Source organism: Rhodococcus sp. NPDC019050 (assembly GCF_055664235.1).
This window is the reverse complement of the sequence record NZ_JBVOON010000006.1, coordinates 113720-171390: the sequence shown is the minus strand read 5'-3', so window position 1 is coordinate 171390 and position 57671 is coordinate 113720. Positions and strand designations below refer to the sequence as shown.

47 protein-coding genes and 3 pseudogenes (2 of these 50 running past the window's edge) are annotated in these 57671 nt (G+C 67.6%); 33 read left to right on the top strand and 17 right to left on the bottom strand.

Going from position 1 to position 57671, the window contains the following annotated elements:
• The 5 genes and pseudogenes from AC0B44_RS09710 to AC0B44_RS09690 all read left to right on the top strand — a co-directional run.
• A pseudogene (locus AC0B44_RS09710) lies at positions 1-1957 on the top strand (amino acid adenylation domain-containing protein) (its annotated part extends 2346 nt beyond the left edge of the window); the annotation flags it as partial.
• 53 nt (positions 1958-2010) lie between these two features.
• Positions 2011-3034, top strand: a pseudogene (locus AC0B44_RS09705) (amino acid adenylation domain-containing protein); the annotation flags it as partial.
• A gap of 95 nt (positions 3035-3129) precedes the next feature.
• On the top strand, positions 3130-6645 hold the full coding sequence (locus tag AC0B44_RS09700) for an amino acid adenylation domain-containing protein (RefSeq protein ID WP_471902685.1): 3516 nt from the start codon (positions 3130-3132) through the stop codon (positions 6643-6645).
• A 9-nt stretch (positions 6646-6654) separates the two neighbouring features.
• Entirely contained in the window at positions 6655-7725 is a 1071-nt protein-coding gene (locus AC0B44_RS09695) for a thioesterase domain-containing protein (protein WP_471902706.1), read from the top strand.
• The gene (locus AC0B44_RS09690) at positions 7722-8720 is read left to right on the top strand and encodes an alpha/beta hydrolase (RefSeq protein WP_471902684.1); all 999 of its coding nucleotides are present in this window, start codon (positions 7722-7724) and stop codon (positions 8718-8720) included. Before AC0B44_RS09695 ends, AC0B44_RS09690 begins: the two co-directional genes overlap by 4 nt.
• A gap of 120 nt (positions 8721-8840) precedes the next feature.
• Here AC0B44_RS09690 and AC0B44_RS09685 read toward each other — a convergent pair whose 3' ends face one another.
• Positions 8841-12200, bottom strand: coding sequence for a (Fe-S)-binding protein (locus AC0B44_RS09685; protein ID WP_471902683.1), 3360 nt, complete (start codon positions 12198-12200; stop codon positions 8841-8843).
• Positions 12201-12624: 424 nt separating this feature from the next.
• On the opposite strand from AC0B44_RS09685, the gene AC0B44_RS09680 reads away from it, so the two are divergent.
• Positions 12625-13320: a DUF8020 domain-containing protein gene (locus AC0B44_RS09680; RefSeq protein ID WP_378528399.1), complete on the top strand. Its 696-nt coding sequence runs from the start codon at positions 12625-12627 to the stop codon at positions 13318-13320.
• A gap of 84 nt (positions 13321-13404) precedes the next feature.
• On the opposite strand, the gene AC0B44_RS09675 is transcribed toward AC0B44_RS09680, so the two are convergent.
• Positions 13405-14094 carry an ABC transporter ATP-binding protein gene (locus tag AC0B44_RS09675; protein WP_471902682.1) on the bottom strand — a complete coding sequence of 230 codons (690 nt, stop codon included), beginning with the start codon at positions 14092-14094 and terminating at the stop codon, positions 13405-13407.
• Entirely contained in the window at positions 14091-15176 is a 1086-nt protein-coding gene (locus AC0B44_RS09670) for an ABC transporter permease (protein WP_471902681.1), read from the bottom strand. Before AC0B44_RS09670 ends, AC0B44_RS09675 begins: the two co-directional genes overlap by 4 nt.
• Before the next feature lie 174 nt (positions 15177-15350).
• Between AC0B44_RS09670 and AC0B44_RS09665 the strand changes: the two genes are divergently transcribed.
• Both AC0B44_RS09665 and AC0B44_RS09660 read left to right on the top strand, forming a co-directional pair.
• A complete protein-coding gene (locus AC0B44_RS09665; protein WP_471902680.1) occupies positions 15351-16544 on the top strand; it encodes a sensor histidine kinase in 1194 nt (397 codons plus the stop codon).
• A complete protein-coding gene (locus AC0B44_RS09660; RefSeq protein ID WP_471902679.1) occupies positions 16541-17179 on the top strand; it encodes a response regulator in 639 nt (212 codons plus the stop codon). The genes AC0B44_RS09665 and AC0B44_RS09660 overlap by 4 nt, the downstream gene beginning before the upstream one ends.
• A 121-nt stretch (positions 17180-17300) precedes the next feature.
• Here AC0B44_RS09660 and AC0B44_RS09655 read toward each other — a convergent pair whose 3' ends face one another.
• From AC0B44_RS09655 to AC0B44_RS09645, 3 genes are all read right to left on the bottom strand, one after another.
• A complete protein-coding gene (locus tag AC0B44_RS09655; protein WP_471902678.1) occupies positions 17301-18599 on the bottom strand; it encodes a S1 family peptidase in 1299 nt (432 codons plus the stop codon).
• A gap of 159 nt (positions 18600-18758) precedes the next feature.
• The gene (locus AC0B44_RS09650) at positions 18759-20084 is read right to left on the bottom strand and encodes a S1 family peptidase (protein WP_471902677.1); all 1326 of its coding nucleotides are present in this window, start codon (positions 20082-20084) and stop codon (positions 18759-18761) included.
• Between the two features lie 137 nt (positions 20085-20221).
• Positions 20222-21802: a DUF7159 family protein gene (locus tag AC0B44_RS09645; protein ID WP_471902676.1), complete on the bottom strand. Its 1581-nt coding sequence runs from the start codon at positions 21800-21802 to the stop codon at positions 20222-20224.
• A gap of 442 nt (positions 21803-22244) precedes the next feature.
• Here AC0B44_RS09645 and dnaK point away from each other — a divergent pair, with 442 nt between their 5' ends.
• From dnaK to AC0B44_RS09625, 4 genes are read left to right on the top strand one after another with little or no spacing between them, the layout of a single operon-like run.
• The gene (dnaK, locus tag AC0B44_RS09640) at positions 22245-24089 is read left to right on the top strand and encodes a molecular chaperone DnaK (protein ID WP_471902675.1); all 1845 of its coding nucleotides are present in this window, start codon (positions 22245-22247) and stop codon (positions 24087-24089) included.
• Positions 24086-24733, top strand: coding sequence for a nucleotide exchange factor GrpE (grpE, locus tag AC0B44_RS09635; RefSeq protein ID WP_471902674.1), 648 nt, complete (start codon positions 24086-24088; stop codon positions 24731-24733). Before dnaK ends, grpE begins: the two co-directional genes overlap by 4 nt.
• Before the next feature lie 31 nt (positions 24734-24764).
• Positions 24765-25931, top strand: coding sequence for a molecular chaperone DnaJ (gene dnaJ, locus AC0B44_RS09630; protein ID WP_471902673.1), 1167 nt, complete (start codon positions 24765-24767; stop codon positions 25929-25931).
• Positions 25931-26338: a heat shock protein transcriptional repressor HspR gene (locus AC0B44_RS09625; protein ID WP_471902672.1), complete on the top strand. Its 408-nt coding sequence runs from the start codon at positions 25931-25933 to the stop codon at positions 26336-26338. The genes dnaJ and AC0B44_RS09625 overlap by 1 nt, the downstream gene beginning before the upstream one ends.
• A 46-nt stretch (positions 26339-26384) precedes the next feature.
• On the opposite strand, the gene AC0B44_RS09620 is transcribed toward AC0B44_RS09625, so the two are convergent.
• The 5 genes and pseudogenes from AC0B44_RS09620 to AC0B44_RS09600 form a co-directional block, all read right to left on the bottom strand.
• Complete coding sequence (locus AC0B44_RS09620) at positions 26385-26843, bottom strand: hypothetical protein (RefSeq protein WP_471902671.1); 459 nt, start codon at positions 26841-26843, stop codon at positions 26385-26387.
• 104 nt (positions 26844-26947) lie between these two features.
• Positions 26948-27937 carry an LLM class flavin-dependent oxidoreductase gene (locus AC0B44_RS09615; protein WP_471902670.1) on the bottom strand — a complete coding sequence of 330 codons (990 nt, stop codon included), beginning with the start codon at positions 27935-27937 and terminating at the stop codon, positions 26948-26950.
• 89 nt (positions 27938-28026) lie between these two features.
• Positions 28027-28521, bottom strand: coding sequence for a flavin reductase family protein (locus tag AC0B44_RS09610; RefSeq protein WP_471902669.1), 495 nt, complete (start codon positions 28519-28521; stop codon positions 28027-28029).
• Between the two features lie 148 nt (positions 28522-28669).
• On the bottom strand, positions 28670-29665 hold the full coding sequence (locus AC0B44_RS09605; protein WP_471902668.1) for an oxidoreductase: 996 nt from the start codon (positions 29663-29665) through the stop codon (positions 28670-28672).
• Positions 29643-29738 (bottom strand): annotated as a pseudogene (locus AC0B44_RS09600) (IclR family transcriptional regulator); the annotation flags it as partial. The gene AC0B44_RS09605 and the pseudogene AC0B44_RS09600, both read right to left, overlap by 23 nt.
• A gap of 4 nt (positions 29739-29742) precedes the next feature.
• Here AC0B44_RS09600 and AC0B44_RS09595 point away from each other — a divergent pair.
• Both AC0B44_RS09595 and AC0B44_RS09590 read left to right on the top strand, forming a co-directional pair.
• A complete protein-coding gene (locus AC0B44_RS09595) occupies positions 29743-30213 on the top strand; it encodes a nuclear transport factor 2 family protein (RefSeq protein ID WP_471902667.1) in 471 nt (156 codons plus the stop codon).
• Between the two features lie 122 nt (positions 30214-30335).
• On the top strand, positions 30336-32045 hold the full coding sequence (locus tag AC0B44_RS09590) for a 3-ketosteroid-delta-1-dehydrogenase (protein WP_471902666.1): 1710 nt from the start codon (positions 30336-30338) through the stop codon (positions 32043-32045).
• A 33-nt stretch (positions 32046-32078) separates the two neighbouring features.
• On the opposite strand, the gene AC0B44_RS09585 is transcribed toward AC0B44_RS09590, so the two are convergent.
• Positions 32079-32870, bottom strand: a complete 792-nt coding sequence (locus tag AC0B44_RS09585) for an FAD-binding oxidoreductase (protein ID WP_471902665.1) — start codon at positions 32868-32870, stop codon at positions 32079-32081.
• 200 nt (positions 32871-33070) lie between these two features.
• On the opposite strand from AC0B44_RS09585, the gene AC0B44_RS09580 reads away from it, so the two are divergent.
• Together AC0B44_RS09580 and AC0B44_RS09575 are read left to right on the top strand one after the other, a co-directional pair.
• Positions 33071-34624, top strand: a complete 1554-nt coding sequence (locus tag AC0B44_RS09580) for an AMP-binding protein (protein ID WP_471902664.1) — start codon at positions 33071-33073, stop codon at positions 34622-34624.
• A 60-nt stretch (positions 34625-34684) separates the two neighbouring features.
• Positions 34685-35248, top strand: coding sequence for a hypothetical protein (locus AC0B44_RS09575; RefSeq protein WP_471902663.1), 564 nt, complete (start codon positions 34685-34687; stop codon positions 35246-35248).
• Between the two features lie 9 nt (positions 35249-35257).
• Here the strand turns inward: AC0B44_RS09575 and AC0B44_RS09570 are convergent, their stop codons facing one another.
• A complete protein-coding gene (locus AC0B44_RS09570; RefSeq protein WP_471902705.1) occupies positions 35258-36418 on the bottom strand; it encodes an FAD-binding oxidoreductase in 1161 nt (386 codons plus the stop codon).
• A gap of 223 nt (positions 36419-36641) precedes the next feature.
• Here AC0B44_RS09570 and clpB point away from each other — a divergent pair, with 223 nt between their 5' ends.
• The 4 genes from clpB (at position 36642) to AC0B44_RS09550 (ending at position 42780) form a co-directional block, all read left to right on the top strand.
• On the top strand, positions 36642-39197 hold the full coding sequence (gene clpB / locus AC0B44_RS09565; RefSeq protein WP_471902662.1) for an ATP-dependent chaperone ClpB: 2556 nt from the start codon (positions 36642-36644) through the stop codon (positions 39195-39197).
• A gap of 72 nt (positions 39198-39269) precedes the next feature.
• Positions 39270-40379: a DUF5666 domain-containing protein gene (locus tag AC0B44_RS09560; RefSeq protein ID WP_471902661.1), complete on the top strand. Its 1110-nt coding sequence runs from the start codon at positions 39270-39272 to the stop codon at positions 40377-40379.
• A gap of 21 nt (positions 40380-40400) precedes the next feature.
• The gene (locus tag AC0B44_RS09555) at positions 40401-41078 is read left to right on the top strand and encodes a type III secretion system chaperone family protein (RefSeq protein ID WP_471902660.1); all 678 of its coding nucleotides are present in this window, start codon (positions 40401-40403) and stop codon (positions 41076-41078) included.
• Positions 41079-41271: 193 nt separating this feature from the next.
• Positions 41272-42780, top strand: a complete 1509-nt coding sequence (locus tag AC0B44_RS09550) for a flavin-containing monooxygenase (RefSeq protein ID WP_471902659.1) — start codon at positions 41272-41274, stop codon at positions 42778-42780.
• A gap of 33 nt (positions 42781-42813) precedes the next feature.
• On the opposite strand, the gene AC0B44_RS09545 is transcribed toward AC0B44_RS09550, so the two are convergent.
• Complete coding sequence (locus AC0B44_RS09545; protein WP_471902658.1) at positions 42814-43149, bottom strand: hypothetical protein; 336 nt, start codon at positions 43147-43149, stop codon at positions 42814-42816.
• A 151-nt stretch (positions 43150-43300) separates the two neighbouring features.
• Between AC0B44_RS09545 and AC0B44_RS09540 the strand changes: the two genes are divergently transcribed.
• From AC0B44_RS09540 to AC0B44_RS09515, 6 genes are all read left to right on the top strand, one after another.
• Positions 43301-44086: an SDR family NAD(P)-dependent oxidoreductase gene (locus AC0B44_RS09540; RefSeq protein WP_471902657.1), complete on the top strand. Its 786-nt coding sequence runs from the start codon at positions 43301-43303 to the stop codon at positions 44084-44086.
• A gap of 113 nt (positions 44087-44199) precedes the next feature.
• Positions 44200-44802: a LemA family protein gene (locus tag AC0B44_RS09535; RefSeq protein ID WP_471902656.1), complete on the top strand. Its 603-nt coding sequence runs from the start codon at positions 44200-44202 to the stop codon at positions 44800-44802.
• Between the two features lie 82 nt (positions 44803-44884).
• Positions 44885-45424 (top strand): orotate phosphoribosyltransferase, encoded by a 540-nt coding sequence (pyrE, locus tag AC0B44_RS09530; RefSeq protein WP_471902655.1) that lies wholly within the window; start codon positions 44885-44887, stop codon positions 45422-45424.
• A gap of 4 nt (positions 45425-45428) precedes the next feature.
• Positions 45429-46550: a galactose-1-phosphate uridylyltransferase gene (galT, locus tag AC0B44_RS09525; protein WP_471902654.1), complete on the top strand. Its 1122-nt coding sequence runs from the start codon at positions 45429-45431 to the stop codon at positions 46548-46550.
• Entirely contained in the window at positions 46547-47683 is a 1137-nt protein-coding gene (gene galK / locus AC0B44_RS09520) for a galactokinase (RefSeq protein WP_471902653.1), read from the top strand. Before galT ends, galK begins: the two co-directional genes overlap by 4 nt.
• Positions 47684-47735: 52 nt before the next feature.
• Entirely contained in the window at positions 47736-48461 is a 726-nt protein-coding gene (locus AC0B44_RS09515) for a lysoplasmalogenase family protein (RefSeq protein ID WP_471902652.1), read from the top strand.
• A 25-nt stretch (positions 48462-48486) separates the two neighbouring features.
• On the opposite strand, the gene AC0B44_RS09510 is transcribed toward AC0B44_RS09515, so the two are convergent.
• Positions 48487-48930 (bottom strand): hypothetical protein, encoded by a 444-nt coding sequence (locus tag AC0B44_RS09510; protein WP_471902651.1) that lies wholly within the window; start codon positions 48928-48930, stop codon positions 48487-48489.
• Between the two features lie 155 nt (positions 48931-49085).
• Here AC0B44_RS09510 and AC0B44_RS09505 point away from each other — a divergent pair, with 155 nt between their 5' ends.
• The 3 genes from AC0B44_RS09505 to AC0B44_RS09495 all read left to right on the top strand — a co-directional run bounded on the left by AC0B44_RS09505 (position 49086) and on the right by AC0B44_RS09495 (position 51664).
• Complete coding sequence (locus AC0B44_RS09505; protein WP_471902650.1) at positions 49086-49703, top strand: hypothetical protein; 618 nt, start codon at positions 49086-49088, stop codon at positions 49701-49703.
• Positions 49704-49761: 58 nt separating this feature from the next.
• Positions 49762-50424, top strand: a complete 663-nt coding sequence (locus tag AC0B44_RS09500; protein WP_471902704.1) for a TrmH family RNA methyltransferase — start codon at positions 49762-49764, stop codon at positions 50422-50424.
• Positions 50425-50539: 115 nt separating this feature from the next.
• Positions 50540-51664, top strand: a complete 1125-nt coding sequence (locus AC0B44_RS09495; protein WP_471902649.1) for a glycoside hydrolase family 76 protein — start codon at positions 50540-50542, stop codon at positions 51662-51664.
• 78 nt (positions 51665-51742) lie between these two features.
• Here AC0B44_RS09495 and AC0B44_RS09490 read toward each other — a convergent pair whose 3' ends face one another.
• Positions 51743-52489, bottom strand: coding sequence for a VTT domain-containing protein (locus tag AC0B44_RS09490; RefSeq protein ID WP_471902648.1), 747 nt, complete (start codon positions 52487-52489; stop codon positions 51743-51745).
• A 178-nt stretch (positions 52490-52667) separates the two neighbouring features.
• On the opposite strand from AC0B44_RS09490, the gene fbaA reads away from it, so the two are divergent.
• Entirely contained in the window at positions 52668-53705 is a 1038-nt protein-coding gene (gene fbaA, locus AC0B44_RS09485; protein ID WP_471902647.1) for a class II fructose-bisphosphate aldolase, read from the top strand.
• Between the two features lie 109 nt (positions 53706-53814).
• On the opposite strand, the gene AC0B44_RS09480 is transcribed toward fbaA, so the two are convergent.
• Positions 53815-55110, bottom strand: a complete 1296-nt coding sequence (locus AC0B44_RS09480) for an Rv0361 family membrane protein (protein ID WP_471902646.1) — start codon at positions 55108-55110, stop codon at positions 53815-53817.
• A gap of 79 nt (positions 55111-55189) precedes the next feature.
• On the opposite strand from AC0B44_RS09480, the gene AC0B44_RS09475 reads away from it, so the two are divergent.
• The 3 genes from AC0B44_RS09475 to AC0B44_RS09465 form a co-directional block, all read left to right on the top strand.
• Positions 55190-55606, top strand: coding sequence for a DUF3151 domain-containing protein (locus tag AC0B44_RS09475; RefSeq protein ID WP_471902645.1), 417 nt, complete (start codon positions 55190-55192; stop codon positions 55604-55606).
• Positions 55593-56735, top strand: coding sequence for an FUSC family protein (locus AC0B44_RS09470; RefSeq protein ID WP_471902644.1), 1143 nt, complete (start codon positions 55593-55595; stop codon positions 56733-56735). Before AC0B44_RS09475 ends, AC0B44_RS09470 begins: the two co-directional genes overlap by 14 nt.
• 75 nt (positions 56736-56810) lie before the next feature.
• Positions 56811-57671: the 5' portion of a cation diffusion facilitator family transporter gene (locus tag AC0B44_RS09465; RefSeq protein ID WP_471902643.1), read on the top strand. 69 nt of this gene lie beyond the right edge of the window; only the first 861 of its 930 coding nucleotides appear in the window; the start codon lies at positions 56811-56813; the stop codon falls past the right edge of the window.

Here is a 57671-nt window from a genome sequence, read left to right as displayed (position 1 = left end):
GGGAGTGCAACTCGCTCGCGGATACCACGCGGCACCCGGGCTGACGGCAGGGCGATTCGTCGCCGACCCGTCCGGCCCAGCGCGTCTCTACCGCACCGGTGACGTGGTGCGGTGGCGCACCGACGGTGTCCTCGAGTACGTGGGTCGCAGCGACTTCCAGGTGAAACTCCGGGGCCAGCGCATCGAACTCGGAGAAATCGAGTCCGCGCTGCTCGAACACGACGCCGTCGCACAGGCGGTGGTCGCGCTGCATCGCGACAACGCCGCCGGGGAACACCTCGTCGCGTACGTGGTCGGTGCCGTGGACAGCGAGACTGTCCTCGCGCACGCCGCAGCGCGCCTCCCGCGTCACATGGTTCCCACCGTCGCGATGGTGCTCGAAGCGCTGCCGGTGACCTCCAACGGCAAGCTCGACCGCAAAGCCCTTCCCGCACCGGAATTCGGCTCCGGTGCCGAGTATGTCGCCCCGGCGACCGCGACCGAGGAGACGGTGGCGGCGATCGTGGCCGACGTGCTGGGACGCGACGGCCTCGGCGCGACGGCGAACTTCTTCGACCTCGGCGGTAACTCGCTGACCGCGACCAGGCTGCTCGCCCGGCTCGACGACACCTTCGGTACCCGGCTGCAGATCCGCGATCTGTTCGACAACGCCACGGTGGGCGGCCTGTCCACCCTTATCGACAGACAGCAGGATCGGCAGGTGGGCCCGGCGCTCGTCGCAGGACCGCGCCCCGAGCACATCCCGCTCTCACCGGCGCAGGCGCGCATGTGGTTCGTCAACCGCTTCGACCCCGGATCGGGTGCCTACAACGTGGCGGTCGCGTTACGACTGACCGGCACGCTCGACATCGACGCGCTGCGCAGTGCCGTCACCGGCATCGTCGACCGGCACGAGACGCTGCGCACCCTTTACCCGGACCACGGCGACGGTCCCCGCCAGGAGATCCTGTCGGTCGCCGCCGCGCTCGACGCACTACCGCTGACCGTCGAGGACGTGCACGGCACGCTCGACGAGCCGCTGCTCGAGGTCGTCGCCCGCGGCTTCGACGTCACCCGCGAGATCCCCCTCGCACTCGAGGTCCTCCGCGAAGATGCCGACCGGCACGTTCTCGCTCTCGTGGTGCACCACATCGCGATCGACGGCTGGTCGATGCAAGTCCTCGCCCGCGATCTGGTCGCCGCCTACGGTGCCCGCAGCGCCGGTGCCGCACCGGCGTGGGAGCCGTTGCCGGTCGGGTACGCCGACTACGCACTGTGGCAGCAAGGACTTCTCGGCAGCACCGCCGACTCCGACTCGGTGGCGGCCCGTCAACTGGCGTTCTGGCGAGACGCCCTCGCGGGTGCCCCCGAGGTCCTGGACCTGCGTGCCGACCACCGTCGACCGGCGGTCCCCTCGTTCCGGGGCGGCACGGTCACCGTCGACGTGTCCGCGCCGGTGTATGCCCGCGCGGCAGAACTGGCGAGAGAACACGACGCGTCGCTGTTCATGGTGCTGCACAGCGCCCTTGCGGTACTGCTCGCCCGGACCAGCGGAACCTACGACGTCACCGTCGGCACGCCGGTCGCCGGTCGCGGCCGTCGCGACCTCGACGACGTGGTGGGCATGTTCGTCAATACCCTTCCGTTGCGCACCCGGTTCGACGCCTCGCTCTCGTTCGCCGCGGTCCTGACCGCGGTGCGCGACAACAATCTTGCCGCGTACTCCCACGCCGATCTCCCGTTCGAGCAACTCGTCGAGGCAGTCGCTCCGGCGCGCTCGACGTCGCACCAACCGCTGTTCCAGACGGTGCTCGCACTCGACGTACCGCAGCCCGGTGCGGTGACGCTGCCCGGTCTCGACATCGAGGTGCTGCCGGTCGATTTCGGAGTCGCCAAGTTCGATCTCGAATTCGCAGTCACCGAGCACGAGCGGCATGCGACCGTCACGCTGACCTTTGCCCGCGACCTGTTCGAAGACGCCACTGCCGCAATGCTGGTCGACCGTTACGTGCGGGTGCTGGGGTCGGCCGTCGCACAGGCGCCGCGTTCCTGCCTGTCGACCCGACGTATCCGGCGGCTCGCATCGCGCACATGCTCACCGACTCCGGCGTCCGGCTCGGCCTCACCACCGACGCACACCGCAACGCCCTGCCCGACGACGTGCGGTGGCTCGACGCCGCCGCGCAGACCGACGACGACCGGCCCGTCCCCGCGCGCGAGCCACACCCCGACCACCCCGCTTACCTGATCTACACCTCCGGTTCCACAGGCGTGCCCAAAGGCGTGGTCGTCACCCACCGCGGCCTCGCGGCGTTCGTCGCCGAGCAGCAACGCCACTACGGCGTCCGGCCCGGTGACCGCGTCGCGGCATTCGCGTCACCCAGTTTCGACGCATCGCTGCTCGAACTGCTGATGGCGATCGGTGGAGGAGCGACGCTCGTGCTCGTCCCCACCGGAATCTACGGCGGCACCGAACTCGAGACGGTGCTCGCCGGCACCGGCGTGACCCATCTGTTCCTCACCCCCGCGGCGCTGGCGACACTCGATCCCGCGACGTTGCCCCACGTCCGTGTGGTCGTCGTCGGCGGCGAAGCATGCGGGACCGTCGCTCGTGACACGGTGGGCGCCGGGACGCGCGATGTTCAACGCCTACGGCCCTACCGAGTCGACCATCATGGCAACGCATTTCGGCCCGATGACGCCGGGAGAACCGGTGCGCATCGGGCGTGCCGTCCTCGGCACGTCCGCAATGGTTCTCGACGACCGGTTGCAGCCGGTGCCCACCGGAGTGCCGGGCGAACTGTACGTATCCGGCGCGGGTCTCGCGCGGGGCTATCACGATCGCGCGGAGCTCACCGCAACTCGGTTCGTCGCCGATCCGATCGGGCGCGGACTCATGTACCGGACGGGTGACCGCGTCCGGAAGACCGCAGACGGAACACTGGAATACCTGGGACGCAACGACTTCCAGGTGAAGGTCCGCGGCCACCGAATCGAGCTGTCCGAAATCGACGCCGTCCTGTCCGGGCATCCGTCCGTCGACGCCGCGGTGAGCTGTACCTGTCCGGAGCCGGGCTCGCCCGCGGTTACCACCGCCGCCCGGAACTCACCGCGGCACGCTTCGTCGCCAACCCCTACACCGGCGGATCGATGTACCGGACAGGGGATCTGGTGCGTCGCACCGCCGCCGGGGAGCTCGACTTCGTCGGGCGACGCGACGCCCAGGTGCAGGTGCGCGGACTGCGCATCGAACTCGGCGAGATCGAAGCCGTCCTCACCCGCACCGACGGGGTCGCGCAGGCCGTCGTCGTGCTGCACAGCGACACCCGAACCGGCGACCGGATCATCGGGTACGTCGTTCCCGCCGAGGGCAACACCGCAGACCCGCAGTTGCTCCGCGACCGGATCGCGGACGAACTGCCGTCGTACATGGTGCCCGCGCAGATACTCGTCCTCGATGCGCTGCCGATCACCGCGAACGGCAAGCTCGACCGGAAAGCGCTGCCCGTGCCGGGCTTCGAAGCGACGGTTTTCCGCGCGCCGGAGGATTCCGTCCAGCAGACCGTCGCCACCGTCTACGCCGAATTGCTCGGCATCGGGCGCGTCGGTCTCGACGACGACTTCTTCGCCCTCGGAGGTAATTCCCTCAGTGCCACGCAGTTGGCCGCACGCCTCGGCGCCGCACTCGACACGACCGTGCCGGTGCGCGCCGTTTTCGAGGACCCCACCGTTGTGGCGCTCGCGGAGGCCGTGGCACCGACCGTTGGCGCCGGTGCGCGGCCCGCGCTCACGGCCGGTCCACGCCCCGAGCGCGTTCCGCTGTCGCTCGCACAGCAGCGGCTGTGGTTCCTCAACCGATTCGATCCGGCTTCCGCCACCTACAACGTCCCGGCAGCGCTCCGGCTGTCGGGCGACCTCGACGTCACCGCGCTGCAGGCAGCGCTCGAGGATGTGCTGGCGCGACACGAGGTGCTGCGGACGGTGTACCCCGAGGTCGAGGGCTCGGGCATCCAGCAGGTGCTCGCACCCTCCGAGGTGGAGGCGGACCTGACGCCCGTACCGGTCGATGTGGACGAGGTGGCCGCGGTGGTCGCCGAATTCGTCGCGGCTGGTTTCGATGTGACCGCCGAGGTACCGATCCGGGTGCGGTTGTTCCGGCCCGGACCCGCGGAGTTCGTTCTCGTCTTCGTGCTCCACCACATCGCCGGTGACGGATTCTCGATGGGCCCGCTCACCCGGGACGTGATGACGGCGTATGTGTCGCGGGTCGAGGGCAACCCGCCCGCGTGGGCACCCCTGCCGTTGCAGTACGCGGACTACGCGCTGTGGCAGCGGACGGTGCTCGGATCCGAAGACGATCCCGGCAGCATCATGGCAAAGCAGATCGCCTACTGGACCGAGACTCTGGCGTCCCTGCCGGATCAGCTCGAACTTCCGTGGGATCGACCACGCCCCCAGGTGGCGTCGCACCGAGGCGCGTCGCACGCGGTGACGCTCGACGGGACACTCCACGCCGCGCTGCTCGCGCTCGCCGGAACCCACCGGGCGACGTTGTTCATGGTGCTGCACAGCGCGACGGCGGTGGCGCTCTCGCGGCTCAGCGGCTCGTCCGACATCGCACTCGGCACTCCGGTCGCGGGTCGTGGCGACGCCGCCCTCGACGACCTCGTCGGCATGTTCGTCAACACCCTGGTGCTGCGTACCGCAGTCGATCCCGGAATGCCGTTCACCGACCTGCTCCGATCTGTCCGCGAGGTCGATCTGCACGCCTTCGCGCACGCCGACGTGCCGTTCGAGAGGCTGGTCGAGGTGCTGGCACCCCCGCGGTCGCAGGCACGCAACCCGCTGTTCCAGGTCATGCTGACACTCCAGAACATGCAAGCCGGCGACTTCCGTCTGGGCGACGTCCGGATAGAGCCCGTCGAAGCTCCCCTCGACCGGGCGATGTTCGATCTCCAGATCACCGCACACGAAGCGTTCTCCGAGACGGGGGACCCTGCGGGCATCGCCATGACGTGGACCTATGCCACAGACCTGTTCGACGAAACCACGGTCGTCGCCATCGCTGATCGCGTCGTCCGGATCCTCGGCGCGGTGGCGCACCATCCGGCGACGCCGGTCGGCGATCTGGACTGGCTGGCACCGGACGAGCATTCGTTGCTTCGGGCACTCGGCCTGCCGAGTGTGCGCACCCAGGCCGGGTTCGCCACTCTTCCGGAGTGGCTCGACGCACAGGCTGTGCAGTCTCGGGACGCGGTCGCGGTGACGGACGGCACGGTGTCGTACACCTACGCCGAGTTCGCGTCGCGGGTGAACCGTCTTGCGCGACACCTCGTGTCGCTGGGCATCGGGCCGGATGCGAGCGTCGCGGTCGCGATGGAACGTTCGATCGACGCCGTGATCGCCGTCCACGCGGTGATTGCCGCCGGTGGTGCATATGTTCCTCTCGATCCCGGGCAACCGGCCGAACGGACCTCGTACGTGCTCGACCTCGCAGATCCGGTGCTCGTGCTGTCGTCGGGGAGTCCCGATGCCTACGGCGACCGCACCGTGGTGGACCTCGGCACCGTCGATCCGTCCGGCGTCTCGGACGCACCGATCGGAGACCACGAACGACGCGCGCCGCTACACGCGGACAACGCCGCGTACCTCATCTCCACGTCGGGCTCGACGGGCCGGCCCAAGGGCGTGACGGTGTCGCACGCATCGGTGGTGAACCAGTTGAGCTGGCTGCAGGAGGAATTCCGAACGGACGGCGACGACACGGTGCTGCTCAAGACGCCGCTGACGTTCGACGCCTCGGTGTGGGAGTTGTTCTGGCCCTTGCACACGGGAGCGCGACTGGCCGTCGCTGCGCCGGACGGACATCGGGATCCCGACTACCTTGCGCGCGCGTTGGTGGAGTTCGAGGTCACGGTCGCACAGTTCGTGCCGACCGTCCTCGACGCGGTGCTCGACGTGGCGGATGCTCCGACGCCGGCGTTGCGGTTGGTGTTCACCGGCGGGGAGGCGCTGGCCGGTACGACAGCGCAGCGCGCGCGAAGCCTGTTCGGGTGCGACGTCCACAACCTGTACGGGCCCACCGAGACCACGATGCAGGCCACCCACCATCCAGGCAGCGCCGTCGACGACGGGCTACCCGTCCCCATCGGTACACCCGTATGGAACACCGGGGCGTGGGTGCTCGACACCCGCCTCCACCCGGTACCGGTCGGCGTGGTGGGCGAACTCTATCTTTCGGGTGCGCAGCTCGCCCGCGGATACGCGCGTCGGGCAGACATTACGGCCGACCGGTTCGTGGCGAACCCGTTCGACGCTCCCGGAACCCGGCTGTACCGGACGGGCGATCTGGTGCGACGGAATCACCGGGGTGAACTCGAGTTCCTCGGCCGCAACGACTTTCAGGTCAAGTTGCGAGGACAACGCATCGAGCTCGGAGAGATCGAATCGGTGTTGCGGGCGAGCGAACGGGTAGCCGCCGGGGCCGTGGTGGCCTGGCCCGATCAACTCGTCGGCTATGTCGTCCCCACCGGTGAGCCGGATGTGCAGCAGTTGCGTGCTGCAATGGGGAAGTCCCTGCCGTCCTACATGGTTCCGTCACAGTTCGTCGTGCTGGAATCGCTGCCGATGACGCCGAACGGAAAACTCGATCGAAAGGCGCTGTAGCAACCCGAGATCCGAACGCACGAATATCGTGCTCCGTCGTCCGAGACGGAACAGGCTGTCGCGGAGGCATTCTCTGCGATCCTCGGTCTCGAGGGAGCCGGACTCGACGACGACTTCTTCACCCTCGGCGGTACGTCTCTCGTCGCCACACGGTTCGTCGCGCGGATTCGGGACACGCTCGGCGTTGCTGTCCCGTTGCAGTGGCTGTTCTCCCACTCGACGGTGGAAGCGCTGTCGCAGCGGATCGACCAGGGTGAAACGACGGGACCGGAATTTGCGATGCTGCAACCTATTCGGGAACAGGGTGGCCTCCCGCCGCTGTTCTGCGTCCACCCGATCGTCGGATTGTCTTGGTGTTACACGGCACTCGTTCCCCATCTCGATCCGTCACTACCGGTGTACGGCCTGCAGACCCCGCTCGACGATCTCCCCGAGACACTCGACGACCTCGCGGCCAGGTACGTCGAGGAGATCCGTCGAGTTCAGGAACACGGCCCCTACCGACTTCTCGGCTGGTCGCTGGGTGGGGTGATCGCCCAGGCGATGGCGGTGCAGTTGCAGGCCGCCGGTGAAACCGTCGAATCGCTGGTGATGCTCGACAGTTTCGCCGGTGCCGGTCTCGACACCGGTACCGGAGACGCCGAGGAGACGGTGCCGATGGCCGATCTGCTCGCCGGGTTCGGTTTCGAGACGGACGACACCGGACCGGGCAGCACTGAACCGGGCAGCATCGAGGACCTCGTGCGTATGGTCGCCGAACTGACCGGCAACACGGCCGACGCCACCGACAAGCTCGTGCGGAAACTGGCGGCGGCCGCCGAGCACAATGCGACGTTGGCGGGGCGGCACCGGCCTTCGCTGTTCGACGGCGACGTTCTGTACTTCTCCGCCGGTGAGGACGGACGCGGGGGTGCCACCGGATGGGCGGACGCCGTCAGCGGTCGCGTCCATGACCGTTCAGTGCCGGTCACGCACTGGCGCATGACTTCGCCCGACGCACTTGCGGTTGCGGGCCCGGTGTTGCGTACTGTCTTCGCATCTCCATCGGACGACGACCGACAGGGCCAGTTCGCACGATGAAAAAGAACCGTCTGAGGCGTGGCGCAACCTGTGCCGTCATAGCTTTCGCGCTCACCGTTCCGGGAACACAGGCCGGGGCATCGCCGCTGGGGAGCGGGGAGACCCGGATCGAGCAGGTCGACGGCGCCCGCTGGGACATGCACGTGTATTCGCCGTCGATGGGACGGGAGATCCCGCTCCAGGTGATCCGTGCCGCCGACACAAGCGTGCCGCAGCCGACGCTGTACCTGCTCAACGGCGCCGGCGGCGGTGAAGACGGGGCGAACTGGCTCAACCAGACGAAGATCCTCGACTTCCTCGCCGACAAGAACGTGAACGTGGTGATTCCGGCACAGGGCATGTTCACCTATTACACCGACTGGATTCAGGAAGACCCGGTGGTGGGCCGCGCCAAGTGGCAGACGTTCCTCACCCGGGAACTCCCGCCGGTCGTCGACCGCGCGCTGGACACGACGGGGGTCAATGCGATCGCGGGACTGTCGATGGCAGGCACGTCCGTCCTCGATCTCGCCATCCAGGCGCCCGGACTGTATCGGGGTGTCGCCTCGTACAGTGGCTGCGCCCAAACCAGCGACCCGATGGGGCAGGCGTTCCTCCGGACCGTCGTCGAGGTCATGGGCGAGACCGATGCCCGGAACATGTGGGGACCGTACGACGACGACGAGTGGCGCCGCCACGACCCCACGGTCAACGCGGAAGGGCTTCGGGGCATCTCCCTCTACGTCTCGAACGGGAGCGGACTGCCGGGGCCGTACGAGAATCCGATGTTGCCACGGTCGGCCCAGGCGCCGGAATTGCACGAGCAGGTTCTCGTGGGCGGGGTCATCGAGGCCGCGACGAACCTGTGCACGCAGCGTCTCGCCGAACGTCTCGAAGAACTGGATATCCCGGCCACCTTCCACTTCCGGGAAGACGGCACGCACTCCTGGGGGTACTGGGAGGACGAATTGAAGCGGTCGTGGCCGCAGATCGAGGCGTCGCTCCGAGGGGCGTAGCAGACCGCGGGCGTCGCCGTAGGTCGATGCCGCAGACGACGTTCTGTACGAAAGAGCCGAGGCTCGCAACACCGTGTACTTCTCAGGTGTTGCGAGCCTCGGCTCGTATTGCGCTGGTGCCTACTTGCGGCCGGGAGGCCGGATGCCGCCCTTGATCTGCAGGCCGCCCGGCTTCGCCTTCGGCGGCGGCGGGATATCCGCTGCCGGAGCCTTCGGCTCGGCCGATTCAGGAACTTCGGCCGTCGCCGGAGCTTCGGTCGTTGCCGGAGCTTCGGTTGTCGCCGGAGCTTCCGGTTCGGACGCAGCCTCGGGTTCGGGTGCGGTCTCCGGCTCGGGAGCGGTAGCCGCCTCCGGTGCCTCGTCGACGACCGGCTCGGACACCTTCGGCGCTGCGGGCGCGGTCTTCTTGGCGCCCGGTCCCTTCAGGCCGCTCTTGAGCTGAAGCCCACCGGGCTTGGCCTTCGGGATCGCCGCTTCCTTCGGCTCCTCGGCAGGAGCTTCGGCAGCCGGCGTGGCCGGTGCCTCGGTGGCGGGAGCCTCGGCAACTGCCTCCACGGGTGCTTCCGTGGCAGCGGCCTTCGGAGCAGGCGCGGGAGCCGACGCCTTCTTGGCACCCGGTCCCTTCAGACCCGTCTTGAGCTGCAATCCGCCCGGCTTCGCCTTCGGGACTGCCGTCGTGGCGGACGAGTCCGACGCGGGAGCCGGCTCGGCCGGAGCCTCCGTGGCCGTCTCGGGTGCCTTGGCCGTCTCGGGTGCCTTGGCAGCGGCGGGTGCCGCTGTCTTCTTGGCGCCCGGACCCTTGAGGCCGCCCTTCATCTGCAGTCCGCCCGGCTTCGCCTTCGGGACCGCGGGGGCGTCCGCGGACGACGTCTCTGCCGCGGGAGCTTCGGCTGCCGGAGCTTCGGCCTTCGCGGATGCCGCCGGAGCTGCCGTCTTCTTGGCGCCCGGTCCCTTGAGGCCGCCCTTCATCTGCAGTCCGCCCGGCTTGGCCTTCGGCGCTTCGGAGGCTTCCGCTGCCGGGGCCTCGGCCGCGGGGGCCGCTGCGGCCGGAGCTGCCGTCTTCTTGGCGCCCGGTCCCTTGAGACCGCCCTTCATCTGCAGACCGCCGGCCTTGGGTGCACCGGTGGTCTTCGGAGCCGCAGGTGTCGCGGCTGCCGCCTCGACCTCCTCGACACGCTCCTTCTCGACCTCTTCGGCGGTCTCCTCGGCTTCGATCGCAGTCTTCGGCTCCTGGACGACCTTGAGGTTGTCGCTGAGCTTGGCGGCCTCGACGCGCGAGATGGACTCGAGCATGAGCTGCGCGACGTCGATGACCTCGACACCCTCGCCCTTGCCCTCCTCCTGACGCGCGGTGACGCCGTCGGTGAGCATGACGCGGCAGAACGGGCAGCCCGTCGCAATCTTGGCGGGGTTGGTGGTGAGTGCCTCGTCGACGCGGTCGATGTTGATGCGCTTACCGATGCGCTCTTCCATCCACATGCGGGCACCACCGGCACCACAGCACATCGAGCGTTCGCCGTGACGCGGCATCTCGACGAGCTTCGCGCCCGAGGCTTCCATCAGCTCACGCGGTGCGTTGTACACCTTGTTGTGGCGACCGAGGAAGCACGGGTCGTGGTAGGTGACGTCCTGGCTGACGGGCGCGACCTGCACGAGCTTCTTCGCGCGGACCAGGCGGTTGAGCAACTGCGTGTGGTGGACGACCTCGTAGGAGCCACCCACCTGCGGGTACTCGTTGTTCAGGGTGTTGAAGCAGTGCGCACACGTGACGACGATCTTGCGCTTGCTCTGCTCGACGCCGTCGAACACTCCGTTGAGGGTCTCGATGTTCTGCTGCGCCAACTGCTGGAACAGGAACTCGTTGCCCGCACGACGAGCGGAGTCGCCGCTGCAGGTCTCGTCGGCACCGAGCACCATGAACTTCACGCCGGCGGTCGCGAGCAACTCGGCGACGGCCTTCGTGGTCTTCTTCGCGCGGTCCTCGTAGGCACCGGCGCAACCGACCCAGAAGAGGTAGTCGTAGCCCTCGAAGCTCTCCGCATCCTGGCCGAAGACCGGGATGTCGAACTCCATCTCGTTGATCCAGTTGAGACGGTCCTTGGCGTTCTGGCCCCAGGGATTGCCCTTGTTCTCGAGGTTCTTGAACAGACCCGCGAGCTCGGACGGGAAGTCCGACTCGATGAGCACCTGGTAGCGGCGCATGTCGACGATGTGGTCGACGTGCTCGATATCCACCGGGCACTGCTCGACACACGCGCCACAGTTGGTGCAGCTCCACAGGGTTTCCGTGTCGATGATCGGCGCGAGTTCGCCCGCCTCGACCATCGCCTCGGTGTCACCGACCAGCTTGCGCTCGGCCTCGGTGCGTGCCCCCGCCGGAATCTTGGCGAGTGCGGCTTCGTCGACGTTGCCGTCCGCGTCGACGAGCCCGATCTCGTCGCCGCCGATGTCCTTGCGGCCACCTGCCAGCAGGTACGGCGCCTTGGCGTTGCCGTGGTCGCGCAGCGACGTGATCAGCAGCTTCGGCGACAGCGGCTTACCGGTGTTCCACGCGGGGCACTGCGACTGGCAGCGACCGCACTCGGTGCACGTGGTGAAGTCGAGCCAGCCCTTCCACGTGAAGTCCTCGATCCGGCCGGCACCGAAGGTGTCCTTGTCCGGGTCCGCTTCCTCCATGTCGATGGGCTTGCCACCCGACATCATCTGACGGGCAGCACCGAGGGCGACGCCGCCGTCGTCCTCACGCTTGAAGTAGATGTTGAAGAAGGCCGAGAAGCGGTGCCATGCGACACCCCACGTGATGTTGCGGCCGACGATGTAGAGCCACACCATGCCGGACATCAGCTTCACGAACGCGAAGACCGACACCAGTTCGGGACTCTCGGGGAGAATCCGCGCGACCTGCATCGTGAAGAAGTCGGTGGAGAGGTGGCCGCCGCCGTAGGTGGCGATCTTGCCGGCCTTCACCAGGATCATGCCGAGGCCCTCGAGGAGCACGACGGCTTCCACGAAGTACGCGGCCTTGAAGTTGGAACCGCTGAAGCGCGACAACCGGCCGGGCTGACGCGGGTGATTGAGCTGGCGGATGGTGATCAGCGTCAGAATGCCGATCACGGTGCCGATGCCCAGGATCTCGTCGATGAAGTGGTAGACGGCCGTGTCGCCGATGATGGGCCAGTGGAAGTTCGGGTCGAATGTCTGGCCGTAGGCCTCGAACCAGACGATGGCGCCGAGCATGAAACCGACCATGACCAGCCAGTGCGCCCAGCCGACGGTACGGAACTTGGTCATCTTCGTGTGCGCGATGATCTCGACGAGCATCTGCTTGAAGCGCGGGAAGAACGGGCGCCACCGGTCCGGGGCCGGTTGGCCGACCCGGATGGTCTTGACCATCGTCCACGCGCCGCTGATGAACGCGAACCAACACACGAGGCTGAGCAGCACGCCGATCGTGCCCAACGTGATCGTCAGGGCATTCATACGTGGCCTTTCGTGTCGGGGGCAGCACCGAGCCGCCTGGTATAAGCCACCGCATCGTAACGCAGAAGAAGTTACTGACCGGTAACTTGAATTCGATCCCAGATAGGTTACTGGTCGGTAACAACGTTCGTGCAGCGGGGATGTGTGTGCCCGGCCACGTTAGTGGTCAAACCTCCAGGCTCTTCTAGCCAGGCTCCCCTTACTGCACTTGCGCGCGGGATCGCCGTCGCCCTCGGGAAACCCACTCCGCTCGGGGTGCGAGCGATGGAACTCATATAACAAATGTGATGTGACGTCGGTTATGATTCGGCGCGGACGTGGCATCCGGACAATTGGTTCGCTGTCGGGGGGTCTGGGTGTGCCACGCGAACAGGGAAAATGGGGGCGTCCCTCGGGCGTGCGCCATGTCACAGAATGGAACTCAATGAAGCTCAAGAAGCTTGCCATCGTCGCCACGATGACTGCTGCCGCCATGGGGATCGCGGCAGGTACTTCCTACGCAGCCCCGGCCGCCCCGTCGGCCGAAGACAAGATCAACTACGAGGTCCGGCCCGAGGGCGACTCGGTTGTCACAGTCATCGACGCGGGTGGGTTCAGCATCTCCGGTGACGGCACACAGGTCGAACTGCAGGACAACGACGGCAACGCCGTCATCAGCCTGCCTCTCGCCGTCCAGCTGGGCGATCTGCAGCTTCCGTTCGAGCGTGAGATCAGCGAGGACGGCAAGACCCTCACCCTCACTCCGGTCGTCGACCCGGCGAAGGCGACGCCCGTCGAGCCCGAAGACAAGGTCGCGATGGGCATCACGCCTGTCGGTCTGAAGCTGTCGGATGTCGCGTCGCCCGACGAGAACCTCAAGGCACAGCAGAACTTCGTGTCGCAGCTGGGTATGGCGACCGCGATCGGCACCGTCGCCGGCGCCATCATCGGTTGTGTTGTGGGAGCCATCCCCGGGAGCATCGTTCCGGGTGCCGGAACCATCATCGGGTGCGCCGGCGGTGCAGGCATCGGCGGCACGATCGGAGCCTTCGTCGCAGGCGGTCCGACAGCGGTCATCGCCGGTATCGCAGTCGTCGAGACGCTTCTGGCGGCTCCCGGCACCACCGAGTGGGCGAAGTAGAACTCTGCACACAGACAACGGCCCCGTCACCTCATCGGTGACGGGGCCGTTGTCTGTCGTGGTGGGGAGAGGCGGCGCGAGGGCTCACGCGGGCAAAGGGGAGGAGACGGTCGAGAGCCGTCCGTCGTGGACCTCGGCGACCCGGTCCGTGGCGGTGAGGAGCGAGCGGTCGTGCGTGACCAGAACTGTGGCGGTGCGCCGCTCCCGTGACAACCGGGTGATCAGGTCGACGATCTCCTCGCCGCGCTCCTGATCGAGGGCGCTGGTCGGTTCGTCGACGAGAAGCACGTTCGGCTCGTTCATCAGAGCGCGCGCGATGTTGACCCGCTGGCGCTGGCCGCCGGACAACGCGTGCGGTCTGCGATCGGCGTGATCCACCATGCCCACGGCTTCGAGCAGGGCCATCGCGCGGGGCGTCGCCTCCCGGGTCGAACGCCCGTCGATCCATGCCATCACCTGCAACTGCTCGAGAGCCGTGAGGGACGGTACGAGGTTCGACTGCTGGAAGACGATCCCGATCGTGCGCCGACGCAGTTCCGCGAGTCGGGCACGAGACAGGCCGGCGGTGTCGACGCCGTCGATCACCACCGTGCCGGAATCCGGAGCGATCAAGGTGGCGGCCACCGCGAGCAGGCTCGATTTTCCGGAGCCGGACGGGCCGACCACAGCGGTGACGGTTCCGGCGGGCACGTCGAGGGTGACGTCGTCCAAGGCGAGCACACGGTCGTCGCCGTCGGCGTAGGTGAGCGAGACATCGGTCAGCTTCAAACTCATCTGGCACTTCCCAGGGCGGTGAGGGGGTCGACGGAGGTGATGCGGCGAACGGCGACGGCCGCACCGAGCGAACCCAGCGCGATCATCACCGCGGCCGGTATCAGCAGGGTGGCCGGTGTCAGCGCGAACGGAACCGACCCGGACAGTGCCGCGCCTGCGACCGCAGCCAGTGCGGTGCCGAGTGCAGTACCCCCCGTGAGGAGGACGAGGGCCTGCCCGAGGGCATCTCGGACGAGGCGGCCGACGGGGGCGCCCAGCGCTTCGAGCACGGCGATGTCACCGCTGCGCTGGATGGTCCACACGGTGAAGAAGGCACCGATCACGAGTGCGGAGATGGCGAACAGGAAACCGCGCATCAACTGGAGCGAGCCGTTCTCCGAGGCATAGGAGCCGATGGCGGACAACGACGCATCCTTCGAGACCGTCGTCGTCCCCGCGAGGCGGTCGGCGGCGGTGGCATCGAAATCCGAGGTGGTGCGGAGCGCAACGAACGTGGCTGTCGGTTCCGTGCCGGTACCGGCGGACGGTGCGATGTCCCGCCACGTACCCAGATCGACCCAGACCACGGGCAGGTGCCCGAAGGAATCGTCACCGTGCACCGCGCCGACCGTCAGTTCGCGTCCCGCGACCGTGATCGCGTCGCCCGGCCCCACGCCGAGGCCGTCGGCGACAGGTGCGGTCAGTACTGCTGTGTCCTCGTTCTCCGGCGCACCGTCCGGAACGAGGGGCGAACCGGGCCGGACGCCGAATGCGGACACCGTGAGGCGCGAATCCCCGGCCATCACCTTGGCGGTGGAGATCCCAACCGGCTCGGCGTTGCTCACCCCCGCGGTGGACGTCACGCGCCTCAGCTGGTTCTCGGTGACGACCGATTCGGCATACGACAGGTCCTGCCCGTCTGCGGGGGCGTCGAAGACGATGTGATCGGCGGGCAGGTCCGTGATCGCGGAGGTGTTCTGGCGGCCGAGACCGGCAGTGAGGCCGGAGAGCAATCCGACCAGCAGGGTGATCAAGACGACGACGGATCCCATCAGGGCGAATCTGCCCTTGGCGAATCTCAGGTCTCTCCATGCGACGAACACTGTGCTGCTGCTTTCTCGTGGGAAACGGTGTGTCTTCCACTCTTGCTGCGCAGGAGCGGTCGGACATCCGGCATCCGAGAGGACTTCGCAGGCCGAAGGAGACGGCATCGGTTGTAACTTTCGGCAGATGTGCAGGTCGCCGGGCGCCCGTAGTCTCGACAGACAGTGAATACGTTGACTCGCACCGTCCGGATCCTGGCGTGGTGCCTGCATCTGCTGGTCGTCGGGCTGCTTGCGCTCGCCGTCGGTCGAGCATTCGCGGATGGGGCACCCGACGCCGGACTCGTCGCGGTGGTCGCGGTGGTGGCCGCGGCGACCTATGGCGTCGGGCCACTGCTGCCGGCCGTCAGCCGCTCCTACACGGCGGCTGTGCTGTGGCTCTCCGCGGTGGGGGTCGTCTGGCTGGTACTCCTGACCCTCTCGCCGGAGGCGGTCTGGCTGGCGTTCCCGCTGTACTTCGTGCAACTCCACCTCTTGCCGCGGCGGAGCGGGCTCGTTGCCGTTCTGCTGACAACCGTGGCAGCCGTCGTCGGCTTCTCGATCCACCAGGGTGCCTTCAGTCCGGCCACTGCGATAGGACCGTCGCTCGGTGCCGCAGTGGCAGTGGCGGTGGTGTGGGGTTACCAGGCGTTGTACCGAGAGAGCGAGCAACGCCGGATGCTCATCGACGAACTGACGGCCACGCGTGCGGATCTCGCCGAGGCCCAGCACAGTGCGGGGGTTCTCGAAGAGCGCGAGCGTCTCGCCCGCGAGATCCACGACACGCTGGCACAGGGGCTTTCGAGCATCCAGCTCTTGCTGCGCGCGGCCGAGCAGGCACTGCCCGAACGAACGGACGTCGCTGCCGGCTATGTCGGCCGCGCTCGCTCGGTCGCTGTGGAAAACCTCGGAGAAGCGAGAAGGTTCGTGGCGGCGCTCGCTCCGCCGGCTCTCGACGGCACCACGCTGGCGGGCGCGCTGGAGCGGTTGTGTGCGACGACGACCGACCTGCATCACCTCGACGCCCGCTTCCACGTGCGCGGTGCTCCGGTCGGTCTTCCGACCGAATACGAAGTCGCGTTGCTGCGGGTGGCCCAATCGGCGCTCGCGAACACCACCCGTCACTCTCGGGCTACCGGGGTCGACGTGACCCTCGAGTTCGGGGACGAGTGCGTCGCGGTGCACATCGCAGACGACGGGGTGGGTTTCGATCCGGCGTCGGTGCCCGAACCCGAGCCGGAGAGCGGGGGGTTCGGGTTGGCGGCGATGCGTGCCCGCGTGCAGGACCTGGGAGGTACGTTCACGGTGCGATCCGGCGACGGTGAGGGGACTGCGATCACCGCCGTCCTTCCGCTTCCCTCCGAACAGCCTTCCGAGAGGCATCCGTGACCGCCGACCCGATCCGCGTACTGCTCGCCGACGATCACCCGGTGGTCCGTGCGGGATTGCGCGCAGTCCTCGAGACGGAGCTGGGAATCGAGGTGGTGGCCGAAGCGGCGACCGCCGAGGAGGCCGTGGCCCGGGCGTCCGCACCCGACGTCGACGTGGTCGTGATGGATTTGCAGTTCGGGCGCGGGCGGATGTCGGGTGCTGCCGCGACGGCCGCGATCACGGCCCGTGCCGGGGCTCCGCACGTCGTGATCGTCACCACCTACGGCACCGACGCCGACACTCTGCCTGCGATCGAGGCGGGCGCCACCGGTTATCTGCTCAAGGACGCGCCTCCGGAGGAATTGGCCGCTGCGATCCGCACCGCGGCATCCGGCCGGACCGCTCTTGCTCCGGCGGTGGCCGACCGGCTCGTCCATCGGCTGCGTGCTCCCGGGACCTCGTTGACCGCGCGAGAGGCCGAAGTGCTCGGGCTGGTCGCGGAAGGGTTGTCCAATCACCGCATCGCGCAGCGACTGCATCTCACCGAGGGCACGGTGAAATCGCACCTCGCACGTATCTATACCAAGCTGGGGGTCGAGTCGCGCACGGCTGCGGTGGCGTCGGCCACCGAACTCGGTTACATCCGTCGCTGACCGTGAATGCAGCCGACCGTGAATGTCGCCGATCGTGAAAGTGTCGGACAGAGAAGAGGCCCTCCTTCCGTGATCGGAAGAAGGGCCTCTCGTCTCTAAGGAATGCTCACCGGTGCGATGATCACCAGGTGCGGACCTTCAGGCCGGGGTTCTCGGCCAGGACTGCGTTGATCGGCGTCGCGAACAACTCGGGGGTCTCGCCCAGGAGGCTGCTCACGAATCCGGCCACCTCGCACAGGCCGTACTGGCCCACGTTGGAAGCGCTGGAGATGCCGAGGGCGAGGGTGCCCGTGACGAGCGTTCCGCCGCTGTCGCCCTGCAGTGCGCACAGGTTCGTGGAGAAGCCGTTGGTGAGCACGCGCTCGCCGATCTCGACGTTCTGCTGCGACGACGTCACGACACCACAGCTGTAACCGGTCCGCAGGCCCGACTTGCACACGGGCGTTCCGACGATCGGATCGGCGGTGCCGGTGATCGGCAGGGGAGCGGCGTTGGGGACGCGCACGCCGTTGTTCTCGAACCTGCCCGCGGCGTCGGCTGCCGGCCGGATGATGCCGTAGTCGTTGTTGTCGAGGCTGGTCTTCTCGAACGTTCCGAGACGCTGGCCGAGCGTGTCGCCCAGAAGCTGGTACACCTCGGACGCCCAGCGGGTTCCGGCCTGTGAACGGTTCGGATCGCAATGACCGGCGGTGATGTTGACGGGGCTGCCCGAAGCGTCCTCGGCGTTGAAACCGAGGGAGCAGCGCAGGCCGGAGCCGGCACCGAGCGCCGCGTAGGCGTCTCCGCCGAGCAGGGCGTCGGGAGCCGCGATTCCCGCAGTGAACTCGAATTCCGGAGTGATCTCCGGCGTCAACTCGGTCGGCGCGAACAGCACCCGAACACCGTCGAGGAACGGCGGGAGCTCGAGCCCCGCGACGTTCTCGGCGCGCACCACGACGTCGTTGTTGACGACGTCGATGGCGACACCGCGGATCAGGTCGGCGATCGCGGGGGGCTGCGTTTCGAGCCAGTCGTTGAGCTCTTTCAACCGGTCTTCGAGCGCGTTCTCACTGTTCTCGGTCTTCTCGACGACGAAACCGGAGTCCTCCGCGGCCGTGCGGGCCTTGTCGAACTCTTCGCCCTCGCTGAGGCCGACGATGGGCGTGCCCTGTTCGTCGAGCCAGACACCTGCGAAGACGCTCTCGAACTGCTCGCGCGCCTTCTCGGCGAAACGAGCCAACTGCTGGCTGCGCTCGGCGTCCTGAAGGAAACGTTCGGGACCGATCTGGAGATCCCGCTGCAACGCTTCGACCAGTTCGGCCGGCAATGCGGGCGCCGGCTCCGGCGCAGGCTCGGCCTGGGCGACGGTGGCTACGGTGCCGAGGAGCAACACGGCGGCTGAGCCGATGACGGCCGCCTGTCGTGCGAAGGTGCGTCGCATGAAAACCTTTCTCGTTGTCCCTCCGCGGCTCGAGCGCGCAAAGGTAGCTGACCCGAACGGACCGGCATCGGTCGATCGTAAGGGGTAACGGCTACGACTCACAGCTGGTTCGAAGCGACCAGTGTGTCGGATGTTGCCGTTGTGAACAACCCTGCGGGGCTAGGCCGCGTTCACCGTCCGCACCGTGGTGCCGGTGGTGTTCTCGATGTCGCGGATGGAAATGCCCAGGCTGGATGTTCCGCCGTTGGGTGCGAGGACCAGGTTCGCTTCGACACAGTTCGGTGCGCCGGCGCTGTTGGAACCGCTGATCACGCCGAGGGCGAGGGTGCCGGTGACGATGGCACCGCCGCTGTCGCCGGACAGGGTGCACGCCGTGGTGGCGAAGCCGCGGATCGTGCTCGATGCGCCCGAGTGGTACATGAGCTGGGTCTCGACGCGCTCGGCGGCGACGACGCCACAGGTGAACGACGAGGACTGTCCCGACTTGCACACCGGTGCGCCGACGACCGGAACCGCGGTGCCCGTGATGGCCAGGGTGGACCCGTTGCCGCCGCGCACGACCGGACGGTCGAGACCGGCTTCGACGCCGGCGTCGTCGAGGGTGATCACGCCGTAGTCGAGCGTGCTGTCGGTGCCCACGGTGGACTGGGTGAACGTCCCGATCTTGGTGCTGGCGTCGATGTCTTCCCGGTTGGGGAGGTACACGGTCGAGCCGCCCTGCTCACGGGCAACGGCGTCGCAGTGGCCCGCGGTGAGGTTCACGGCATCGCCGTTCGCGTCGACACCGTTGAATCCGAACGAGCAGATGCCGATTCGCTCGAGCGGCGTGGTGCGCACGTCGCCGTCGGCGGTGATGTAGGTGTCGCCACCGAGCGGAGCCGGATCGTTGGGGGGAAGGCCGGGGCTGAGCTGCACCTGGACGTTCGCGATGAGCGACGGCAGGTTCAGGGCGCGCCCGACCGGCGAGTTGACGATGTCGACGACGAGCTGGTTGTTGAGCACGTCGATGGAGGTGGAGTTCACCTGCGACGACACCTCGCGCGGAAGTGCCGAGACCCAGCGGTTCAACTCGGCGAGGGCCTGTTCCAGGCCGTCCGCGGACAGCGGGGCGACCGTGGCGCGGTAGCCGTCGTTCTCCGCCTTCTCTGCGGCGTCGTGGTTGGTCACCGCGACAACGGGCTGTCCATCCTGGCCGAGCCAGGCACCGGCGTAGTCGTCCGGGCTCTCGGCACGGAACGAACGTGCGTAGTCACCGAGCTCCTGAGCGCGTGCCGCGCGGTCGAGGTACTCCTCCGGCGACAGGCCGAGATCCCGGCTGATCGCATCCACCAGTTCGGCGGGCAGATCGGGGACCGGAAGCTGTGCTGCCGGGCCGGCGTGGGCGACGGTGGTCAGCGGTCCCACCAGCAACACGGCCGACGCCGCTGCTACGGCGACACGGCGGGCGGTGGAACGAGCGGCGCGCGACGCCGGCAAGAGACGCATGAGGGCCCTTCTACATGGTGTATCAGCGGTCTGAACTGCGATTTTCTGCGCGGGCACGGCACGCGCGGTACCGACCCGCGGGACAGCCTACGGCACAAACGGCAGTGCAAAAAATGTGCCATAGATCACGTGGGATTTCAGCCCTCCGATGAGGTGCCGTTCTCCGGTGGAGTGGTCGGATCCACAGGGTCGGGATCCGGTCCCGGGTCGGTGGGCTCGGGCTGGGTGGACGTCGGCGACGGCTGCTGAGGCTGCGTCGGAGAGGGGGACGACGACGATCCGCCCGAGTCGCCTCCGCCACCGCTCGACGGCGGGTTGCGACGCGACCAGCCGGTGCTCGGTGTCGTGCTGCTGCTCGACGAACCGACGCTCGACGACGGCGTGGTGGCCCCTTCGGTGGTGCTCGGATCGGTCCACGTGGGTTCTCCGCCGCCGGTTCCGATCCAGGGCGTCGCCGGGGCGGGGGCAGGTGAGCCCGAGGGCGACTCGGCGGCGCCGGTCGTCGAGGAAGCCGGGGGCGCCTTCGGAGGGGCCTGCGACCGGGTGGTGTCGGTGATGTCGGCGGTCGGCGCGACCGTCGTCTCCATCGGCGCGGTGTTGGCGGTCGGGGTGGACGAATCGCGCATCGTGAACACCCACGCGCCGACACCGACGAGCAGCACGACCGCCGCAGCCGCTGCACCGACGGTGAACAACGGAGAGCGGCGCCTGGTTTCGGAGTCGTCGTCGGCGTCGTCGGGCGGTGGTGTCGGCGACGCCGCCGGGGACCCGGCCCGGGCCGTCGAGGGCCGGCCCGGGGGCGGGCTGGCGGTGATCTTGGCGATCACGGTGGTGGTTTCGGTATCGAGTTCGCTGCGCTTGGGGCCGGTGAGCCGCGTGACAGGCAGGATCTGCGTCGAACCCAGGAGATCCAGCGAGCCCGCCGCGGCCGCGAGCGCCGCGCCGCGCACCATCGTCTGGTGGGGTTCGGGAGCGAGCGTGCTCCGCACCCCCAGTCCCGTCTTGAAGGACTGGGCCACCAGTTGCGCCGCGGTCGGGTCGATCGCTTCGTCCACCGTGACGACGATGGCGTCGAGGTTGCTGACGAGCCATCCGAACGCTCCGAGAGCGGCGGACAGTTGCGCGGTGACGGACGGCGCGTCGGCTTCGTCGAACCGGAACGACTTGCCGGCCGCGACGCCGGAGCGAACAAGGGTGACGGTCGAACCCAGGGGATCGATGTGGTGGACGGCGACGAGCCGTCCGGTCTGGTGGGCGACCTGCGATTCGTACCACGCGGCGGCGGCCTCGGCGTCCGAGATGAGGGAGACGTGCCGCAACCCCACATAGTCGAGAGCGTTGCGGAGAACGGCGACGGTCGAGGGCGGCCATCCGGTGGGATGGGTCGCGACGGCGGTGTACGGCTGGTCTCCGATGAGCCGGGCCGCGTCGGCGAGAAGACATTCCGTCGCGGTCGCTACGAGGTCTTCGGCGCGGGACAGGGAACCGTCGTTGGCGCGGACGCCACCGGATCGGCCGATGCTGCCGACGAAATCGGTGAACGAACTCGTCGTGCCGTCGAAGAAGTCGTGGTCGCCGAGCGTCGCGGTGCCGTCGGAATGCAGGTGTACTGCGGTGCGTCGTTCGATGGGTGCGGGATCGGGTCGCCCGGGCGACGACGAGGTGACCGCAACCGACGACACGGAGTTGCCCACCCTCAGGCCTACGCCTACGGACATGCCGGAATTCCCCCAAATCTGGTCGGAGCTGGTGCAACGCTGACCATCCGCACCGGATTCGAGCGACGTGATGTTGCACAGTCTCCGCGGAAATGTACAGGCGTATGCGGACTTCACGATAGGTGAATCTTGAAACGCCCAGGCGGGCCTGTCCGGCCGGCCGGTCCGGGGGCGTGAACGGCCTGCCGGAGACCGGACCGGCGATACCGGATCGGCGCGGTGCGGGGATATGAACCGCGTCACAGTCGGGAACGATCTGGGCAGATCTCTGGTTGGAGGTATCAGACAACTTGAGCTAACCAGGCTCAACTCCACTTGACTGGAGCGCCCGGGCGGGTGCAATCTCGACTTGGCTGAGCTAAGTTGAGTCGCACAGGCTCAGGTTGGGGAACTGAACGTTTCGCGATGTGAACAGCATCGCGGCAAATAATTGGAGGAAATCATGGCTCGTGCGGTCGGTATCGACCTCGGAACCACCAACTCGGTCGTTTCCGTTCTGGAGGGCGGCGAGCCCGTCGTGGTCGCCAACTCCGAAGGTTCACGCACCACCCCGTCTGTCGTCGCTTTCGCGAAGAACGGCGAGGTTCTGGTGGGTCAGCCTGCCAAGAACCAGGCGGTCACCAACGTCGACCGCACCATCCGTTCCGTTAAGCGGCACGTCGGGTCCGACTGGAACGTCGACATCGACGGCAAGAAGTACACCCCCCAGGAGATCAGCGCCCGCACGCTGATGAAGCTGAAGCGCGACGCCGAGTCGTACCTGGGTGAGGACATCACCGACGCCGTCATCACCGTTCCGGCCTACTTCAACGACGCTCAGCGCCAGGCGACGAAGGAAGCCGGCACCATCGCCGGCCTCAACGTCCTGCGCATCGTCAACGAGCCCACCGCCGCGGCTCTCGCGTACGGCCTCGACAAGGGCAGCAAGGAACAGACCATCCTGGTCTTCGACCTCGGTGGCGGCACGTTCGACGTGTCCCTCCTCGAGATCGGCGACGGTGTCGTCGAGGTCCGCGCGACCTCCGGTGACAACCACCTCGGTGGCGACGACTGGGACGAGCGCATCGTCAACTGGCTCGTCGACAAGTTCAAGGCACAGCACGGCGTCGACCTGACCAAGGACAAGATGGCCCTGCAGCGTCTTCGTGAGGCTGCGGAGAAGGCGAAGATCGAGCTGTCGAGCTCGCAGTCGACGTCGATCAACCTGCCGTACATCACGGTCGACGCGGACAAGAACCCGCTGTTCCTCGACGAGCAGCTGAGCCGTTCCGAGTTCCAGAAGATCACCGGTGACCTCCTCGAGCGCACCCGCGCTCCGTTCCAGCAGGTCGTCAAGGACGCAGGCATCTCCGTCGGCGACATCGACCACGTGGTCCTCGTCGGTGGCTCGACCCGTATGCCCGCCGTGACCGACCTCGTGCGCGAACTCACCGGTGGCAAGGAGCCCAACAAGGGCGTCAACCCGGACGAGGTCGTCGCCGTTGGTGCTGCACTGCAGGCCGGCGTCCTCAAGGGCGAGGTCAAGGACGTGCTGCTGCTCGACGTCACCCCGCTTTCCCTCGGCATCGAGACCAAGGGCGGCGTGATGACCAAGCTCATCGAGCGCAACACCACGATCCCCACCAAGCGTTCGGAAACCTTCACCACGGCCGACGACAACCAGCCGTCCGTGCAGATCCAGGTCTTCCAGGGCGAGCGTGAGATCGCGGCGCACAACAAGCTGCTCGGCTCGTTCGAGCTCGGCGGTATCGCTCCGGCTCCGCGCGGTGTCCCGCAGATCGAGGTCACCTTCGACATCGACGCCAACGGCATCGTGCATGTGACCGCCCGCGACAAGGGCACCGGCAAGGAGAACACGATCAAGATCCAGGAAGGCTCCGGCCTGTCCCAGGAGGAGATCGACCGGATGGTCAAGGACGCCGAGGCGCACGCCGAGGAAGACCGCGTCCGCCGCGAGGAGGCCGAGGTTCGCAACCAGGCCGAGTCGCTCGTGCACCAGACCGAGAAGTTCATCAAGGACAACGAGGAGAAGGTGCCGGCCGACGTCAAGGAGAAGGTCGAGGCTGCCGTCAAGGAAGCCAAGGACGCTCTGGCCGGTAGCGACATCTCTGCGGTCAAGTCCGCCGTCGAGAAGCTCGCGACCGAGTCGCAGGCTCTCGGCCAGGCCATCTACGAGTCGCAGGGTGGCGCCGAGGGTGCGGCAGCCGGTGACGGTGCCGCAGCCGGTGCCGACGATGTCGTCGACGCCGAGGTCGTCGACGAGCCGACCGATTCGGAGAAGAAGTGACGTCGGGTAAGCCCGAGCAGGAACCGGTGACCGTCACCGACAAGCGGCGGATCGATCCCGAGACCTTCGAGGTGCGGGACGCGACCACCGAGTCGGCTGAGGACACCGGTGCCCCTGCCGAGGGCATCGTCGAGAACGAGGACGGCACCGAGGAGGTCCAGGTCGAGGAGGCTCTGTCTCCCGAATCGGCCGAACTCGCGGAACGCACCGCAGATCTGCAGCGTGTCTCCGCCGAGTACACCAACTACCGTCGTCGCGCCGAACGCGAGAAGGCCGCCATCGGCGAGTCCGCGAAGGCGTCGGTGGTGGCCCAGTTCCTCGACGTCGTCGACGACCTGGATCGGGCCCGTGCCCACGGTGACCTCGAATCCGGTCCGCTGAAGGCGGTCGGCGACAAGCTGACCCGCATTTTGACCGGACTCGGCCTCGAAGGTTTCGGTGACGAAGGCGACGTCTTCGATCCGGAACTGCACGAAGCGGTCCAGATGGAGGGCGACGGCAGCCACCCGGTGCTCGGCACGATCCTGCGCAAGGGTTACCGCGTCGGCGATCGAGTGCTGCGGCACGCGATGGTGACCGTCACCGACGGCGACCCGGCGGACACGCCGGAACAAACGCCGTCCGACGGCACCGACACAGAGTAAGAACAACGAGAGCGAAAGGAGGAGACGCCCGGTGAGCCAGCGGGAGTGGATCGAAAAGGACTTCTACAAGGACCTGGGCGTCTCGTCCGACGCTTCGCAAGACGAGATCAAGAAGGCCTACCGCAAGTTGGCTCGGGATCTGCATCCCGATGCGAACCCCGGCGATTCCGCAGCCGAGGAGCGGTTCAAGGCGGTCAGCGAGGCGAACGCCGTGCTGTCCGACCCTGCCAAGCGTAAGGAATACGACGAGACCCGCCGGATGTTCGCGTCCGGAGGTTTCGGCGGTGGCTTCCAGCCCGGCGGTGGCGGATTTTCCGGCGGGAACACCACATTCGACCTCGGTGACCTCTTCGGAGGCGGTGGTGCCGGCGACGGTGGATTGGGAGACCTCTTCGGGGGACTCTTCAACCGCGGTGCCGCCGGCGGTGCGAATCGCTCGCGGCCGCGCCGCGGTGGTGACATCGAGACCGAGACGACCCTCGATTTCCGGGATGCCGTCCAAGGTGTCACCGTTCCGTTGCGACTGACGAGCCCTTCGCCGTGCACCACGTGCCACGGCAGCGGCGCCGAGCCGGGCACCAGCCCCCGGGTGTGCCCGCAGTGCAACGGAAGTGGCATCGTCTCCCGCAACCAGGGCGCGTTCGGTTTCTCCGAACCGTGCGACGAATGCCGCGGGTCGGGCTCGATCATCGACAGCCCGTGCCGCGATTGCCACGGCAGCGGGGTGCAGGAACGCACCCGCACGATCACGGTGCGCGTGCCGTCCGGCATCAAGGACGGTTCCCGCATCCGCCTCGCCGGACAGGGCGAAGCCGGCCTGCGGGGCGCCCCTTCGGGCGACCTGTTCGTCGTCGTGCACGTCCGGCCCGACCGCGTGTTCGGTCGCGACGGCGACAACCTGACACTCGTACTGCCGGTCAGCTACGGCGAACTCGTGCTCGGCAGCACCGTGTCGGTTCCGACGCTCGACGGCCGGGTCGGTCTGAAGATCCCGGCGGGCACGGCCGACGGCCGGGTCTTGCGGGTCCGCGGTCGTGGCGTCCCCAAGCGTGGGGGCGGAGCGGGCGACCTGCTCGTGACCGTCAAGGTTGCCATCCCCCAGAACCTCGACGAGCAGGCGACGGAAGCGCTGCGCGATTATCTTCGTGCCGAAGAGGCCGGCGGATTCGACCCGCGTGAAGGATGGGCAGGTGCGTGATGAGCGACATGGGAACTCACCGAAATCTCCCACCGGATCCCGACGCGCGTGTCTATGTCATCTCGGTGGCTGCCGAGCTTGCCGGGATGCACGCCCAGACATTGCGTAACTACGACCGGTTGGGACTGGTTACACCGCACCGCACCAGCGGTGGCGGACGGCGGTACTCGCCGCGTGACGTCGAACTGCTCCGCGAGGTGCAGCGTCTCTCGCAGGACGAAGGCGTCAATCTGGCCGGGATCAAACGGATCATCGAGCTGACCAACCACGTCGAGGCGTTGCAGCAGCGGGTCACGGAACTGTCCGCGGAGGTCTCGCAGTTGCGTTCCGCCCGCCGTGATCTGGTGCCCGTGCAGCGCACCAACGCGCTGGTCGTGTGGAAGCCCAGGCACGCGCGCGAATCCTGACCGAACTCGAAAACCCCCACGTCGTCGACGTGGGGGTTTCTGCGTCTCAGGGGAGGTCGCGGCTGATCGTGTAGGTGACGTTCATGAACGGGAAGCCCGCATCGACCTGCACGTCGGTGGCGTACTCGTGGTGGTTGGGGCCGGCCACCCGGGTCCCGTCACCGTTGGCGACGCCGGTTCCGTAGTTGCTCGCCATGAAGACCGCGGTGGCTTCGCCCGGCATCGTGTAGGTGACCTGCACACCGAATCCGCGGCGGTCGGTGCTGCCTGCCGTCACGACTTCCGTTGTGTGCGCGGCAACCACGGACTTCGGTTCGTCGACCCACTCCCCGTACGGATTGCCGATCGCCTTCAGCACCATGGGTGCGTCGGTCTCGTTGGCGATCGTCATCGTGATGGTGGGTGCGTCGGCCGGAAGAGTCTCGCCGTTGGCCGTCGCGGGAACAGCGAAGGCTGCCACCGCAGCCAGAGCTAGGGCGGCACATGCGCGGGTGCGGTACTTCATCGTGCTCCTGCGGTCGACGACTCGATGCCGCCGGTCGTGGGACCGGCCGGCAAAGTGTACCCGCGAGTACGGAGCGGCGGTACGGGTCCTACGGGACCCTGGTTTCAGGCTGCGACGAGGTCGCTGACCTGCGCCACGAGTTCGAGTGAACGCAACCAGGCGTCACGCCCGGGAGCCGACGACACGACGATCAGTTCGTCGGCCTGCGCGCGTTCGGTGAACCGGTCGAGATAGGCGCGCACCTCGGACGGGGTGCCCACGGCGGTGTTCTTCAGCATCGTGAGGACCTGATAGCCGGCGGGCGAATCGAGGAGCATGTCGATCTCCTCCTCGGTGAACGTACGTCCGCGCCCGACCATCTGCACGACCCGCGAACGCTTGGTCTCCTCGAACAACGCAGCCGCTTCGTCTGCGGTGTCGGCGGCGATCACACCCACCCCGGCGATCACGTAGGGCTCGGGGTGCTGTTCGGAAGGCTGGTATTCGCGGCGGTAGAGCGCGACCGCGTCCTCGAGAGCCTGCGGCGCGAAGTGCGACGCGAAGGCGTACGGAAGACCCAGCAATGCAGCAAGTTTCGCTCCGAAGAGGGAGGAGCCCAGGATGTAGAGCGGCACGTCGGTGCCCTTGCCCGGAACGGCGTCGACGCCGGGGATCCGGGAGTCGCCCTTCAGGTAGCCCTGCAACTCGAGCACGTCCTGAGGAAAGCTGTCGGCCGACGAGGCGTCGCGCCGCAGCGCCCGCATCGTCTTCTGGTCGCTACCCGGTGCACGCCCCAACCCCAGGTCGATACGGCCCGGATGGAGCGTGGCAAGCGTGCCGAACTGCTCGGCGATAGTCAGCGGCGAGTGATTCGGGAGCATGATCCCGCCTGCTCCGAGCCGGATCGACGACGTGTGCGCCGCGACGTGCGCGATCAGCACGCTCGTGGCGGACGACGCGATGGTCGGCATGTTGTGGTGCTCGGCGTACCAGATGCGCCGGTAACCCCACTGTTCGGCGAGCTGCGCCATCTTCACGCTCGCGTCGAAACTGTCGCGAGCGGTTTCACCCTTGCCGATATGGGCCAAATCGAGGATGGAGAGGGGAACAGTCACCGAGAATCCTTCGTCCGGGGCCCGCCACCGGCAGCCGGCCACACCCCCGATGCAACCAGGGGCGGACGCCGGCTATTCCGGGGCAGTCGTCACAGTCGGTCGAAGTGTCCGTATGTGCCGCGGTAGAACAGCAACGGTCCGTTGGAGTGCAGGGTCGTCAGGCCGGTGACGCGTGCCACGACGATCGTGTGGTCGCCGGCGTCGTGCTCGGTTTCCACGGTTGCCTCCACGCGGGCGAGCGCACCGTCGAGTGCGGGGGCTCCGTTCTCGCCGGGAGCCCAGTCGACACCGCGGAACTTGTTGCCACCGCTGACGGCGAACGCCGCGCACAGTGTGCGCTGGCTCTCACCCAGGACGTTGATGGCCAGGGTGCCGATCTCACGGATCCGCGGCCACGTCGTGGAGGTGCGTGCGGGGCAGAAGGACACCAGCGGCGGGTCCAGCGACACCGACGTGAACGACTGACACGCGAAGCCGAGGGGTTCGTCGCCGTCGATGGCGGTGATGACGGTGACTCCCGTGCAGAAGTTGCCCATCACGTCGCGCATCGTGCGCGGATCCAGCACCGCATGTTCTGCCGTCATCGAAGGGCTCCTCTCACCGTCCGTATTACTCCAGTGTCCGTCATGCTCCCGGTGACTTCACGCCTGGTATCCCGCAGAGCGGAAAGGACGCGGTGATCGTCTGTCCCGGCGCGGGTCGGTGGACCCCTGTGACACTCCTCGCACGCGTTCATGGTCGGGTATCCGGGGACACCAGGACACAACGTGTGCCTGTGAAGATCGTGGGCATGCACTTGTTGCAGTGGATGCACAACGATCGGTGGTCCGGCTCACTGGCAATCCGGTTGATCAGGTCCGGCTCGCGCAGAAGTGCGCGCGCCATGGCGACGAATTCGAAGCCTTCGGCCATCGCGATGTCCATGCCTGCGCGGTCCGTCACACCACCCAGGAGAACCAGTGGCATCTTCACGGCCGCGCGGATCTGACGCGCGTCCTCGAGCATGTAGAGATCTCGATAGGGGTATTGCTTGAGAAAGTGCTTGCCGACGAGCTTCATTCCGGTGCGGACCGGCTCGCGCATCTCTGCGGCGAACTCGCGCAGGGGAACGTCGCCCTTGAACAGGTACATCGAGTTCAGGAGCGAGCTACCCACGGTCAGTTCGATGGCATCGAGTGAGCCGTCCTCTTCCAGCCACTGAGCCACCTGAACGGCTTCGTCGAGCCAGAATCCGCCCGGTACGCCGTCGTCCATGTTCAGCTTTGCGAGGATGGCGATCTTGCCCCCGACTGCTTCCCGCACTGTGCGCGCCGTTTCGCGTACCAGGCGCGCGCGGTTGGCGAGGGACCCGCCGTACTCGTCTGTGCGCTTGTTGATCTTCGGGCTGAGGAACGAGCTGGCGAAGTAGTTGTGTCCGAAGTGGATTTCGACGGCGTCGAACCCACTTTCGACGGCATAACGGGCTGCGTCACCGTGCGCCCGGCGAATGCGGTCGATATCGGCGAGTGTGGCCGCGCGAACCATGCGCATGCCGAGCGGGTTGAACTGGCGGGTCGGTCCGAGTGCGGGCAGTCCCGTGCTGGCTTCGTTGGCGACGGGCCCCGCATGGCCGATCTGTGCGGAGGCTGCGGCCCCTTCGGCGTGGACGGCGTTCGAGCATGCGATGGGCCGAGGAGCGGGGCAGACCCGTGTGGCGCACGATCTGCGCGAGCGTGAGACGGCCGACACCGTCGAAGGCGTCGAGTACGAGACTCACGCGGTCGAGTACTGCGCTGGGTGTCTGGTCGGGTACGGACTGCATGGTCATGAATGCTCCTACAACCGCCGCGCCGTCGGCGCGGGACATGGACACCAAGCAATGGGATCTGTACGGCAGCGTGCACACGGAAGATGTCGTGAGCGAGACCTTCGGTGCCGCAGTCGATGGCGAGTCCGACGGCCGACCGGCAGTGGTCGGGAGGGACGCATTGCGGCGAGCCATCGAAGGAGTTCTCGACGGGCCCATCCCGGTCACCAGTGTGCATCACGGCCATACGCCGGAGATCGTCCTGACCTCGGACGTGACCGCAACCGGTGTCTGGGCGATGGAAGACATGTTGTGGTGGACGAACGGTGCGACCGAGGAACACCTGCACGGATACGGCCACTATCACGAGACATACCGCAAGGTCGGCGGCGGGTGGCTGATCGCGTACAGAAACCTGACTCGGTTGCGTGTCGATCAAACCCCCGGATTTTTCGACTATCTGACCGAAGCCCTCACCGGACGAGAGTGATCCGATCCTTCCGGGACACCGACCACCTGACCTCGTGCTCTCCCGGTGATCGGAATCACGAACGGCGTGACCTGGAAACTGCCCTACCGTCCTTCGGACAAACCATATGAAGGAGACTGTCGATGGCGACGACACCCCTGCCGGCCGTGACCCCCGCTCGTGACACCGAGGTCGACCTGCTCGTGATCGGGTCGGGTACGGGTATGGCAGCGGCCCTCGCCGCGAGCGAACTCGGAATGTCGGCACTGATCGTGGAGAAATCACCGCATGTCGGTGGGTCCACCGCCCGCTCCGGCGGTGCGTTCTGGGTGCCGGCCAATCCGATTCTCGCCGAGGCCGGGTCGGGTGACACGGTCGAGCGCGGCCACACCTACGTCCGGTCGGTGGTGGACGGCACGGCGCCGGTCGAGCGGGGTGAGGCGTTCGTCGACAACGGCGCCGACACGGTCGAGATGCTCCGGCGCACCACGCCCATGAAGTTGTTCTGGGCCGAGGGTTACTCCGATTACCACCCGGAACTGCCGGGTGGTTCGGCGGTCGGACGTAGTTGCGAGTGCCTGCCGTTCGACCTGTCGGTGCTGGGGGAGGAGCGTTCGCGTCTGCGCCCGGGACTCATGGAAGCAAGTCTTCCGATGCCCACCACGGGAGCCGACTACAAGTGGATGAACCTCATGCTGCGCGTGCCGCACAAGGGTTTTCCACGGATCTTCAAGAGGCTGGCCCAGGGTGTCGCCGGGCTCGCGGTCAAGCGTGAATATGTCGCCGGTGGACAGGCGATCGCCGCGGGATTGTTCGCGGGTGTGCTGAAGGCCGGTGTGCCTGTCTGGACCGAGACCTCGCTGGTGCGTCTGATCACCGAGGGCGACCGGGTCACCGGCGCCGTCCTCGAGCAGAACGGCCGTGAGGTGACGGTGACCGCGCGCCGCGGAGTGGTCCTCGCCGCAGGCGGTTTCGACCACGACATGGCGATGCGGCGCAAGTTCCAGTCCGAGCGCCTGCTCGACAACGAAAGCCTCGGTGCCGAGACCAACACCGGAGACGCGATCAAGGCCGCCCAGGAGATCGGCGCCGGCCTGGATCTCATGGATCAGGCATGGTGGTTCCCTGCCGTCGCACCGACCCGGCAGGGCAAGCCGCCGATGGTGATGCTCGCCGAGCGGTCGCTGCCCGGTTCCTTCATCGTCGATCAGACCGGACGGCGCTTCACCAACGAGTCCTCGGACTACATGTCGTTCGGGCAGTTGGTGCTCGAACGTGAACGCTCGGGTGATCCGATCGAGTCGATGTGGATCGTCTTCGACCAGAAGTACCGCAACAGCTACGTATTCGCGGCCGGGGTGTTCCCGCGTCAGCCACTGCCGGCGTCCTGGTACAAGGCGGGTATCGCCCACCGTGCCTCCACCGCGGAAGAACTCGCGGCGTCGATGGGGGTGCCGGTGGACACCTTCGCCGAGACCTTCGGCAGGTTCAACGAGGATGCCGCGGCCGGAACGGATTCCGAGTTCGGGCGTGGGGGCAGCGCCTACGACCGCTACTACGGCGATCCCACGGTCCGTCCCAACCCCAATCTGCGGCCACTCACGCGCGGATCTCTGTACGCCGTGAAGATGACCCTGAGCGATCTGGGGACGTGTGGCGGCGTGCGGGCAGACGAACGGGCGCGCGTGCTCCGCGAGGACGGCAGCGCCATCGACGGGCTCTACGCCGTGGGCAACACCGCGGCCAACGCGTTCGGCCATCGCTACCCCGGCGCCGGCGCGACCATCGGTCAGGGCCTGGTGTTCGGATACATCGCCGCGCGCGATGCCGCGGGACGGGTCGCCGCGCCGTAACCGGAATGCCCCCGGCGGCGCGGCCGCCGGAGGTCAGTACGGGTCGTAACGGATGTTCTCGAGGGGCGTCCCGGTCTCGAGCAACTTCTGCACGGTCGAGCGCACCATCGGCGCGGACCCGCAGACGAGCACCTGGTGATCGCCGAACGCCCCGTACGAGGTGACGATGTCGCCGAGGCTGCCTTCGAGGAGTTCGTCGGGGTCGATGCCGAGATCACCGACGTGCGAGGTGATCCGGTCGTAGAAGGGATCGCCGATCGCGGGGTCGTACAGCGACTCGGTCACCGGCACGATCGTCAGCCAGGGCAGTGCTTCCCCGAGCAGTGCCAGCATGTCTGCCGCGTAGAGGTCGCGAGGCGACCGGCCACCCATGAACAGGAAGGTGCGCGGCGGTTGCGGCCGCCGTGCCACGTCGAGGAGCAACGCGCGCAGGGGAGCCAGTCCGGTGCCGCCGGCGATCATCACGACGATGCGTCCGGTGTCGTCGATGTGGAGATCCCCGCCGCGAGGACTGCCCACGGTCCACACGTCGCCGGGGCTCGTGGATTCGACGATCGTCTTGCTGACCCATCCGCCGGGCACCGTGCGGACGTGGAATTCGAGCTTGCCGTCCATCGACGGGGGCAAGGCGGGCGAGAGCCGACGCGGAAGGTTGGGGCGTTGCGGCACCGTCACATCCACGTACTGGCCCGCCCGGAACGGGACGATGTCGTTGTCGCATTCGAGTCGGACGACGGCCAGATCGTGCCGCAGGCGGTGGTGCTCGACCACGGTTGCGGAGACGGCGATGTCGGTGTCGGTCGATGACGGCGTAGCCGACTGCATTCGTGACCCCCGGGGTGGTGTGGCGCGATGTCGAACAGACTCTAGGCGAGGAACGCCCACCCCGACAGAGTGGAACGTGTTTCAGTTTTGGGGTCGGTGCGGTTATCGTGGCGGAAGCTGGGTGACGACGACCACATCAGCACTCGACCCTGCGTGAAGTCACACCCGCCGGAACACGGCCCCGACCCGGAAGGACGACCATGATCGAGGAGTACGCGGACCTGCACCGGCCCGTCTTCACCCCGGACCTGCTCATCACCGCGCTCGACCGGAGCGCGGATCGTCCGGCGCTCCACCTCGGCGACGTGGTCCTCACCGGTGCGGAGATGCGCGGTGCGATCAGTAGATTCCAGCAGGCGCTCGCATCGGTGGGCATCGGGCAGGGGTCGTCCGTCGCGATGCTCTCCAAGAACCGCCCCGAAGTTCTCATCTCGATGGGCGCGACGATGGTCGCCGGGTGCCGGAACAGTGCGCTCAACCCGATGGGTTCGCTCGCCGACCACCTCTACATCACCTCCGATGCCGAGATCGAGACACTCATCTTCGATCCCGACCACTTCGAGGAGCGGGCCGCCGAACTCCAGGCGCAGATCCCGACCCTGAAAAACCTGTTCTCGCTCGGCCCCTCGTCCGTGGGCACCGACATCCTCGCGCTGGCCGAGCAGTTCACCGAGCAACGTCTCGTCGCCGCCCCGGTGTCGTCCGAGGACACCTCGTCGATGGTCTACACGGGCGGCACCACCGGCAAGCCGAAGGGCGTGATGGGGTCGTTCCGCTCCGGCGCCGCACTCACGCAGATCCAGATGGCCGAGTGGCAGTGGCCCGACGAGCCGCGCTTCCTGATCTGCACGCCGCTGTCGCATGCGGGTGCCGCGTTCTTCGTGCCGACACTGCTGCGCGGCGGTTGCCTCTACGTGCTGCCGTACTTCGAACCCGGCCTCGTGCTGGAGACCATCGAGAAGCACCGCATCAACGCGACGATGCTCGTCCCGACGATGATCTATCTGCTGCTCGATCATCCCGACCTCGACAGTCGTGATCTGTCGAGCCTCGAGACGCTCTTCTACGGCGCCTCGGCGATGTCGCCGGCGCGGCTGCAGGAAGGGATCGAGCGGCTCGGCCCGGTGTTCTTCCAGTTCTACGGCCAGTCCGAGTGCGGCATGACGATCTCGGTACTGCGCAAGGAAGAACATCTCGCCGACGATCCGGAGCGGCTCGCGTCGTGTGGACGTCCGGTGCCGTGGCTCGACGTGCGCCTGCTCGACGACGATCTCCGCGAAGTGCCGCAGGGCGAACTCGGTGAGATCTGCGTGCGCGGTCCGCTCGTCATGAAGGGGTACTGGAACAAGCCCGACGAGACCGCGGAAGCGTTGCGCGGCGGATGGTTGCACACGGGCGACGTGGCGCGTGCCGACAAGCACGGCTTCCTCACCATCGTCGATCGCAAGAAGGACATGATCGTCACCGGTGGATTCAACGTCTTCCCCCGCGAGATCGAGGACGCCATCTCGTCCCACCCCGCCGTCGCCTCGGTGGCGGTTGTCGGTGTGCCGGACCAGAAGTGGGGAGAGGCAGTCAAGGCGTGCGTGGTGCTGCGCGACGGGCGGACGGTGACCGCGGAAGAACTGATCGAGCAGGTCCGCGCCGCCAAGGGTTCGGTACACGCTCCCAAATCCGTGGATTTCCTCGATTCGCTGCCGCTCACGCCTCTCGGGAAGCTCGACAAGAAGACATTGCGCGCGTCGTACCGGTAGATCGGGGCCGCCTGAAATGTCGGCTTTCCTGCCCGAGCGCGGCCTGACATACTCCCTCGCATGGCAAACGGGGGACCCCAGCGGGTCGAGGTGCGACTGGCCGTCGAGTATCCGGGTCCCGGGGCGGTGAATACGCTCGGTGGTGGGGCGATGACACCGATCGAGCCGGTGCCGCCGGTGTGCGCTCGCCACGGGGAACCCGAGGTCGATCGGGTGCGCGTGACCGTCTCCTCCGACGCGTCCCGTCCCGAGGAGAAGACGGGCGGTTTCGGTTCGGCGCTCGAAGCCGCGTACACCGTGCAGGTTGCCGCCCTGGAGTGGCCGACGTGTGCGCGGTGTGTCGTCGTCCGCGTTCGCTGGCAGATCGCCGCGGCCACAACCTGTACCGTGCTCGGCGTCGTGTTCCTTGCGCTGGTGTTCGCGCTCGTGCAGGGCGCACCCAAGGCCTACGGCTTCGCGTTGCTCGCCGTGTTCGGGTTGTCGTTCCTGCCCATCTACGTGGCGTTGCGCGTCATCGACCCGCGTGTGGCCCTGGGAATGGATGTCGGGGACGACGGGGCGCAACTCGTGGTGTCTCAGGCGCATCCGGAATTTGCTCGCGCGGTGGCCTCGCAGCGCACCTGACGTCCGGGGTTACAGCGGATCGAAGCTGATGTTCTGGCGTGGTGTGCCCGCGGCGGACAACGCGTAGATCGTCGTCCGGATCATCGACGGTGAGCCGGCGATCTGGATCTGCCGATCCGCCCACGTGCCGAACTGGCCCACGACCTTGCCGAGCTTCCCGTACATGGTGCGGTGGAGGCCCTTTGGCGTTTCACGCACGGGTACCGGGTGCCACCACGGGTTCTCGTTCTCCTCGACGACCGGCACGACGGTGAGCCACGGGTTGGTCATCGCGATCTGCCACAGCGTCTCGAGATCGTAGAGGTCGCACGGGTACTTGCCACCGTAGAAGAGGTGCACGCGCGGATTGGTGCCGCGCATCGCCATCTCCATGATCTGCGCGCGCAGCGGTGCCAGACCGGTGCCGGACGCGATCATGAGGACGTCCTGGCCGCTGTCGCGATCGACGCGCAGGCCGCCGAGAGGGGGTCCGATCAGCCAGCGGTCGCCGACACGCACTTCGTTGACCAGTGCGGGGCTGACCCAGCCAGACGAGACGCGCCGCACGTGGAACTCGACCTGGCCGTGCGGATTCGGGGGAATCGCGGCGGACAGATAACGCCACATGTGGGGCCGCTGGGGGATCTGCACGCTCATGTACTGACCGGCGTAGTGCGGAATCGGCGTGTCGGTCTCGAGGCGGATGATCGCCACGTCGGGCAGCACCCGCTCGTGGCCGACGACCGTCGCGCCCCAGACGGCCGGGAGTTCGTCGGTGGCCGCGGCGGTGGCCATGGTCTCGACGAGCCGCCCGATCACCTCCGCCCAGGTTCGTTCGAGGGAGGCAGTCCACAGGATGAACGGAGTGCATTCCCGGACGGCGAACAGCAGGGCGTAACCCGCCGCGCGGAAGTGCTCCGGCTTGACGCCGTACTTGCGGTGGTCGCGTGCGAGTTGGGCGAGAAACGCCTCGACGGCGTCGAAGTCGGTCAACCGGTTGACGACCCAGCCGATCGCGGTGGTGAACCGGTGCCGCATGCTCTCCATGCCCGCCGGGAACAGTTCGCGGGTGCCGGAGGACTCGGACCACAGGGTCGTGTAGAAAGCCGAGGCGAATCGTTCGGGACCGGTAGCGGTCGCCGCGATCGACGCAAAGCTCAATTGCACTCGCGCGATGGCGAAAGTCTCCAACGCCATCCTCCCACGTAGTGCGCCTGCTGGACGCCGCCACTGTAGTCGGTCACGTGCCGGTCGGCTACACCGTGATCCCCCATTCGCAGCTATGGTGTGAATCACACCATCAAGAAACTTGAGCGGAACAAACTCAATCTTGTATCCGTTGTGCATAGCGAACCTCGTGGACACCGGTCCACAGGTACAGAATCACCAGCATTCGACGTGAAAGGGGCGCGCGGTGGATTCGTTCAACCCGACGACCAAGACTCAGGCCGCACTGACGGCGGCTCTCCAGGCCGCGTCCACTGCCGGCAACCCGGACATCCGTCCGGCCCACCTTCTGGTGGCGCTGCTCGACCAGGCGGACGGCATCGCCGCGCCACTGCTCGAAGCGGTCGGCGTGAATCCGTCGGCGGTCCGGGCCGAAGCCGATCGGCTCGTCGGTACGCTGCCGCAGACCACCGGTGCCACCACCACCCCCCAACTCGGGCGTGAGGCGATCGCCGCACTCTCGGCGGCGCAGAAGCTGGCAACCGAACTCTCGGACGAATTCGTCTCGACCGAACACGTCCTCGTCGGTCTCGCGAGCGGCGACTCCGACGTAGCGAAGCTTCTTGTGGGACAGGGCGCGACACCCGCGGCCCTGCGGGAGGCGTTCACTGCCGTCCGCGGGAACCGCCGGGTCACCAGCGCAGATCCCGAAGCGACCTACCAGGCTCTCGAGAAGTACTCGACCGATCTGACCGCCCGTGCCCGCGAGGGCAAGCTCGACCCGGTCATCGGCCGCGACAACGAGATTCGCCGTGTCGTGCAGGTGCTCTCGCGCCGCACCAAGAACAACCCGGTTCTCATCGGTGAACCCGGCGTCGGCAAGACGGCCATCGTCGAGGGGCTCGCCCAGCGCGTCGTCGCCGGCGACGTGCCGGAATCGCTGCGCGGCAAGACCGTCGTGGCTCTCGACCTCGGCGCGATGGTGGCCGGCGCGAAGTTCCGCGGCGAATTCGAGGAACGCCTCAAGGCCGTGCTCGACGAGATCAAGGACTCCGCGGGCGAGATCATCACGTTCATCGACGAACTGCACACCATCGTCGGTGCCGGCGCGACCGGTGAATCCGCCATGGACGCGGGCAACATGATCAAGCCGATGCTCGCGCGCGGCGAACTGCGCCTGGTCGGTGCGACCACCCTCGAGGAGTACCGCAAGTACATCGAGAAGGACGCCGCGCTCGAACGGCGGTTCCAGCAGGTCTTCGTCGGCGAGCCGAGCGTCGAGGACACCGTCGGCATCCTGCGTGGTCTCAAGGAACGGTACGAAGTGCACCACGGCGTGCGCATCACCGACTCGGCGCTCGTCGCCGCCGCGACGCTGTCCGATCGGTACATCACTTCGCGCTTCCTGCCCGACAAGGCCATCGACCTCGTCGACGAAGCGGCGTCACGGCTCCGCATGGAGATCGACTCGCGTCCCGAGGAGATCGACTCGGTCGAACGGATCGTCCGTCGCCTCGAGATCGAAGAGATGGCGCTGGAGAAGGAAACCGACGCCGCCTCGAAGGATCGTCTCGAAAAGCTGCGGGCCGAACTCGCCGACGAACGCGAACGGCTCAATCAGCTCACCACCCGCTGGCAGAACGAGAAGACCGCGATCGACTCGGTTCGCGTGGTCAAGGAGCAGTTGGAAGCGCTGCGCGGCGAGGAGGAACGGGCCGAGCGCGACGGCGATCTCGGCAAGGTCGCCGAGCTCCGGTACGGCCGCATCCCCGAACTGGAGAAGCAGCTCGAGGCCGCCGCGGCCGCGTCGGGAACCGGCACCGGTGACGACGTGATGCTCAAGGAAGAGGTCGGGCCGGACGACGTCGCCGATGTCGTCGCCGCTTGGACGGGCATCCCGGCCGGGCGTCTGCTCGAAGGTGAGACCGCGAAGCTGCTCCGGATGGAGGACGAACTCGGTAAGCGTGTCGTCGGCCAGGACCGTGCGGTCCAGTCGGTGTCCGATGCCGTGCGGCGGGCGCGGGCCGGTGTGTCCGACCCGAACCGTCCGACGGGCTCGTTCCTGTTCCTCGGCCCCACCGGTGTCGGCAAGACCGAGTTGGCCAAGGCGCTCGCCGATTTCCTGTTCGACGACGAGCGCGCCATGGTGCGCATCGACATGTCGGAGTACAGCGAGAAGCACTCGGTGGCGCGCCTGGTCGGTGCCCCTCCGGGCTATGTCGGCTACGAGTCGGGTGGTCAGCTCACCGAAGCCGTGCGGCGCCGCCCGTACTCGGTGGTGCTGTTCGACGAGGTCGAGAAGGCTCACCCCGACGTGTTCGACACGCTGCTCCAGGTGCTCGACGACGGCCGGCTCACCGACGGGCAGGGACGTACCGTCGACTTCCGCAACACGATCCTGATCCTCACGTCCAACCTGGGCGCCGGAGGCGACAAGGACCACGTGATGGCGGCGGTACGGGCAGCGTTCAAGCCGGAGTTCATCAACCGGCTCGACGATGTGGTCGTGTTCGATCCGCTGTCGGAAGGACAGCTCGCGCAGATCGTCGACATCCAGCTGGCGCAGCTGGCAGAGCGGCTCGAGGCACGGCGTCTGACGCTCGACGTCAACTCCAGTGCTCGGCTGTGGCTGGCGGTGCGTGGATACGATCCGCAGTTCGGTGCGCGTCCGCTGCGACGGCTCATCCAGCAGGCCATCGGCGACCAGCTCGCCAAGAAGCTGCTGGCCGGAGAGATCAAGGACGGCGACACCGTCCCGGTGGGTGTCAGCGACGACGGCGACAGGCTCGTCATCGGTAACTGATTGGCTCTCCCTCGTGCGCGTTTCCGGTAGCACTCGCTACCGGAAACGCGCACGTTTACTGTGGGAGGGGTTATGACAGAGCCGCATGATCCGCGCACGCCGCAGGAGCGGGCCTACGCGCTCGACGAGTCGCACGGTGGTACGCCGCCCGACGAATCGCAGCAGGGCCCGACGCAGGCGCAGGAGAGCACAGCACCCGACGACACTCGTGTGCTGCACACCGACGACCCCACTGCGGCGTACGGGACACCGGTCTCGAACCCGACCCTGGTGTATCCGGAGCCCGGTCCTCCCTCCGCCATGCCACAGGCCGCTCCCAACTCCCAGGCTGATCAGCAGACCCAGGCCTACCCGGCCCAGCCTCATTCGCCGGGTCAGGGTTACCCGCCGGCTGGGGCGGCACCGGTGGGTTACCAGCCCACACAGCAGTTCGGGCCGACACAGCAGTACGGACCCGCCCAGCAGTACCAACCCACGCAGCAGTACGGGCCCACGCAGCAGTACGGGCCCACGCAGCAGTACCAACCCACGCAGCAGTTCGAGCCGATACAGCAGCCCACGGCGGGATACCAGGCGGCGCAGGGTTACCAGCCCACACAGGCGTTCGGGCAACCGCCGAACCAGCCCCCCGGCTATCCGCCCACGATGCCTCCCGAGGGCCCGCCCGGTGCGGACGGTTCGAAGAAGGCTCCGCGCGGCCCGCGATGGGGAATCCTCCTGCTCGCAGTGGTGGTCCTCATCGCGCTCGGAGGAACTATCGGATTCCTCGTGAGCAAGATCGACGGTGAATCCGACTCGGCCACCGGCGCCCGCCAGTTCACGACGCAGGCACCTGCCGCGCCGCTTTCGCCGAGCCCGTCGCCGGAGGAATCCCCGTCGATTCCTCCCCTCGACGAGCTTCCCGGCGGTCTCGGGGAGATCATCGGTGACTCCGGGGCAGTGGTCGGCACGGTTACCTCGAACGACGGCTCGAGCCTGACGATCAGCGGGATCGGCGGATCGCTGGTCACCGTGTTGCTCACGCCCGACACCCAGATCATCACGCTCTCGGGCGACGATCCGTCCGCATTGACCGTCGGCTCGGCCGTGGTCGCGACCGGCACTCCCGTCGAAGCGGGCAGCATGACGGCCGAGACCGTCGTCAGCGCGTCGATACCGTCATTCGACGGTCCGGGTCGCTGAGCACGCTAGGCTTTCGTGTCGATGACGTTCTTGTGGTTTGCTCTCGCCGCGGTCGCACTGCTCGGTGCGCTCGCACTGCTCTATGTCGACCGCACCCGGCGTGAACAATCCGGGCGTGTGCGTGAGATCTGGGCACGTGCCCAGGGCTACAAGTACACGGCATCGGACGACCAACTGCCGTCGCACTGGCACCGCGCCGCGCTCGCCAAGCAGGAGTACCTCGGCGCGATCGACGTCGTGCGGGGTGTCCGGCGCGGCGAGCACTTCACCCTCTTCGACATCGAAGAAACCGCGACGATCGTCGCGGTCCGGCGCAAGGTCGGTTCGGATGTGGACATCGACCTGCGACTGAAGTCGACGCCGCCGCCGAAAGACCACGACATGAATCTGCTCGGTTCGATCGGGCCGCGCATCGTGTTCGCCACCGACCTCGAGATCGCCCGTCGTGTGTGCGACCAGCGCATGGTCGCGTTCACCCAGTCCATCCCCGACCACGTGCAGATGCTGTGGAGCGAGGGAGAGTGGACCCTGGGTTCGATCCCGGTGGGCAGCAACGGCCGCGAGTGGGATTCGGCCATCGAAACGGTCGCCCGGTTGTCGGGGATCCTGCATGTCCTTCCGCCCCCGGTCGAATCCACGGAATCCGAGGAAATCGCGCGCAGCGAGCACGACCCCGGCCGCCCGTCCTCGCACCGCTGACCCAGGTCGCCGGATCGCGGTAGGACTGCCCGCCCCGGCCACTGCCGAACTCTTCCACCGCATCCAGTGACCGCGTCTCGCTGGGACAGGAAGCCGTGATGCTTCCTCCTCTGCGAGTGTGATAACGCTCACATCTGATGACGAATGTTGCATGATGGCAGCACCGGGGGGCGTCTCGACCAGGAGGTCCCACGTGGCCGGCAGTTCTCACACACCCGCGAACGACACCCCGCACGACGTGATCATCATCGGGGCGGGACTGTCGGGCATCGACTGCGCCTATCGGCTCCTCGAGCAGAATCCCGGCTGCGACTACCTGGTCCTCGAGCGCAGGCAGCGCGTCGGCGGGACCTGGGATCTTTTCCGTTATCCGGGCGTGAGGTCCGACAGCGACATCTATTCGCTCAGTTACCCCTTCGAGCCGTGGGCGAAGCCGGGCGCACTGGCCGAAGGCGCAGATATCAGGGACTACATCGAGCACACCGCGCGCAAGTTCGGCATCGCCGACCGCATCCGCTTCGAGCAGCACGTGGTGACCGCCGAATGGCACTCGGACACCGACACCTGGACGCTGGACGTCGAGGCCGGTGAGGGTGCCGACAAGCGTCGCAGGACCTACCGGTGCCGTTTCGTCGTCTTCGCGACCGGTTACTACGACTACGACCGGCCCTACACCCCGAGGTTCGCCGGGGCAGAGGACTTCACGGGCCGGATCGTGCATCCACAGCACTGGCCGGAGGACCTCGACTACCGGGGCAAGCGCATGGTCGTGATCGGAAGCGGCGCGACCGCGGTGAGCCTGATCCCCAACCTCACCGACAAGGCGGCGCACGTGACGATGCTGCAGCGCTCACCCTCGTACATCTGGTCGGCCAAGCAGAAGCAATACCTCGCACCCATTGTCCGGAAGCTCCTTCCACCCGGGGCGGCACACCGGGTGATCCGGTGGCGTTATGCGACACAGACCGCGGCGATCGTGCACCTCACGCACCGGTTCCCGAAACTGGGCCGCAAGATGATCCGCGCGAACGTGGCAGCCGGCCTGCCGGAGGACTATCCGGTCGACGTGCACTTCAACCCCACCTACAACCCGTGGGACCAGCGCATGTGCATGGTTCCCGACGGCGACCTGTTCAGCGGCATCACGGCGGGCTCCGTGGAGATGGTCACCGACCGCATCGACCGCTTCGACGAGACCGGCGTACGACTGGTCTCCGGCCGGCACCTCGACGCCGACATCATCGTGACCGCCACGGGCCTGCAACTGCTCGGCTTCGGCGGGACGCGCCTGGTGGTCGACGGTGACGAGGTGAAACCGCACGACCGATTCGTCTTCAAGAGCCACCTGATCGAGGACGTCCCCAATCTCGCCTGGTCCGTCGGTTACACCAACGCCTCGTGGACACTGCGGGCCGACATGACGGCGCGTTCGATCGCGAACCTCGTCGGATACATGCGGGAGAACGGTTACACCCGTGCTTATCCTCACCTGGGTGCCGAGCCGATGAGCGCGCAACCGCTCTGGGACCTCGAGGCCGGATACGTGCAACGCTCGCCGGACGCGCTGCCGAAGTCGGGCACCCGAGGGCACTGGCGGGTCCGTCACAACTACTACCTCGACGCCGTCGCTCACCGGATGAGCAAGGTCGACGACTCGATGGTCTTCGGTCCTGTGGAAGGCTCGGAGGACCTCGTCGGGTGATCTGAACCCTCGGTCGTAAGGCTGAGAGCTCGATCAGGGGCGACCCTGGGGCCGCTCGACGCCGCCGCCGGTGTACTTGCTTCTCAACGCGTCCCACGCACCGCTGATGGCGTCCGCCAGATCCGGAGCACGTCGACCACCGAGCCGGCGTCGATCGTCGGCGTCGTAGTCCTCGAAGAACTGGACGACCCATCCCAAGTCGTCCGGACTACCGTAGTAGCGGGCCCGGAAGTCGATGATCCGCCCGGTGAACGGGTTGATCATGCGCGCGCAGATCACCTGCCCGTCGATCTGCGTTGCTTCGGTGCCGCAGAACAAGGAGACGAGCTCGAGCGCCCCGTGCGGATCGGGTATGGATTCATCACTCATGTCGATGCCTCTTCCGCTCGATGGCGTTGTTCCGGTTCGATGGTGCACTACTCGGAGAGGCAACCGGGCGAGGTCTCCGCAAGAGCTCGGAAACAGGGTGTCGCCGTTCGACGCGCCCGAATTCCTGCGCTCCGCCGCTAGTGTGGCGGCCATGACTTCACCTTCGCGTCCCGTCGCGCTCGTGACCGGCCCTACCTCGGGCATCGGTGCAGGTTTCGCGAGGACGCTCGCCGAGCGGGGATACGACCTCGTTCTCGTCGCCCGCAATCGCACCGCTCTCGACGATCTCGCCGCCGAACTCGAGCGCAGGTTCGGTGCGTCCTCCGAAGTGCTCCCCGCCGACCTCACCACGGCAGACGGTCGTGGCGCAGTGGCGGAGCGCCTCGCGCGCGGCGTCGACATGCTGATCAACAACGCGGGCTTCGGGACGACGGGCGAATTCTGGACCGCCGAGCCGGAACTGCTGCAGGCCCAGCTCGACGTGAACGTCACCGCGGTCGTCCAGCTCACCCGCGCAGCCCTGCCGCCGATGATCGCCGCGGGCCGGGGCGACATCATCAACGTCGCGAGTGTCGCGGGCTTGGTGCCCGGCCGCGGGTCCACCTATTCCGGGAGCAAGGCGTACGTGGTCTCGTTCACCGAAGGGCTCGCCGGCGGTCTCGCCGGGGCAGGGGTGCGCATCCAGGCGCTGTGCCCCGGGTTCGTGCGCACCGAGTTCCACAAGCGCGCGGGGATCGACATGTCGTCCACCCCGGCCGTGCTGTGGCTCGACGTCGACCAGGTGGTACGCGCGTCGCTCGCCGACCTCGAATCCGGCAAGGTCCGAAGCATCCCGGGGATCCAGTACAAGGTGCTGGCCACCGCCGGACGGCTGGTGCCACAGAATCTGGTGCGCAAGATCGCCGCTCGTCTCGGCAACGGGCGCGGACGCACCTGAACCTCGCAACCCACCCGCGCGAGCGGGCCGGAAGGTCACGGTACGGCTACGCGAGAGGGACACGCGGGAACCCTCTGTCGCGACGCCCACATACGTGAGTACATTTCTCAAACGTGACCTCTGTGGCTGTGGTGATTGTTGTGGCGTTGGTGGCGGCAACGGCGCTCTGGATACGGGTGGGGGTGCAGCGTCTGCGGACGCTGCGAATCCGCCACCGCGACAGTCTGCGGCTGCTCCGCCACGAGCTCGACGACCGCTACGACCTCGTCCCCACGCTCATCGCCGCGTCGGCGGGAGCCGGTGTGGACCGCGCCCTGCTCCGGCCCGTCGTCGGCGCCAGGTCGCTCGCCATCGAGATGCGCGATCAGCGGCTCGGCCTCCCGGAACGCGCTGCCGCGGAGAACACGCTCTCCGCCGCGTTGCACGACCTCATCGGTGGTCTCGACGGCGTCAGCCACTGGCCGTTCGTGCGGGTCGCCCGCGAGTTGCAGCTACGGGAGGAGCGGATCGCCGGGGCCGTCAAGGTGTTCAACGACATCGGCACCACGCTCAACGACGCGGTCGGCCGTTTCCCCACCTCCCTGTACGCGAAGATCGGCGCGATCGGCCCGGTGCCGCTCTTCGAGGCGCCCGCTCCGGTCGCAACTCCCGAGCAGGATGCGACAACCGTCGAGGACGGAACCCTCGCACCGCACCCGGGTCCCGTCGCCGCCTGACCTCCGGGTGGGCGACTAGGCTCGTTGCCGACGCAGCGCTGCCAACCGGGCGGCCGCGCGAGACGACGACGAGGGACGCGACATGAGTGACCGTGACGAACTGGCAGCACTGGTACGTGAGCTGGCGGTGGTGCACGGCCGGGTGACGTTGTCGTCCGGCAAGGAAGCCGACTACTACGTGGATCTGCGCCGCGCGACCCTGCATCACCGCGCTGCTCCGCTGATCGGCAAGTTGCTCCGCGAACTCGTCGCCGACTGGGACTTCGACGCCGTCGGTGGGCTGACGATGGGCGCCGACCCCGTCGCGATGGCCGTGATGCACGCTCCCGGACGTCCGATCGACGCGTTCGTCGTCCGCAAGGCCGCGAAAGCCCACGGGATGCAACGCCAGATCGAGGGACCGGACGTGACGGGCAAGCGAGTCCTCGTCGTGGAGGACACCACCACCACCGGCAACTCCCCGCTCACGGCCGTCAAGGCGCTGCGCGATGCGGGCGCAGTCGTGGTGGGCGTTGCGACCGTCGTCGACCGCGCCACCGGCGCCGACGAGGTCATCGCCGCTGAGGGCGTGGAATACCGTTCCCTGCTCGGACTCGACGACCTGGGCCTGGCCGGCGAGTAGCCCCGTGGGCGAACGGGTCCGGCAGACGGTCACGAGGCTCGCGGACGGCCGCGAGCTGATCTACTTCGACGACACCGAACCGTTCGTGTCCGGCTCCGCGACTCGCGACGCCAGCGACCGGCGCGCATTGCCGCCGGTCGCTAAGGCGTCGGAGTTGCGGCGCGACCCGCTCACCGGAGAGTGGGTCACCTTCGCGGCCCATCGCATGGACCGCACCTTTCTGCCCGCCGCCGTCGACTGCCCCCTGTGCCCGAGTTCCCCCGAGACGACCACCGAGATTCCGGCCGACGACTACGACGTCGTCGTCTTCGAGAACCGATTCCCGGCCCTCGGTGCCCACGGTGACGGCAGCGAATCCGCAGGCACCGATCACGACACCTTGTGGTCGCGCCGTCCCGCCGACGGGCGATGTGAAGTCGTGGCGTTCACTCCCGACCACGACGCACGGTTCGCTGATCTCGGCTCCTCGCGGGCACGGACCGTCATCGACGCTCTCGCCGCCCGCACCGCCGCCCTGTCGGCCGTGCCGGGGGTGCGACAGGTGTTCTGCTTCGAGAACCGCGGCGCCGAAATCGGTGTGACACTTCAGCATCCGCACGGCCAGATCTACGCCTATCCCTTCCTCCCACCGCGCACCACGACACTCGTCGAGCGTGCGCGGGAACATCGTGCGCGCACCGGTCGGTCGTTGCAGCGCGACGTGCTCGACGCCGAACGTCGTGCGGAAACCCGCGTGGTGTGGTCGGGCCGCGACTGGACCGCCTATGTGCCCGCCGCCGCGCGCTGGCCGGTCGAAGTTCATCTCGCACCGCACCGCGACGTCCCCGATCTCGCTGCGCTCAGCGATGCCGAACGCGACGAACTCGCAATGCTCCAGTGCGACATGCTCGCTCGCGTCGATCACTTCTTCGACGGTGTCGACCGCGTTCCGTACATTGCGGCGTGGCACCAGGCACCGGTCGGTGAGGATCGTGAACACGGGCGCTTGTTCTGCCAGATCTTTTCGCTGCGTCGTGCCCCCGACAAACTCAAATACCTCGCGGGGTCGGAGTCTGCGATGGGGGCGTGGATCAGCGACACCACCCCGGAACGCATCGCGGCGCGCCTGCGGGAGGTGGGCACATGACGGTCTACGACGATGCGGCGCAGAGGTTCACCGAGTCCTTCGGCGGTGAACCGGACGGTGTGTGGTGCGCGCCGGGGCGTGTCAATCTCATCGGCGAGCATGTCGATTACGCGGGCGGATTGTGTCTGCCGATCGCGCTGGAGCAGATAACGGCGGCCGGGGTGCGCCGCCGCAGCGACGGCCGGGTGCGCATGGTGAGCACCGGATTCGACCGGGTCGAAACCGACCTGTCGTCGTTGCGCGGGCGCGCGCGACCGAGCGGATGGGCCGCATACGTCGCCGGTGTCCTGTACGCACTCGACCCCCCGGGTTGTGCCGGTCTCGACATCGCGATTTCGTCGGATGTCACTGTGGGGTCCGGGCTTTCATCGTCCGCTGCCCTCGAGGCGGCGGTCGCGCTGGCGGTGGCCGAGATGTACGGGCTGCCCACCGACGATGCGGGCCGCGACCGGCTTGCCGGTGCCTGTGTCGTCGCGGAGAACGAGTACGTCGGAGCACCCACCGGCGGAATGGACCAGCAGATCGCTTTGCGGGGGCGTGCCGGTCACGCACTGCTGCTGGATTGCGCAGACGGCAGCGTCGAGCATGTCCCCTTCGACCCGGCGGCACACGACATGACGATCCTGGTCGTCGACACCCGCACCGCCCACCGCCTCGTCGACGGGCAGTACGGCGAGCGACGCCGCGCGGTGGAGGACGCCACGCGGCTCCTCGGGGTTGCGACGCTGCGCGACGCCTCGTCGGTCGACGGACTCGACGACCCGGTGCTGCGCCGCCGCGCCCGGCACGTCGTCACGGAGATCGACCGGGTTCGGCTCGCTGCCGATGCTCTGCGGACGGGCCGGATTCACGAACTCGGAGCCCTGCTCGACGCGTCGCACCGGTCGCTGCGCGACGACTTCGAGGTCAGTTGTCTCGAACTCGACACCGCGGTCGACGCCGCCCGTGCTGCGGGTGCGTCGGGAGCCCGGATGGTCGGCGGGGGATTCGGTGGTTCGGCGATCGTGTTGTGCGAACTCGGCCGCGCCGCCGCGATCGAGGCGGCAGTCGCCGACGCCGCTGCTCGACGTGGGCTTCCCGCCCCCGCCTTCCTGCGGGCGACACCGGCGGGAGCCGCCCGTCGTTGCCGATAGTCGTTCGGGACGTGAGAACGACCCGGTGATGCCGACGGGTACTGTGCGGCCCATGAGTTGGTTCGGTCGACGTCCGTGGGGCGCAGAACACGTGGTCCTCGCGGCGGCGACCGCAGCGACCGTCGCCGGTGCAGTGTGCGACAGGGAAAGCTGGCAGCGCGTCGCGAAACCCCTCATCGGACCCGCTCTCGCGGTCCGGGTGCTGCGGAATTCGCGCGAAACCACCCCGGTCGACACGGCACTGCTGCTCACCGGTCTCGCCGCTGCGACGGCCGGCGACGTCTTCATGATCCGTTCCGACGAGGACCCGCGGATCCTGCGCGGCGCCGGTTCGTTCGCCGTGATGCAGGCTGCGTACTCGACGGTGCTCGTCCGGCACGGTGCCCGGGTGAGCAGGAGCGCCGCGATACAACGCGCGGGTGCGGTCCTCGGTGCTGCAGGACTGCTCGGCGCCAGCAGCCGTCCGGTCGCGGTGCCCCTGACCGCCTACGGCGCCGTGCTCGGCACCACCGCGACGCTCGCCGGCGATCCGTCCCTGGCACCCGGGGCGCCGCAGTTCGCTGGGATCGCCGTACCCGGCACGGACCGGCGTAGCTGGCTCGGGCTGGGCGGACTGGTCTTCACGGCCTCCGACGGATCGATCGTCCTGCGTCGGACGCTGCTGAAGAACGAACGCGCTCGGGCCGCCGCAGAGGGATTCGTACTGGTGACCTACGTGGCGGCGCAAGCACTCCTCGTCGAGGGAATGCTCGCGCTCGCGCGCCGGAACGCTCGATAGCGGCGGACTACTCGATAGCGACGGACTAGGGGAACAGCAGGATCCGGTCCCGGTCGTCGGGGTCGACGAAGATCGTCACCACCTGTCCGGGGGTGTACCGCGGCAGGTGCTTACGAGCTACCTCGTAGAAGACCTTCCCGTGGTAGGGCTCGGAACCGGGGACCATCAGATCGAGGTCGAGTTCGGTGAGCTGACCCGAGCGGGTCGTACGGACGGGTTTCGCGGACCGGACGGTCGCCCACCCTTCGAACCCTTCGCGCTCGATCTTGCGCTGCACCTTGGACGCGCGGTCGGAGAACACCATCGACAAGCCCAGTACGGTGCCGTAGAGGCACACCAGAAAGACGATCTGGAAGCCCAGCGTCCCCGGCTCGGACTTCGGATAGAACAGGTTGAGCCACAGCGAGAACACGATGAGATACGCCGTCGTCACGAAGGCGACGGTGTACACGGTTCGACGGTGCTGCATGACTCCCTCCGCGTCCAAGGGTAAACCGGAGGACCGACGCCGTGGCCGCGTTGTCGCGATGCATCGATCGCAAATCGGGCGTGAGTACGGCGGGTGGCGGGTCGCCGCTGCCTCATCGATAGAGTGAGCTCCGCACATCGTCGGGAGGGTGTTACGTGAGAAGTCGGTTGTCCTCGATCGCGGTGGCCGCGTGCGCCGCACTGGTCCTGACCGGGTGCGGTTCGTCCGCCGCCGACGAGCCGCAGGCCGAAACGTCCGCCGCAGCGAGTTCGACCTCCGCTCCGGCCGTCACGACGACCGAACAGCCCGCGACGCCCACCACCACTTCCGCGACGCCCGAGACCACCCCGCCGGCGCCCGAAACCACCCCGCCGGCGCCCGAAACCACGCTGGTCGACGTCGAATACGAGCGCAACGAGTCGTACTACTTCGCGAGCCCCGACGGAGCGTTCCAGTGCGGCATCGTCCGCCTGCCGACCCGCACCGAGGCGGGCTGCGAGGGGGCGACCGACCCGGTTCCCCCGCAACCCGACAACTGTATCGTCAACTGGGGCCACGGCATCCGGGTCCAGGACACCGGACCGGGGGAGTTCCTCTGCTCGGGTGGTCCCGTGTACCTCTCGCCCGACGGAGCGAGCCCGGTACTGCCGCCCGGTTCCACACTCGCGAAGCTGGGTTACACCTGCACCACCACGGACGTCGACGTGACGTGCGCGAACGACAGCACCGGGCACGGCTTCACCATCGCCTCCGGTTCGAACGAAACCTTCTGACGTGACCACCCACGAACACATCAGGGCCGACGAACATACCCAGGCCGACGAGCACGCCCTGGCGGAGGAGATTCCCGGCCCGACCGAGTGGGGAGAGCACCCGAACGGCGTCGGTCCGTGGGTCGACGAATTCGGGACCGAGCCTCCGACCGACCCCCGCTACGATCCCGAACTGCTCGCGCACGGCGACCGCCGCAATGTCGTCGACGCCTACCGCTACTGGACGCGAGAGGCGATCGTCGCGGACATCGACCGTCGTCGGCACCCGTTGCACGTGGCCATCGAGAACTTCGGGCACGACGCCAACATCGGGACCGTGGTGCGCACGGCGAACGCGTTCGCGGTCGACACCGTGCACATCGTCGGCCGGCGTCGCTGGAATCGGCGCGGGGCCATGGTCACCGACCGCTACCAGCACCTGATGCACCACCCCGACGTCGACACCCTGCTCGAGTGGGCCGCCGCCCGGGGGTTGACGGTTGTCGCGGTGGACAACACTCCCGGATCGGTACCTCTCGAGACGGTCACTCTGCCGCGCAACTGCCTTATGTTGTTCGGCCAGGAGGGGCCCGGGGTAACCGAACGTGCCCGGGACGTGGCGTCGATGACCGTCTCCATCGCCCAGTTCGGTTCGACTCGCTCGGTGAACGCCGGAGTCGCCGCCGGGATCGCGATGCACGCCTGGATCAGGCAGCACGCCGATCTCTCCGATGCGTGGTAACGATCTCACTCGGGCGCGGTAACGCGCGCCGCCCGAACGGGGATGAAGAATCCGGCACCTGACGGGTGTCGCGGTGGGATTTTGCAGGCATTGTGGGATGAGGATGATGAACGTTATGCCCGGGCTGTGGTCGGAGCGCGCAGACGCTGCGGAGACCGCCGTGATGTCCCGTCACGTGCGCAGGCTGTGGGCGTTGCCGGGCACAGCGCTGGGCGTGGTCGGATGGCCCGCGGCGCGGCGTGAGCGAATTTTCGGGACGTGGCACTACTGGTGGCAGGCGCATCTGATCGACCTGGCCGTCGACGCCACCGAACGTGAGGCGACGTCCCGGCGGCGCCGCCGCGTGGTGCGCCTGACCCGCGCGCACCGCATCCGCAACCTCACGGGCTGGACCAACGACTACTTCGACGACATGGCATGGCTCGGCCTGGCGCTCGAACGCGCCCAGCGTCACCTGTATGTCGACCACCGTTCCGCGCTCGACACGATCGTCGGTGAGTTGTCCGACGCATGGGCACCCGACCAGGGTGGCGGTATCCCGTGGCGTCGCCGGGACGACTTCTACAACGCTCCGGCGAACGCCCCCGCAGCACTGCTGCTCGCTCGCGCAGGCAAGGTGTGGCGGGCACAGGAAATGGCGGACTGGATCGACGAGACGCTCATGGATCCCGAGACGGGCCTCATCCTCGACGGCATCCGCAACGGGGTGCACGAACGTGCCGTCTACAGCTACTGCCAGGGCGTCACGCTCGGGCTGGAAACCGAACTCGCCGTGCAACTCGGCGACTCCAGGCACCGGGAACGCGTGCACCGCCTCGTCGAGGCCGTCGACGACAACCTCACCGAACGCAGCGTGATCGCCGGAGGCGGCGGGGGCGACGGCGGCCTGTTCAACGGCATTCTCGCCCGGTATCTCGCGATGGTCGCGACGACCCTGCCCGTGCAGGACGACGACGACGTACGCGCTCGCAACACGGCCGCGCGGATCGTGCTGGTCTCCGCGGAGGCCGCGTGGGAGAACCGTCTTCAGGTCGAAGAACTGCCATTGTTCGGTGAGGACTGGACCAGACAGGCCCGCTTTCCCGATTTCGGGGCCGCGATCGCGCAGTTCTCCCACGGCAGCGTGCGCGGGTCGGCCGTTGCAGAGCGCGACCTGTCGGTGCAACTCGGAGGCTGGATGCTCATGGAGGCCGCGCACGCCGTTGCCGCCGAACGGGCGCCAAAACCTGCAACGCCCTGAGCCTCCGCTACCCCCACAGACGAGAAAAGGTGGTTGCCCCCGGCGAACCGGGGGCAACCACCTTCTACGACGTGAGGCCTATTCGCCGCGGGTGATGCGCGGGATGGGCGTCGTCTCGGGCTCGGTGTCGCTACCGGCAGGCGCGGCCGCGGGGGCGCGACGCGACGCGAGGAAGCGCTTGACGACCTCGTTGAGGATCGGCAGCACCGACACGAACACGATCAGCAGGAAGATGTAGTCGACGTTGTCGGCGATGAACGTGATCTGGCCGAGCAGGTAACCCAGCAGAGTCACGCCCGCGCCCCACGCGATGCCGCCGATGACGTTGTAGGTGATGAACACGCGGTACGGCATCTTCGCGGCGCCGGCGACGAGCGGCGCGTACGTGCGCACGATGGGCACGAAGCGCGCCAGGAAGATCATGGCCGGGCCGTGCCGCAGGAAGAAGCGGTGTGACTCGTCGAGGTAGCTCTTCTTGAAGATCTTCGCGTCGTCGCTCTTGAAGAGCTTCGCGCCGCCCTTGGTTCCGATGAAGTACCCGACCTGGTCACCGAGGACCGCCGCGATCGGGATCGTCACCATGAGCACCCACAACGGCGCGAACGGTTCGACCTCCGCCGACTTCGCCGCCGCGATGAGCCCTGCGGTGAACAGGAGGGAGTCGCCGGGGAGCAGCGGGAACAGCAGTCCGGATTCGATGAACACCACGACCAGCAGGCCGATGAGCATCCATGTGCCGAACGAGTTCAGAAGGTTGACGGGGTCCAGAAACCCGGGCAACAAGGCCAAATTGGTCACAGATTCCGAGGCTTCTACCAAAGTCACGTTCGCCAGGGTACCGGCGCCTGGGTGACGGACCCGAATCGCGACACCGCGGCGGGACGGTACCGAACCCGGCCCGGGTATGAACCGGGCGTGTCAGTTGACATACTGCAAGGACAACCACGGCACCTGCCACACCCCGGCGGGGCGCCGATCGACTTCTCACTGGAGGACAGCCGCTGTGCCTATCGCGACTCCCGAGATCTATGCCGAGATGCTTGCTACCGCCAAGGAGCATTCGTTCGCATTCCCGGCGATCAACTGCACCTCGTCCGAAACCATCAATGCCGCGATCAAGGGCTTCGCGGACGCCGGTAGCGACGGCATCATCCAGTTCTCCACCGGTGGGGCCGAGTTCGGTTCGGGCCTGGGCGTCAAGGACATGGTGACCGGCGCCGTCGCGCTCGCCGAGTTCGCGCACGTGGTTGCCGCCAAGTACGACGTCACCATCGCGCTGCACACCGACCACTGCCCCAAGGACAAGCTCGACAGCTACGTCCGTCCGCTCATCGCGATCTCGAAGGAACGCGTCGACGCGGGCAAGAACCCGCTGTTCCAGTCGCACATGTGGGACGGCTCGGCCATCCCGATCGACGAGAACCTGGAGATCGCGCAGCAGCTCCTCGCGGATGCTGCCGCCGCGAAGATCATCCTGGAAATCGAGATCGGCGTTGTCGGCGGTGAAGAGGACGGCGTCGAGAACGCCATCAACGACAAGCTCTACACGACCGTCGAAGATTTCGAGAAGACCGTCGACGCGCTGGGTGCGGGCGACAGGGGCCACTACCTGCTCGCCGCGACCTTCGGCAACGTGCACGGCGTCTACAAGCCCGGCAACGTCAAGCTGAAGCCGGCTGTTCTGGCCGAGGGTCAGGCCGTCGCCTCGTCGAAGCTGGGTCTTCCCGAGGGCTCGAAGCCGTTCGACCTCGTGTTCCACGGTGGTTCCGGTTCGCTGAAGTCCGAGATCGACGAAGCGCTCGGCTACGGCGTCGTGAAGATGAACGTCGACACCGACACGCAGTACGCCTTCACCCGCCCGATCGCGGGGCACATGTTCTCGAACTACGACGGCGTGCTCAAGATCGACGGCGAGGTCGGCAACAAGAAGGTCTACGACCCCCGCAGCTACCTGAAGAAGGCAGAGGCATCGATGACCGAGCGCGTCATCGAGGCATGCAACGATCTCCGGTCCGCGGGACGTTCCGTCTCCGCCAAGTAGTGCCTGCCGCATAGTCGGCCTGCCGAGTAGTAATCCGGCAATCGGGAGTCGCTGTTCGAAACGAACGGGGCGCCGGCCTCAGGTCGGCGCCCCGTTCGTATTGTCCGGGTTACTCGCTGCAGACCTTCCACTCGTCGCCGACGAGGGCGAGATCGAAAGTGCGGTCGGTGACGTCTGCTGGGTTGCGGGTGGTGTGGGCGGTGACCTGGGCGACGGCGGTGTCCTCGGTGATCTGAATGCGGTCGACACTCGTCACGACGGGGATGGAGCCGTCCTGCACTGCGAGGTCGTGGATACTGCCGAACTCGGCCGGATCGACCGACGAGTAGAACTCGGCGAGCGCCCCACAGGTCGACGTTTGCAGCGTGCCGAGATCCCCGTCGGTGAGGCCACCCACGAACGTGCCGATGCTCGCCCGGATCCGGCTCTCGGGGGAGTTCTGCGCACGGTCCTGAAGGACGACGGCGAGCACGACCGCGGCGATCACAGCCACGACGACGGCCGCACCGATACCGGCGGCGACCATCCGGCGTCGACGGTCCTTGTCCGGAGACGGCGGTATCCGCGTCGGAGTCGGCTGCAGTTGCACCGGTGCCGGTTCGGGGCGCACGGCCACGGGCTGAGCGTTCCGGGGCACGATGCGCTCCGGAGGCGGCTTCGGGACATGCGCGGTGACCGGGATCCGCACGGTGGGTGCGTCGGTCGCGCCGGGTGCCGCTTCGGTGTCCGACGAGATCGGTGACGGTTGCCCGGCGCTCGCGTCGTCGACGGACGAGGCCCCGGCGGGTTCGGCATTGTCCTCGGCTGCCGCAGGTTTGCGGATGGCCGCGAAACGCACTGTTGCCGCGGATTCCTCGGTCGCCGCGACCTGTTCGGTTGCCGCGGGTTCCTCGCTCGCCGTCGGCTCAGCCGGGGCAGGCTCCTCGCTCGCCGTCGTCGGCTCGGCCGTCGCAGGTTTCTCGGTTGCCGCAGGTTTCTCGGGTGCCGCAGGACTCTCGGCCGGGGCCGGGGCCGGGGCCGGTTTCCCGGTCGCCGGACGGTCCTCGGTGATCGCGGGCATCGCGGTTGTCGGGAGATCTTCGGTCGCCGAGGAGGGTTCGGTCACTGCCGGGTGCTCGGGCTCTGCAGGAAGCTCGGGCTCTGCAGGACGCTGGACCGCGGCAGGTTCCTCCGTGGTCGAGGAGTCCACGGCAATCGCAGATTCGTCCGCTGCCGCAGCATCCTCACTCGCCGGAGCCTCCGCGGTCTCGGCCTGCGGTTCCTTGCCGGGCTCGGCTGACGGGTCGACGGTGTGCTCCGGACCGGCCGGAGAATCGTCGTCCGTGGTGGCGGTGCCGGAGTCCGTGGACGTCGGCTTTTCGGTCGGCTTCTGTTCGGTCGGGGCTTCGTTGTTCGGATCGGGCACGCGCTTGCACCTCGTTCGACGGACTGCGGTTTCCCGGGCAGCCTATCGACCGACGGGACGAGACGGGCAGAATGGGCCCATGACGTCATTCGGTGATCTTCTCGGACCCCAGCCCACCCTCCTTCCCGGCGACGACGAAGCGGAGTCGGCTCTGCTCAACGGAGAGGACCCGGCGAAGGTCGCGGCCGAGCACCCCACCGCCTCGATCGCCTGGGCCTACCTCGCGGAAGCTGCGCACGAGCGTGGCGACACCATCGCCGCCTACGCCTACGCCCGCACCGGTTATCACCGTGGTCTCGACCAGCTTCGCCGGAACGGATGGAAGGGTTTCGGTCCCGTCCCCTACAGCCACGAACCGAACCGCGGCTTCCTGCGCTGCGTCGCCGCTCTCGCCACGGCCGCCAAGAACATCGGTGAGGTAGACGAGCACGCGCGTTGCCTCGACCTTCTGGAGGATTGCGACCCCCGCGCGGCGGAAGCACTTGGCGTCGAGTAGGCGCTTTCCCGCCCGCGGGGACGTGCGGGAGCGCCTGAAGGGGTCCGGGCGACGCCTGCGTTCGTCCGCGCTGCCGATCGTGCAGTGCGCGCTCGCCGCGGGCATCGCGTGGTGGGTGGCCAGAGACGTCATCCACCACGCCACACCGTTCTTCGCTCCGATCGCGGCGGTGGTGTCGCTCGGCCTCTCGCTCGGCGCACGGCTGCGCCGCAGCGTCGAACTGGTGTGCGGCGTCACCGTCGGAATCGGTGTCGGCGATCTGATCGTCTCGCTCATCGGATCCGGGCCGTGGCAGATCGCGCTCGTCGTGGCACTCGCGATGGCCACCGCGGTGGCGCTCAACAGCGGCCCGATCTTCGCGATCCAGGCCGGCAACTCCGCGGTGCTGGTCGCGACCCTCCTTCCACCCGGCGAGACCGGCGGTTTCGACCGGATGGTCGACGCGTTGGTCGGCGGACTCGTGGGGATCGCCGTCGTCGCGTTGGTTCCGACGCACCCGGTTCGGCGCGCGCGCCGCAACGCCGCGGAGATCCTCGGCACTGCCGCGGATGTCCTGCGCAAGGTCGAGGCCGGGTTGGTCGAGAACAACCCGAAACCGATCGAAGAGGCACTGCGCGAGGCCCGCGCGACCCAGCCGGCGATCGACGCCATGCGCACGCACCTCAAGGGTGGCCGGGAGATCAGCCGGATCTCCCCGCTGTACTGGAACAGCCGCTCACGCCTCGCGGTGCTGGCGGCGGCAGCCGATCCGATCGACAACGCGATGCGAAACGTCCGCGTGCTCACCCGGCGGTCGCTCACCCTGGTCCGGGACGACGAAATCCTCGACTCGCGGCTCGTCTCCCGATTCGAGGAACTTGCCGATGCCGTCGACGTGCTCCGTGAGATGGCGCTTTCGGACCCGGGGGAGCAACCCGACCGGGCCGAGGCCGCGCGCGTACTGCGCCACGTCGCGAAGAAGCTGAGCCCCGATCTCGTCGAGGGCGCGGGCGTATCGGCGACGGTCGTGTTCGCGCAGATGCGGTCGCTGGTCGTGGACTTGTTGCAGGTCGCCGGGCTGAAACGGATCTCGGCGATTGCGACCCTTCCGCCGACGGTCGACCGGCCCGCCTACGAACCGGAGTCCTGACCCACGTCGGTGGTCGTAGCCGTTGAATACATGCGCATTCATGCATACGATGGCCGGGACCCCGGAAGGAGGGCCATGGGTTCCGGTCACGGACATTCGCACGGCGTTGGCCACGGACACGGTGGTAGCGCCGGGCCGTCCCCTGGAGTCATCAAGCGGATGGCCGTCGCGCTGGGCATCCTGCTGGTCTTCCTCGTGGTCGAGGCGGGGGTGGGGGTGTGGATAGGTTCCCTCGCGCTGCTCGCCGACGCGGGCCACATGCTCACCGACGTGGTGGGAGTGGCGATGGGGCTGGTCGCACTGATCCTCGCGCGCCGTGGAAGCGCCGCTGCCGCGCGCACCTTCGGATGGCATCGCGCCGAGGTGCTCACCGCGATGGCCAATGCGGTCCTGCTTCTCGGTGTCGCGGGCTGGGTCTTCTACGAGGCGATCAGCCGAATCGGCGACTCACCCGAACTGCCGGGCATGCCCATGATCGTCACGGCGGTCGCGGGCCTCGTCGCGAACATCGTCGTGATGATCATGCTGCGCCCCGACGCCGAGGGCAGCCTCGCCGTGCGTGGTGCCTACACGGAGGTGCTCGCCGATACGGTCGGCAGCGTCGGCGTCCTCGTCGCGGGAATTATGGTCCTAGCCTTCGGCTGGACCCTCGCCGACGTCGTCGTCGGTGTCCTGATCTCCGTGTGGGTCGTCCCCCGCGCGCTGCGTCTCGCGGCCGCGTCGCTGCGGATTCTCACCCAGGCGTCGCCCGCCCACCTCGATGTCGAGGCGCTGCGCCTGGATCTCGCGGCGCTGCCGGGGGTGTGCGGAGTGCACGACCTGCATGTGTGGACGCTGACGACCGGCATGGACGTCGCGACCGTGCACCTCGTGAGCGACCACGATCCCCAGTGGATCCTCGATTCGGCGCGCACCACCTTGTCGTCGCACGGCCTC

Excerpts from the sequence above, each read along its gene's own strand:
- AC0B44_RS09510 (WP_471902651.1), bottom strand. The coding sequence starts at position 48,930 with ATGCAGCACCGTCGAACCGTGTACACCGTCGCCTTCGTGACGACGGCG.
- AC0B44_RS09555 (WP_471902660.1), top strand. The coding sequence starts at position 40,401 with ATGACGTTCTTGTGGTTTGCTCTCGCCGCGGTCGCACTGCTCGGTGCG.
- AC0B44_RS09515 (WP_471902652.1), top strand. The coding sequence starts at position 47,736 with ATGAGTTGGTTCGGTCGACGTCCGTGGGGCGCAGAACACGTGGTCCTC.
- AC0B44_RS09655 (WP_471902678.1), bottom strand. The coding sequence starts at position 18,599 with ATGCGACGCACCTTCGCACGACAGGCGGCCGTCATCGGCTCAGCCGCC.
- AC0B44_RS09495 (WP_471902649.1), top strand. The coding sequence starts at position 50,540 with ATGCCCGGGCTGTGGTCGGAGCGCGCAGACGCTGCGGAGACCGCCGTG.
- AC0B44_RS09690 (WP_471902684.1), top strand. The coding sequence starts at position 7,722 with ATGAAAAAGAACCGTCTGAGGCGTGGCGCAACCTGTGCCGTCATAGCT.
- AC0B44_RS09575 (WP_471902663.1), top strand. The coding sequence starts at position 34,685 with ATGGCAAACGGGGGACCCCAGCGGGTCGAGGTGCGACTGGCCGTCGAG.
- AC0B44_RS09610 (WP_471902669.1), bottom strand. The coding sequence starts at position 28,521 with ATGACGGCAGAACATGCGGTGCTGGATCCGCGCACGATGCGCGACGTG.
- AC0B44_RS09580 (WP_471902664.1), top strand. The coding sequence starts at position 33,071 with ATGATCGAGGAGTACGCGGACCTGCACCGGCCCGTCTTCACCCCGGAC.
- dnaK (WP_471902675.1), top strand. The coding sequence starts at position 22,245 with ATGGCTCGTGCGGTCGGTATCGACCTCGGAACCACCAACTCGGTCGTT.
- AC0B44_RS09620 (WP_471902671.1), bottom strand. The coding sequence starts at position 26,843 with ATGAAGTACCGCACCCGCGCATGTGCCGCCCTAGCTCTGGCTGCGGTG.
- AC0B44_RS09700 (WP_471902685.1), top strand. The coding sequence starts at position 3,130 with ATGTACCGGACAGGGGATCTGGTGCGTCGCACCGCCGCCGGGGAGCTC.
- AC0B44_RS09680 (WP_378528399.1), top strand. The coding sequence starts at position 12,625 with ATGAAGCTCAAGAAGCTTGCCATCGTCGCCACGATGACTGCTGCCGCC.
- AC0B44_RS09625 (WP_471902672.1), top strand. The coding sequence starts at position 25,931 with ATGAGCGACATGGGAACTCACCGAAATCTCCCACCGGATCCCGACGCG.
- AC0B44_RS09545 (WP_471902658.1), bottom strand. The coding sequence starts at position 43,149 with ATGAGTGATGAATCCATACCCGATCCGCACGGGGCGCTCGAGCTCGTC.
- AC0B44_RS09475 (WP_471902645.1), top strand. The coding sequence starts at position 55,190 with ATGACGTCATTCGGTGATCTTCTCGGACCCCAGCCCACCCTCCTTCCC.
- AC0B44_RS09560 (WP_471902661.1), top strand. The coding sequence starts at position 39,270 with ATGACAGAGCCGCATGATCCGCGCACGCCGCAGGAGCGGGCCTACGCG.
- AC0B44_RS09645 (WP_471902676.1), bottom strand. The coding sequence starts at position 21,802 with ATGTCCGTAGGCGTAGGCCTGAGGGTGGGCAACTCCGTGTCGTCGGTT.
- AC0B44_RS09590 (WP_471902666.1), top strand. The coding sequence starts at position 30,336 with ATGGCGACGACACCCCTGCCGGCCGTGACCCCCGCTCGTGACACCGAG.
- pyrE (WP_471902655.1), top strand. The coding sequence starts at position 44,885 with ATGAGTGACCGTGACGAACTGGCAGCACTGGTACGTGAGCTGGCGGTG.
- AC0B44_RS09650 (WP_471902677.1), bottom strand. The coding sequence starts at position 20,084 with ATGCGTCTCTTGCCGGCGTCGCGCGCCGCTCGTTCCACCGCCCGCCGT.
- AC0B44_RS09595 (WP_471902667.1), top strand. The coding sequence starts at position 29,743 with ATGAATGCTCCTACAACCGCCGCGCCGTCGGCGCGGGACATGGACACC.
- AC0B44_RS09585 (WP_471902665.1), bottom strand. The coding sequence starts at position 32,870 with ATGCAGTCGGCTACGCCGTCATCGACCGACACCGACATCGCCGTCTCC.
- galK (WP_471902653.1), top strand. The coding sequence starts at position 46,547 with ATGACGGTCTACGACGATGCGGCGCAGAGGTTCACCGAGTCCTTCGGC.
- AC0B44_RS09685 (WP_471902683.1), bottom strand. The coding sequence starts at position 12,200 with ATGAATGCCCTGACGATCACGTTGGGCACGATCGGCGTGCTGCTCAGC.
- AC0B44_RS09540 (WP_471902657.1), top strand. The coding sequence starts at position 43,301 with ATGACTTCACCTTCGCGTCCCGTCGCGCTCGTGACCGGCCCTACCTCG.
- AC0B44_RS09675 (WP_471902682.1), bottom strand. The coding sequence starts at position 14,094 with ATGAGTTTGAAGCTGACCGATGTCTCGCTCACCTACGCCGACGGCGAC.